Origin of the sequence: Streptomyces sp. NPDC006872, assembly GCF_040635845.1 — a bacterium.
Lineage (GTDB): Bacteria > Actinomycetota > Actinomycetes > Streptomycetales > Streptomycetaceae > Streptomyces.
Map to the genome: position 1 here is coordinate 399,736 of NZ_JBEYIL010000005.1, position 56,635 is coordinate 456,370.

49 protein-coding genes (2 of these 49 running past the window's edge) are annotated in these 56,635 nt (G+C 71.7%); 19 read left to right on the plus strand and 30 right to left on the minus strand.

All coding sequences use genetic code 11. The features are described 5' to 3' along the window. On the minus strand, window positions 1–105 hold the 5' end (the start) of the coding sequence (locus tag ABZ725_RS17640; RefSeq protein ID WP_351904674.1) for a hypothetical protein. Its footprint begins 396 nt before the window's first position; only the first 105 of its 501 coding nucleotides appear in the window; it begins with the start codon at window positions 103–105; its stop codon lies off the left edge, out of view. Between the two features lie 118 nt (window positions 106–223). Between ABZ725_RS17640 and ABZ725_RS17645 the strand changes: the two genes are divergently transcribed. Then, window positions 224–1,603 (plus strand): ABC transporter substrate-binding protein, encoded by a 1,380-nt coding sequence (locus ABZ725_RS17645; RefSeq protein ID WP_358803545.1) that lies wholly within the window; start codon window positions 224–226, stop codon window positions 1,601–1,603. Between the two features lie 11 nt (window positions 1,604–1,614). Here the strand turns inward: ABZ725_RS17645 and ABZ725_RS17650 are convergent, their stop codons facing one another. Next, a complete protein-coding gene (locus tag ABZ725_RS17650; protein WP_358803546.1) occupies window positions 1,615–3,408 on the minus strand; it encodes a hypothetical protein in 1,794 nt (597 codons plus the stop codon). A 174-nt stretch (window positions 3,409–3,582) separates the two neighbouring features. After that, window positions 3,583–4,968 (minus strand): transcriptional regulator, encoded by a 1,386-nt coding sequence (locus ABZ725_RS17655; protein WP_351904665.1) that lies wholly within the window; start codon window positions 4,966–4,968, stop codon window positions 3,583–3,585. A gap of 373 nt (window positions 4,969–5,341) precedes the next feature. On the opposite strand from ABZ725_RS17655, the gene ABZ725_RS17660 reads away from it, so the two are divergent. From ABZ725_RS17660 to ABZ725_RS17670, 3 genes are read left to right on the plus strand one after another with little or no spacing between them, the layout of a single operon-like run. After that, window positions 5,342–6,004 carry a bifunctional DNA primase/polymerase gene (locus ABZ725_RS17660; RefSeq protein WP_358803547.1) on the plus strand — a complete coding sequence of 221 codons (663 nt, stop codon included), beginning with the start codon at window positions 5,342–5,344 and terminating at the stop codon, window positions 6,002–6,004. Between the two features lie 47 nt (window positions 6,005–6,051). Then, window positions 6,052–6,828 carry an ABC transporter ATP-binding protein gene (locus ABZ725_RS17665; protein WP_358803548.1) on the plus strand — a complete coding sequence of 259 codons (777 nt, stop codon included), beginning with the start codon at window positions 6,052–6,054 and terminating at the stop codon, window positions 6,826–6,828. Window positions 6,829–6,854: 26 nt separating this feature from the next. Beyond that, window positions 6,855–8,453 (plus strand): transporter, encoded by a 1,599-nt coding sequence (locus ABZ725_RS17670; RefSeq protein ID WP_358803758.1) that lies wholly within the window; start codon window positions 6,855–6,857, stop codon window positions 8,451–8,453. Window positions 8,454–8,462: 9 nt separating this feature from the next. On the opposite strand, the gene ABZ725_RS17675 is transcribed toward ABZ725_RS17670, so the two are convergent. Next, window positions 8,463–9,497: an alpha/beta hydrolase gene (locus ABZ725_RS17675; RefSeq protein ID WP_358803549.1), complete on the minus strand. Its 1,035-nt coding sequence runs from the start codon at window positions 9,495–9,497 to the stop codon at window positions 8,463–8,465. A 467-nt stretch (window positions 9,498–9,964) separates the two neighbouring features. Beyond that, window positions 9,965–10,657 (minus strand): metal-dependent transcriptional regulator, encoded by a 693-nt coding sequence (locus tag ABZ725_RS17680; RefSeq protein WP_020130217.1) that lies wholly within the window; start codon window positions 10,655–10,657, stop codon window positions 9,965–9,967. A 289-nt stretch (window positions 10,658–10,946) separates the two neighbouring features. Here ABZ725_RS17680 and ABZ725_RS17685 point away from each other — a divergent pair, with 289 nt between their 5' ends. Then, window positions 10,947–11,702 (plus strand): SIS domain-containing protein, encoded by a 756-nt coding sequence (locus ABZ725_RS17685; RefSeq protein WP_358803550.1) that lies wholly within the window; start codon window positions 10,947–10,949, stop codon window positions 11,700–11,702. 58 nt (window positions 11,703–11,760) lie between these two features. Here ABZ725_RS17685 and ABZ725_RS17690 read toward each other — a convergent pair whose 3' ends face one another. Next, complete coding sequence (locus ABZ725_RS17690) at window positions 11,761–13,209, minus strand: PAS domain-containing protein (RefSeq protein ID WP_358803551.1); 1,449 nt, start codon at window positions 13,207–13,209, stop codon at window positions 11,761–11,763. 651 nt (window positions 13,210–13,860) lie between these two features. Here ABZ725_RS17690 and ABZ725_RS17695 point away from each other — a divergent pair. Continuing rightward, window positions 13,861–14,910: a 2-oxoglutarate and iron-dependent oxygenase domain-containing protein gene (locus ABZ725_RS17695; RefSeq protein WP_358803552.1), complete on the plus strand. Its 1,050-nt coding sequence runs from the start codon at window positions 13,861–13,863 to the stop codon at window positions 14,908–14,910. Between the two features lie 29 nt (window positions 14,911–14,939). Here the strand turns inward: ABZ725_RS17695 and ABZ725_RS17700 are convergent, their stop codons facing one another. Then, the gene (locus ABZ725_RS17700) at window positions 14,940–16,040 is read right to left on the minus strand and encodes a citrate synthase 2 (RefSeq protein WP_351904643.1); all 1,101 of its coding nucleotides are present in this window, start codon (window positions 16,038–16,040) and stop codon (window positions 14,940–14,942) included. A gap of 245 nt (window positions 16,041–16,285) precedes the next feature. Between ABZ725_RS17700 and pdxH the strand changes: the two genes are divergently transcribed. Further along, on the plus strand, window positions 16,286–16,966 hold the full coding sequence (gene pdxH / locus ABZ725_RS17705) for a pyridoxamine 5'-phosphate oxidase (protein ID WP_358803553.1): 681 nt from the start codon (window positions 16,286–16,288) through the stop codon (window positions 16,964–16,966). Window positions 16,967–16,987: 21 nt separating this feature from the next. Here pdxH and ABZ725_RS17710 read toward each other — a convergent pair whose 3' ends face one another. The 12 genes from ABZ725_RS17710 to ABZ725_RS17765 form a co-directional block, all read right to left on the minus strand. Further along, window positions 16,988–17,539, minus strand: a complete 552-nt coding sequence (locus ABZ725_RS17710; protein ID WP_358803554.1) for a hypothetical protein — start codon at window positions 17,537–17,539, stop codon at window positions 16,988–16,990. A 34-nt stretch (window positions 17,540–17,573) separates the two neighbouring features. Beyond that, on the minus strand, window positions 17,574–18,194 hold the full coding sequence (locus tag ABZ725_RS17715) for a TetR/AcrR family transcriptional regulator (RefSeq protein ID WP_351904634.1): 621 nt from the start codon (window positions 18,192–18,194) through the stop codon (window positions 17,574–17,576). Further along, window positions 18,182–18,943, minus strand: coding sequence for an enoyl-CoA hydratase family protein (locus tag ABZ725_RS17720; protein ID WP_358803555.1), 762 nt, complete (start codon window positions 18,941–18,943; stop codon window positions 18,182–18,184). The genes ABZ725_RS17715 and ABZ725_RS17720 overlap by 13 nt, the downstream gene beginning before the upstream one ends. After that, window positions 18,940–20,508, minus strand: a complete 1,569-nt coding sequence (locus tag ABZ725_RS17725; RefSeq protein WP_358803556.1) for a 4-coumarate--CoA ligase family protein — start codon at window positions 20,506–20,508, stop codon at window positions 18,940–18,942. Before ABZ725_RS17725 ends, ABZ725_RS17720 begins: the two co-directional genes overlap by 4 nt. 17 nt (window positions 20,509–20,525) lie before the next feature. Further along, entirely contained in the window at window positions 20,526–21,656 is a 1,131-nt protein-coding gene (locus ABZ725_RS17730) for an acyl-CoA dehydrogenase family protein (protein WP_358803557.1), read from the minus strand. A 40-nt stretch (window positions 21,657–21,696) separates the two neighbouring features. Beyond that, a complete protein-coding gene (locus tag ABZ725_RS17735; RefSeq protein WP_358803558.1) occupies window positions 21,697–23,553 on the minus strand; it encodes a biotin carboxylase N-terminal domain-containing protein in 1,857 nt (618 codons plus the stop codon). A 5-nt stretch (window positions 23,554–23,558) separates the two neighbouring features. Next, entirely contained in the window at window positions 23,559–25,157 is a 1,599-nt protein-coding gene (locus tag ABZ725_RS17740) for a carboxyl transferase domain-containing protein (protein ID WP_358803559.1), read from the minus strand. Then, window positions 25,154–26,878 (minus strand): acyclic terpene utilization AtuA family protein, encoded by a 1,725-nt coding sequence (locus ABZ725_RS17745; protein WP_358803560.1) that lies wholly within the window; start codon window positions 26,876–26,878, stop codon window positions 25,154–25,156. The genes ABZ725_RS17740 and ABZ725_RS17745 overlap by 4 nt, the downstream gene beginning before the upstream one ends. Beyond that, entirely contained in the window at window positions 26,875–27,669 is a 795-nt protein-coding gene (locus ABZ725_RS17750; protein WP_351904613.1) for a TIGR03084 family metal-binding protein, read from the minus strand. The genes ABZ725_RS17745 and ABZ725_RS17750 overlap by 4 nt, the downstream gene beginning before the upstream one ends. Before the next feature lie 121 nt (window positions 27,670–27,790). Beyond that, entirely contained in the window at window positions 27,791–28,768 is a 978-nt protein-coding gene (locus tag ABZ725_RS17755) for an EamA family transporter (protein ID WP_358803561.1), read from the minus strand. A gap of 173 nt (window positions 28,769–28,941) precedes the next feature. Next, window positions 28,942–30,081, minus strand: coding sequence for a peptidoglycan bridge formation glycyltransferase FemA/FemB family protein (locus ABZ725_RS17760; protein WP_358803562.1), 1,140 nt, complete (start codon window positions 30,079–30,081; stop codon window positions 28,942–28,944). A 152-nt stretch (window positions 30,082–30,233) separates the two neighbouring features. After that, entirely contained in the window at window positions 30,234–33,155 is a 2,922-nt protein-coding gene (locus ABZ725_RS17765; RefSeq protein WP_358803563.1) for an FAD-binding and (Fe-S)-binding domain-containing protein, read from the minus strand. Between the two features lie 81 nt (window positions 33,156–33,236). Here ABZ725_RS17765 and serC point away from each other — a divergent pair, with 81 nt between their 5' ends. Then, on the plus strand, window positions 33,237–34,355 hold the full coding sequence (gene serC, locus ABZ725_RS17770) for a phosphoserine transaminase (protein WP_358803564.1): 1,119 nt from the start codon (window positions 33,237–33,239) through the stop codon (window positions 34,353–34,355). A 108-nt stretch (window positions 34,356–34,463) separates the two neighbouring features. On the opposite strand, the gene ABZ725_RS17775 is transcribed toward serC, so the two are convergent. After that, window positions 34,464–36,047 (minus strand): alpha-1,2-mannosidase, encoded by a 1,584-nt coding sequence (locus ABZ725_RS17775; RefSeq protein ID WP_358803565.1) that lies wholly within the window; start codon window positions 36,045–36,047, stop codon window positions 34,464–34,466. Between the two features lie 220 nt (window positions 36,048–36,267). On the opposite strand from ABZ725_RS17775, the gene ABZ725_RS17780 reads away from it, so the two are divergent. The 3 genes from ABZ725_RS17780 to ABZ725_RS17790 are packed head-to-tail and all read left to right on the plus strand — an operon-like array spanning window position 36,268 to window position 40,360. Further along, complete coding sequence (locus ABZ725_RS17780; protein ID WP_358803566.1) at window positions 36,268–38,472, plus strand: MMPL family transporter; 2,205 nt, start codon at window positions 36,268–36,270, stop codon at window positions 38,470–38,472. Window positions 38,473–38,522: 50 nt separating this feature from the next. Beyond that, window positions 38,523–39,710: a sensor histidine kinase gene (locus ABZ725_RS17785; RefSeq protein ID WP_358803567.1), complete on the plus strand. Its 1,188-nt coding sequence runs from the start codon at window positions 38,523–38,525 to the stop codon at window positions 39,708–39,710. 2 nt (window positions 39,711–39,712) lie between these two features. Next, entirely contained in the window at window positions 39,713–40,360 is a 648-nt protein-coding gene (locus ABZ725_RS17790) for a response regulator transcription factor (RefSeq protein WP_358803568.1), read from the plus strand. 369 nt (window positions 40,361–40,729) lie between these two features. On the opposite strand, the gene ABZ725_RS17795 is transcribed toward ABZ725_RS17790, so the two are convergent. The 5 genes from ABZ725_RS17795 to ABZ725_RS17815 form a co-directional block, all read right to left on the minus strand. After that, the gene (locus ABZ725_RS17795; RefSeq protein WP_358803569.1) at window positions 40,730–41,821 is read right to left on the minus strand and encodes a DUF4037 domain-containing protein; all 1,092 of its coding nucleotides are present in this window, start codon (window positions 41,819–41,821) and stop codon (window positions 40,730–40,732) included. 127 nt (window positions 41,822–41,948) lie between these two features. Continuing rightward, entirely contained in the window at window positions 41,949–43,478 is a 1,530-nt protein-coding gene (locus tag ABZ725_RS17800) for a cellulase family glycosylhydrolase (protein ID WP_358803570.1), read from the minus strand. 163 nt (window positions 43,479–43,641) lie between these two features. Further along, a complete protein-coding gene (locus ABZ725_RS17805) occupies window positions 43,642–44,178 on the minus strand; it encodes a hypothetical protein (protein WP_358803571.1) in 537 nt (178 codons plus the stop codon). Window positions 44,179–44,361: 183 nt separating this feature from the next. Further along, window positions 44,362–45,177 carry an ABC transporter permease gene (locus tag ABZ725_RS17810; RefSeq protein WP_358803572.1) on the minus strand — a complete coding sequence of 272 codons (816 nt, stop codon included), beginning with the start codon at window positions 45,175–45,177 and terminating at the stop codon, window positions 44,362–44,364. Beyond that, entirely contained in the window at window positions 45,174–46,139 is a 966-nt protein-coding gene (locus ABZ725_RS17815; RefSeq protein ID WP_358803573.1) for an ATP-binding cassette domain-containing protein, read from the minus strand. Before ABZ725_RS17815 ends, ABZ725_RS17810 begins: the two co-directional genes overlap by 4 nt. 126 nt (window positions 46,140–46,265) lie before the next feature. Between ABZ725_RS17815 and ABZ725_RS17820 the strand changes: the two genes are divergently transcribed. Further along, a complete protein-coding gene (locus ABZ725_RS17820) occupies window positions 46,266–47,021 on the plus strand; it encodes a TetR/AcrR family transcriptional regulator (protein ID WP_358803574.1) in 756 nt (251 codons plus the stop codon). Between the two features lie 27 nt (window positions 47,022–47,048). Here ABZ725_RS17820 and ABZ725_RS17825 read toward each other — a convergent pair whose 3' ends face one another. Continuing rightward, window positions 47,049–48,035 carry a WD40 repeat domain-containing protein gene (locus ABZ725_RS17825; protein ID WP_358803575.1) on the minus strand — a complete coding sequence of 329 codons (987 nt, stop codon included), beginning with the start codon at window positions 48,033–48,035 and terminating at the stop codon, window positions 47,049–47,051. A gap of 98 nt (window positions 48,036–48,133) precedes the next feature. On the opposite strand from ABZ725_RS17825, the gene ABZ725_RS17830 reads away from it, so the two are divergent. From ABZ725_RS17830 to ABZ725_RS17840, 3 genes are all read left to right on the plus strand, one after another. After that, window positions 48,134–48,814 (plus strand): SGNH/GDSL hydrolase family protein, encoded by a 681-nt coding sequence (locus tag ABZ725_RS17830; protein ID WP_358803576.1) that lies wholly within the window; start codon window positions 48,134–48,136, stop codon window positions 48,812–48,814. Between the two features lie 84 nt (window positions 48,815–48,898). After that, on the plus strand, window positions 48,899–49,486 hold the full coding sequence (locus tag ABZ725_RS17835) for a Uma2 family endonuclease (protein ID WP_358803577.1): 588 nt from the start codon (window positions 48,899–48,901) through the stop codon (window positions 49,484–49,486). 49 nt (window positions 49,487–49,535) lie between these two features. After that, the gene (locus ABZ725_RS17840) at window positions 49,536–50,528 is read left to right on the plus strand and encodes an aldo/keto reductase (RefSeq protein WP_358803578.1); all 993 of its coding nucleotides are present in this window, start codon (window positions 49,536–49,538) and stop codon (window positions 50,526–50,528) included. A gap of 181 nt (window positions 50,529–50,709) precedes the next feature. Here ABZ725_RS17840 and thpR read toward each other — a convergent pair whose 3' ends face one another. Beyond that, entirely contained in the window at window positions 50,710–51,282 is a 573-nt protein-coding gene (thpR, locus tag ABZ725_RS17845; protein WP_358803579.1) for an RNA 2',3'-cyclic phosphodiesterase, read from the minus strand. Between the two features lie 50 nt (window positions 51,283–51,332). On the opposite strand from thpR, the gene ABZ725_RS17850 reads away from it, so the two are divergent. Next, entirely contained in the window at window positions 51,333–51,854 is a 522-nt protein-coding gene (locus ABZ725_RS17850) for a GNAT family N-acetyltransferase (RefSeq protein ID WP_358803580.1), read from the plus strand. 9 nt (window positions 51,855–51,863) lie between these two features. Here ABZ725_RS17850 and ABZ725_RS17855 read toward each other — a convergent pair whose 3' ends face one another. Both ABZ725_RS17855 and ABZ725_RS17860 read right to left on the minus strand, forming a co-directional pair. Next, the gene (locus ABZ725_RS17855; protein ID WP_358803581.1) at window positions 51,864–53,135 is read right to left on the minus strand and encodes an MFS transporter; all 1,272 of its coding nucleotides are present in this window, start codon (window positions 53,133–53,135) and stop codon (window positions 51,864–51,866) included. Window positions 53,136–53,268: 133 nt separating this feature from the next. Further along, a complete protein-coding gene (locus ABZ725_RS17860) occupies window positions 53,269–53,706 on the minus strand; it encodes a MarR family transcriptional regulator (protein WP_351904569.1) in 438 nt (145 codons plus the stop codon). A gap of 151 nt (window positions 53,707–53,857) precedes the next feature. Here ABZ725_RS17860 and ABZ725_RS17865 point away from each other — a divergent pair, with 151 nt between their 5' ends. Beyond that, window positions 53,858–54,040 (plus strand): ribbon-helix-helix protein, CopG family, encoded by a 183-nt coding sequence (locus tag ABZ725_RS17865; RefSeq protein ID WP_358803582.1) that lies wholly within the window; start codon window positions 53,858–53,860, stop codon window positions 54,038–54,040. Window positions 54,041–54,085: 45 nt separating this feature from the next. On the opposite strand, the gene ABZ725_RS17870 is transcribed toward ABZ725_RS17865, so the two are convergent. Further along, the gene (locus ABZ725_RS17870; RefSeq protein WP_358803583.1) at window positions 54,086–55,471 is read right to left on the minus strand and encodes an NCS2 family permease; all 1,386 of its coding nucleotides are present in this window, start codon (window positions 55,469–55,471) and stop codon (window positions 54,086–54,088) included. A gap of 134 nt (window positions 55,472–55,605) precedes the next feature. Between ABZ725_RS17870 and ABZ725_RS17875 the strand changes: the two genes are divergently transcribed. Together ABZ725_RS17875 and ABZ725_RS17880 are read left to right on the plus strand one after the other, a co-directional pair. After that, window positions 55,606–55,875: a DUF2530 domain-containing protein gene (locus ABZ725_RS17875; protein WP_358803584.1), complete on the plus strand. Its 270-nt coding sequence runs from the start codon at window positions 55,606–55,608 to the stop codon at window positions 55,873–55,875. 124 nt (window positions 55,876–55,999) lie between these two features. Then, window positions 56,000–56,635, plus strand: partial view of an HAD-IC family P-type ATPase gene (locus ABZ725_RS17880; protein WP_358803585.1) — the start only. 1,731 nt of this gene lie beyond the right edge of the window; only the first 636 of its 2,367 coding nucleotides appear in the window; the start codon lies at window positions 56,000–56,002; its stop codon lies beyond the right edge, outside the window.

The window sequence follows — 56,635 nt, forward strand, 5'->3', positions numbered from 1 at the left end:
ATTGCTGCGCCAGCGCCACCACGGCATGTCGTTGAGTGGCATGCCGCCCATGGTGGAGGAGCGACGGCCGCGACGGGAAGAGTTCTCCGAACCTTGCACGGTCATCGATCGTACGTTTCCCCGTCCCAGGAGCCTCACGGGCCCCTGCAATTCACCTGCCCGTCACCCCTCATTGACCGAGGGTCACTCCCAGGTTAGCGATGTGACGGAATCGTGCGTGCACATGACCGGCAAGCGACGCACCTCCACGCGAAGCACCTTCCTCCCCAGGTCCTTCCGCTTCACCAGGTCCGGCAGAGCAACCGCCCTCGCGGCGGGTGCGCTGACCGCCTGCGCGTCGCTCGCCGTCGGATGCGGCGTCGTCCCCGGTACCACGGGGGGTTCCGGGGACGACCCGATCGTCGTGATGACCTGGGCGCCCGAGGGCACGTCCGCGACCAACAAGCCCGGCATGCCCGCCTTCGCCCTCGCCTACGCCCGCTGGATCAACGCCGAGGGCGGTCTGGGCGGCCGCAAGCTCAAGGTCCTGACCTGCAACGACCACAACGACACCGTATCCGCCGCCAAGTGCGCACGGCGGGCCGTCAGGGAGGGCGCGGTCGCCGTCGTCGGCTCCTACAGCCAGCACTCCGACGCCTTCTTCCCGCACCTGGAAGGCGCCGGCATCCCCTACATAGGCGGCTACGGCGTCACGAACGCCGAGTTCACCAGCCCGCTGTCCTACCCGGTCAACGGCGGCCAGCCCTCGCTCCTGGCCGGCCTCGGCAAGGAGCTGGCCGCGACCTGCGGCCGCGTCTCCCTCGTCCGCCCCGACACGATCGCGGGCGACGCGCTGCCCCCGATGCTCGACGCCGGGCTCACCGCGGGCGGACACGCCGTGTCCAAGGACCTGCGGGCCCCGGAGGACGCGACCGAGTACTCGGCACAGGCCAAGTCCGCGCTGCAGGCGGCGACCGCGGGCCGCTCGAAGGACGAGGACGCGAACACCGACGCGGGCTCGGACGCGGACGCGGACTCCGACGGCAAGAAGGGATGCGTGGTGACCGCCCTCGGCGACCGCACCAGCACCTTCATGGACTCCTTCCGCCGCACCCGCGCGGACTACCCCGACGTGCGCACCGCCACCGTCCTCGGCAGCGTCGACCAGACGGTGATCAACGCCTCCGGCGCCGCCTCCGGGCCGTTCGAGGGGGCGTACGTCACCGGCTGGTATCCGGTGTCGAGCGACGCCGCCTGGGCGCCGATGAAGAAGGTGATCAGCGAAGAGGCGTTCTCCGACACCCGGATCGACCCCACCGACACCGGCGTGCAGACCACCTGGATCGCCTACACCGTGTTCCGGCAGGTCGTGGAGTCGCTGGACGGCGACGAGGTGACCTCCGCCGCCGTGCGGGGCGCCCTGGACGACGGCCTGAAGGTCACCACGGGCGGGCTCACGCCGACGCTCCGCTGGCAGTTCACCGACCGCCTCGCCTCCATCGGCTTCCCGCGCCTGGTCAACGCCGACGTCACGCTCCAGAGCGTGCAGAACGGCGTGCTCGCCCCCGCCAAGAAGGGCTTCGCCGACATGACGCAGACCCTGGAGAAGGCGGACGTCGACTGACGCCCGGCCGGCTACAGCTGCACAGGCTGCCGCTCGGTCAGGCCGTACGTCTTCGCGATCGCGTTCCACAACTTCGCGGCCTGTGACTTCTGGGTGCTCGCGGTGCCGCTGTCCCGGTTGCCGGCCTGCGTCTCGGCGGTCGAGCGGGCCGTGCCCTTCTTGCAGCTCTTCTTCTTGGTGGCGGCGACCTGGTCGGCCCAGGCCGCGTAGTGGTTGTCCGCGGACGCCGACGCCTGCCACGCCTTGGTGAGCGCGGTGGTCAGCGCCGCGTGGTCCGGGAGCTCGTCGACCTTCAGCGCGGCCAGACTGGTGACCAGACCGGTGCGCTGCTTCGCCGCGTCCCGCAGGTCCGTGGCGGCCTGGGCGAGATTGCCGCACGCCTTCACATCGGCCACCGCGCTGATCACACTGGCCCGGCTGTTGCCGCTGTCGGCCAGCAGCTTGTCCAGTGCGACGGCCTGCTGCTCGGCCGCCCCGGAGGACGCCGACCCCGACCCCTCCGACGCGGGCGCCGAGGCGGCGACGGTCTTGTTGTCGTCCTCGCCCTGATCGCCGCCCCCGCCCGCGAGCATCGCGCCCGCGCCGACGCCGACGACCGCGAGGGCCACCCCGACCGCCGCGAACAACGGCACCCGTGAGCCGGTACGGCCCCCTCGGCCGCCTCCCTCGTCGTCGCGCGCCCCGCGCCGCCCGCCCGCCGCAGGACCGCCGGGCGGGGCGTAGGGCGGGGTGTAGGCGGCCTGCGGGGAACGCGCGGCGGATCCGGCGCCGTAGCCCGGCCGACCGTCCGGCTCGGAGAAGCGCGGGAGCTGCTGGGTGGATCCGGCGGGGCTCTCGCTGCCCGGCCCGCTGCGGAACAGGTTCTCGAACTCGGCGGGCGGCTGCCGGTCCCCACCGTCCTGGGCGGGGACGGGCGGGATGTACTGCGTGGCCTCGGCGTCGGGGTGCCCGCCGACCGGCTGCGCGCCGGGAGCGGGCATCGGGCCCGGGGCGTGCTGCGGCGTGCGGCCCAGGAAGTGGGTGGACTCGGCCGGCGCCTCGGGCGGCAGAGCGCCCGGCACGACCGGCGGGAGGAACTGCGTCGCCCCCTCGTCGACAGGCGCGGCGGCGGGGACGGGCGGCAGGTACTGGGTGGCGCCCTCGTCGGCCGGGGACGCCGGAGCTGCCGGGACCGGCGGTATGTACTGCGTCGCGCCCTCGTCGACCGGCGGCAGGGGGACGCCCGGCGTGCCCTGGCCGTACGTCGGATTCGCCGGGGCGGGTGCGCCCTCCGGCGGCAGCGGACCGGCACCGACCTGGGCGCCGCCGTTCCACTGCTGCTGGGGCTGCTGCCGGTGCTCTTGGTGCTGCGCGTGCTGCTGGGACTGCGTGTGCTGCTGGTGCGCCTGGCCCGTCTGGTCCGCCGGGAGCGGCCAGCCCTGGGCCGGCTGCTGCGGGGCGGGGGCCTGCTGGTCGGGACCCCAGGGCTGCCCCCAGGTCTGTCCCGCGGCCGGGGCCTGCTGCCCGTAGTCCGGCTGTCTGTAGTCCGGTTGCCCGTAGTCCTGCTGCCCGTACTCCGGTTGCCCGTACGGCTGCCGGCCGGGCGGCTGCTGCTGCTGCCCATACGCCGACTGCTCGTACTGCTGCGGCTCGTACTCCTGCTGCTCATGCTCCGACTGCCCGTACTCCGGCCTACTGGGCTGCTGAGCGCCGTACTGGCCGGAATAGTGTCCCGGCAGCAGGGGCTCCCCACCGTCGGAGGGCAGCACGATGCCTTCGCGCGCGGGCTGCGCCGAGGGCTCCTCGCCCTGTCCACTCTGCGTCACCGGGACTCCTACGAATGGGGGACTTTCGGAATCGTCGGCTCACGCTACCGGGTCCCCGGAACCCCGTGTCACGCAGCTCAGAACGTGATCTGCCTCCCAGTGAGTCCGGCAGTGACGTCGGTAACAGATCCGGAGCGCCGTGCGCTGTATCCGCCGCAGCGGCGCCCCGTCCGTTCACGCCGCGGTCTGCAACTCCAGCCGCGCCCCGAACTCCCGTACCACCGACTCGTCCCGGAACGGTTCGAGCCGCTGTTGAAGATCCTCGAGATACTCGGCCCCCCGGTTGGAACGGAGCGTCTCCAGGAGCTCGACCGCCCGCAGACCGGTGTTGCAGGCCTGCTCGATCTCGCGCTGCTGCACCTGCGCGGTGGCCAGCAGGACGTAGCCGATCGCGCGTCGGCGCGCACGGCTCTCCGGGTGCCCGGCGAGGGACTGCTCGGCGCAGCGCGCCGCCGCCTCCGCCTGGCCCAGGTCGCGGTGGCAGTGCGCCAACTCGTCGGCGAGATAGGCCTCGTCGAAGTGCGCGATCCACGCGGGGTCGTCCCCCGAGGACGGATCGGCCGCCTCCAGCGCCGACACCGCACGGCCCGACGCCGCCTGCGCCCCGCGTGCGTCGCCCATCAGCGCGTGCCCCCGGGCCTCCGCCGCGAGGAACATCGCCTCCGCGCGCGGGGTCACCCGGCCACGCGCCCCCTCCTGCGCCGCCCGCGCCAACTGGGCGATCTCGCGCGGGTTTCCGAGCTGCGCGGCAAGGTGGCTCATGGAGGCGGCGAGGACGTACCCGCCGTACCCACGGTCGCCGGCCGCCTGGGCGAGCCGCAGGGCCTGGATGTAGTAGCGCTGGGCCAGGCCCGGTTGGCCGGTGTCGACGGCCATGTAGCCGGCGAGTTCCGTCAACCGGGCGACGGAGGCGAAGAGTTCACGGCCCACCGCCTCCCGGTAGGAGCCGGCCAGCAGGCCGGAGACGACGCTGTTGAGGTAGTGCACGACGACCGGACGCACATGCCCGCTGCCGTACTGGTGGTCCAGGTCCACCAGCGCCTGTGTCATCGCCTTGACGGCCGCCACGTCGGACAGCCCGACCCGGGGTCCCGCCGAGCGCGCCACCTGCGCGTCGGGTGAGGAGATCAGCCAGTCGCGGCTCGGTTCGACCAGCGCCGAGGCGGCCACGGACGAACCGGAGAGGAAGTCCCGCCGGCCCACGTCGCTGCGCCACAGCTCGCAGACCTGCTCGATGGCCCCCAGTACCGTCGGCGAGAACTGGAGACCCACGCCCGAGGCGAGGTTCTTGCCGTTGGCCATGCCGATCTCGTCGATCGTGACCGTACGGCCGAGCTTGCGGCCCAGGGCCTCCGCGATGATCGCCGGAGCGCGCCCGCGCGGCTGCTGTCCACGCAGCCAACGCGCCACGGACGTCTTGTCGTAGCGCAGGTCGAGGCCGTGCTCGGCGCCGCACATGTTGACCCGGCGGGCGAGCCCGGCGTTCGAGCACCCCGCCTCCTGGATGAGCGCCTGCAGCCGTTCGTTCGGCTGCCGCGCGACTAGCGGCCTTGCGGCCATGGGCACTACCCCCTGTGGCTGCGGTGACCGGGGCGGCGGGTGCCTGCCCACACACCGAGTTGACGTGTCTTCCACCGTGTCTTCCACCGAAAAGTTCCGGCCGAGAAGATCAATGCCCCACGGACATACCGAAAATGCGAGACATGAGAGGATTACTGATGATTGCTGCTCATTGCCGGTGATTGCTGTGATTGCCGAGCAATACGGAGAATTGCCGGGTTACCGGCGGAAGCCGCCCCTCTACCTGGTTACCCGCTCCCGCGCCCGTTCCTCCCGCGCGCCCCCGCACGTGCACCCATGCGCCCCGGACGCGGAATCGATGCTCCTCCCCCGCGCAAAGTGGCGGGCGTAACCCCTGGTGACGGCTAGAGTTGTGTTCATCGTGGAAGAGACCATCGCGGGCGCCGACGCCACTCAAATCCCGAAGCAGCGCGGGGAATCGCTGCTCGAGACCGCTGTTCGCTACGCCGAGGAACGTCATTGGGACGTCTTCCCCGGCACCTGGCTGGAAGCCGTCGAAGGAGTGCAGCGCTGCTCCTGTGACGACGCCGCGTGCACCGCGCCGGGCGCGCACCCTGCACGCCCCGACTGGGCGACGCAGGCCACCGGCAGCGCGACGGTGGCGCGCCGGATGTGGCAGAAGCAGCCGACCGCCTCGATCCTGCTGCCGACCGGACGTACGTTCGACGCGATCTCCGTGCCGGAGACGGCCGGGTTCCTCGCGCTGGCGCGGATGGAGCGGATGGAGTTGACGCTCGGTCCTGTCACCTTGACGCCGGACCGCCGGATGCAGTTCTTCGTGCTGCCGGGGGCGTCGGCGAAGGTGCCGGACCTGGTGCGCAAGCTGGGCTGGTCGCTGGGGGCGCTGGATCTGGTGACGCTCGGCGAGGGGATGTACGTCGCCGCGCCGCCCACTCGGTTCGGGTCCCGGGGCGCCGTGCAGTGGGCCTGCCGGCCTACCGCGGCCAACCGTTGGCTGCCGGATGCGGAGGAGTTGATCTCACCGCTCGCCTATGCGTGTGGGCGGGACCGGTAGTTTCGCGCGCCCCTTCAGGGTGGGTCACCTGACCGTAGGGTGCAGACATGACGTCTGCCGCCGTACGTGTGCACGGGCTCTGGAAGCGATTCGGGCAGCAAGTCGCTGTCGCCGGGATCGATCTGGAGTTGCCCGCGGGGAAATTCATCGGGCTCGTCGGGCCGAACGGGGCGGGGAAGACCACGACCCTGTCGATGGTGACCGGGCTGCTGCGGCCCGATTCCGGGACCGTCGAGGTCGTCGGGCACGACGTGTGGCGGGACCCCGTCGAGGTGAAGGCCCGGATCGGGGTGCTGCCGGAGGGACTACGGCTGTTCGAGCGGCTGTCGGGGCGTGAACTGCTCGGCTACAGCGGGCGGTTGCGGGGGCTGCCCGGTGCCGAGGTCGACAAGCGGGCCACGCAGTTGCTCGACGTCCTCGACCTGGCCGGCGCCCAGCACAAGCTCGTCGTCGACTACTCGACCGGTATGCGCAAGAAGATCGGGCTCGCGACCGCGCTGCTGCACAATCCCGAAGTCCTCTTCCTCGACGAGCCGTTCGAGGGCGTCGACCCCGTCTCCGCGCAGATCATCCGGGGCGTGCTGGAGCGGTACACGGCGTCCGGGGCGACGGTCGTCTTCTCCTCCCATGTGATGGAGCTCGTCGAGTCGCTGTGCGACTGGGTGGCGGTGATGGCGGCGGGGCGGATCCGGGCGCACGGGACGCTGGCGGAGGTGCGGGGGTCGGCTCCCTCGCTGCAGCAGTCGTTTCTCGAACTCGTCGGGGCACAGGGCCGGAACACCGGCTCCGACCTCGACTGGCTGGGCGGCGGGGCGAGCCGGTGAGCGGGCCGACCTCCCCGCCGGGCCTCGTGGCCACCCCGCCGGGCCTCGTCTCCACCGTCGTCCGGCTGAAGCTGTCGCTGCTGCGGAACGGGCTGCGGCAGTCCGCGGGCCGACGGGCCGCGTATGTCGCCTCCGCCGTCGTCACCCTGCTGTTCGCCGCGTTGCAACTGCTCGGTCTGATCACGTTGCGGGGGAACGACCACGCGATGTCGGTCGTGGTGCTCCTGGTGGCGGTGCTGGGGCTGGGGTGGGCGGTGATGCCGCTGTTCTTCCCCAGCGGTGACGAGACCCTCGACCCGACCCGGCTGGTGATGCTGCCGCTGCGGCCCCAGCCGCTGGTGCGGGCGCTGCTGGCGGCCTCGCTGGTGGGCATCGGGCCGCTGTTCACCCTGCTGATGCTGGTGGGGTCGGTGATCTCCGTGGCGCACGGGGCGGCCGCCTGGGCGGTGGGGGTGCTCGCCGTCGCTCTCGGGCTGCTGATGTGCGTGGCGTTCGCGCGGGCCGTCGCCGCCGCCAACATCCGGCTGCTGAGCAGCCGCAAGGGACGCGATCTGGCGGTGCTGAGCGGGCTCGTCATCGCGGTCGGGGCGCAGGTCGTCAACTTCGGGGTGCAGCGGCTCGGGACGTCCGGGCTGGGCGAGCTCGATCCGGTGGCGGGCGTGCTGCGCTGGGTGCCGCCCGCGTCGGCGGTCGGCGCGGTGGACTCGGTGAGCGAGGGGGCGTACGGGGTCGCCGTCGCCCAACTCGCCGTCAGCGCAGTGGCGTTGGCGCTGGTGGTGGGGGTGTGGGCGCGGACCATGACGCGGCTGATGACCTCGCCGGACGGTTCCACGCTCCAGGCCGCCGAGCCGGCCGCGCGGGACCGGCGGCGCTCGGCGGGCCTGACGCGGCTGCTGCCGGGCGGGCGCACCGGCACCGTGATGGAACGCAGCCTGCGCTATGTCTGGCGCGACCCGAAGACGAAGGCGGCCTGGGTGACCTCGCTGGCCATCGGACTGATCGTGCCCGTCTTCAACGCGCTGCAGGGCACCGGCTCGATCTACTTCGCCTGCTTCGCCGCCGGAATGCTCGGCATCCAGATGTACAACCAGTTCGGGCAGGACACCTCCGCGTTCTGGATGGTCGCGATGACGGTGTCGTCGACCCGGGACGCCTACGACGAGCTGCGGGCGCGGGCGCTGGCCCTGCTGCTGATCACCCTGCCGTACGCGACGCTGGTGACCGCGCTGACGACGGCGCTGCTCGGCGACTGGGCGAAGCTGCCCGAGGCGCTGGGGCTGTCCTTCGCGCTGCTCGGCGCGATGCTGGCGACGGGCGCGTGGACCTCGGCCCGCTTCCCCTACTCGATCCCGCAGGAGGGCTACAAGAACGTGGCCCCCGGTCAGGCCGGTCTCGCCTGGATAGCGGTCTTCGGCGGGATGGTCTCGGCGGCCCTGCTGTGCGCCCCCGTCATCGCGGTGACGATCTGGCTGAACGTCAGCTCGGGCGGGGAAGCGTGGACCTGGCTGCTGCTGCCGGGGGGCGCGGTGTACGGGACGGCGATCACGCTGCTGGGGCTCCGGCTGGCCGCCCCGCGAACGGCGACGCGACTGCCGGAGATCCTGGCGGCGGTGAGCAAGGGGTGACGGCGACCCTCAGGAGGCCCCGGGAGCACTGTGGGAATCTGAGGCGCTGCGGGAATCGGAGGCGCCGTGGGTGTCCGGGGTGCTCTGGGCATCCGGGGTGCTGGGAGTCCCGGGCGTGAGGACGGCCTCCAGGAAGGGTTCGATCGCCGTGCGCCATCCCTCCGGCTGGTCGTAGTGGACGAGGTGGCCGGCGTCGGCGACCTCGGCGTACTCGCCGCGGGGCAGGACGCGGACCATTTCCTGTGCCTCGGCGCGACCGAGCTCACCGTCGAGGCCGCGGACGACCAGGGCGGGGCACCGGACCTGGGTGAGCTCCTCCCAGTGCGCGTCGTAGACCCAGGTCTCGCGGGACTTGAGCATCTGCTCGGGCTCGAAGACGGGACGCCAGCCGTCCGGCGACTCCTGCATCACCTCGGCGTAGAACTCGCCTCGGGAGGGGTTCGGGCGCTCCACCCAGGGGTCGTCCTCGCCGAACCACTTGCGGACCTCGGCGAGGGTGGCGAAGGGGGCGGGCCAGGACTTGAACCAGTCGCCCCACTCGCGCTGCGAGGCCGCGCCGAGCGCGGAGGCCCGCATGTCGCAGACGACCAGGCCGCGCACCAGGTCGGGGCGCCTGGCGGCGAGCTGCCACGCGGTGAGCGCTCCCATGGCGTGGCCGATGAGGACGACCGGGGCGAGGCCGAGCTGTTCGAGGGCCGCTTCCGCGTCCTCGACGTAGGCCTCGCGGGTGAAGGCCGCCTGCGGCGGCTTCTCGCTCTGGCCGTGGCCGCGCTGGTCGAGGGCGACCGCGCGATGTCGCTCGGAGAGCCAGCGGGCGGTGGACGCCCAGTGCGAGGCCCGGCCCATGAGGCCGTGCAGTAACAGGACGCTGGGCCTGCTTCCCTCGCCGCCGTCGGCCGACGGGAGCCCTTTCTCCCCCGGCGACTGCGCCGGAATCATGGGTTCCGGCACGGCCTTCGCCGGGTCGCCCTTGGGCGGGTCGCCGAACTCCCAGGCCGCCAGGCGTACGCCGCCCGCCCCGGTCACGTCGATGCGTCGCGCCATAGGTCCTGGCACCCCCCTAGCCGTCGTACCGCTGCGCTGCCGATGCCTTCGTACCGCCTTCGATCACCCGCAGGCTATCGAATGCCCTTTCGAGAAATGCACTCTCCGCGCACAACACCCCTCGTTCGAGTGACCCCGCTCAAGGAATGATCGGCGCTGCCGAGGGGAGACCTTCAGCGGGGGGCGGACCGCTCGGGGAAACCGGTCCGAGGGAAGTGACCTTGAGAGCTCGGGGCTCCAGGTCACAACAGGGGAGGACAGGCCCCGGTGCCGTACGGCACCGGGGCCTTCCACTGCTCTGCGGCACATCGTCCCGCCCCCTCAGGTCATATGCCTCACGCGACAGCCTGGCACGTGAAGCGGCGGAGCGCTGCGATTCGACACAGGGAACCTTCGATTCGACGACATCGACAGGACGCCACAACTGCCCCGTGCGCCCCGGGAGTTGAACAATGCTCAGAGAATGCTCAGCGCTTGGCGACGAACACGTGGGACGCGACGTCCGACTCCAGCTCGGCGGCCTCGCCGCCGCTGCCGACCAGCACACCGCCCGCCGACTCCGTCACGCTCACCACCGAACCGGGCTGCACGCCCGCGCGGCGCAGCGTGTACATCAGCTGCGCGTCCGTCTGGATCGGCTCGCCGATACGGCGCACGACGACCGTCTTGCCCTCCAGCCCCGGGTCGAGGTCGGCCAACGAGACCATCCCCTCGTCCAGGAACGGGTCGGCGCCGTCCTTCTCGCCCAGCTCCTCCAGGCCCGGGATCGGGTTGCCGTACGGCGACTCGGTCGGGTGCCGCAGCAACTCCAGCACGCGCCGCTCCACGGCCTCGCTCATCACGTGCTCCCAGCGACAGGCCTCCGCGTGCACCTGCTCCCACTCCAGGCCGATCACGTCGACCAGGAGACACTCGGCGAGGCGGTGCTTGCGCATCACGCGCGTGGCGAGCCGACGGCCCTCGTCGGTGAGCTCGAGGTGGCGGTCGCTGGCCACCGAGACCAGGCCGTCGCGTTCCATGCGCGCCACCGTCTGGCTGACCGTCGGCCCGCTCTGGTCGAGGCGCTCGGCGATCCGGGCACGCATGGGGACAACACCTTCCTCCTCCAGCTCGAGGATGGTGCGGAGATACATCTCCGTGGTGTCGATCAGTCCGGACATTCGTGCCCCTCGATTAGCTCTGCCGAAGGCTGGACCGCTCTCCGGCGCGTGCGCTGGCCCTGGACTCAATTCTGCCGGATACCACTGACAAGCGTGCCGCGCCGTTGAAACGAGGCGGTTACATCAGGGGGCGATCGGGGGCGCGCGCCCCGAACGGGCCCCCAGGACGCCTCCGCTCCCCCACCGGCACCGGCGTCACCGGTGTCACCGGCCGTATTGACAGCGCACTGGTCCAGACCGCACGGTGATCCGCGACACGGACACCGGATACGGCAAAGGGGCCCCTCGGATGAGCGACCGCAAGCTCGCCGCCCAGTTCTTCGACGCCGCGATCGCCCTGCTGCAGCGGGCCCGCGACGAGGAGGCCGAGGCCGTCGAGGCCGCCGGCACGCTCCTCGCCGACACCGTGGCGGCGGGCGGCCGCCTCTTCGCCTTCGGCGCCGGCCACTCCTCGCTCGCCGCCCAGGACGTCGTCTACCGCGCGGGCGGCCTCGCCCTGATGAACCTGCTCGCGGTGCCGGGCGTCGTCGGCGTCGACGTCCGGCCCGCCACCCTCGGCTCGGCCCTGGAGCGCGTCGACGGCCTCGCGAGCGCCGTCCTGGACACCTCGCCCCTCCGCGCGGGCGACGCCCTCGTGATCATCTCGCTGTCCGGCCGCAACGCCCTGCCCGTGGAGATGGCCCTGAACGCCCGCGCCCTGGGCGTGCGGGTCATCGGCGTGACGTCGGTGGCCTACGCCTCGGAGACGACGTCCCGGCATGTCTCGGGGACGTTCCTGAAGGACCACTGCGACGTCGTCCTGGACTCGAAGATCGCGGTCGGCGACGCCGAGCTGACCCTGGACACCATCCCCGCGCCGTTCGCCCCCGCATCCACGGTCGTCACCTCGGCCCTGCTCCAGGCCGTCATGGCCACCGCGGCCGGCGTCCTCGCCGAGCGCGACATCGAGCCCCCGCTGCTGCGTTCCGGCAACGTGGACGGCGGCCACGACTGGAACGGACGGATCATGGACGAGTACGGGGACCGGATCTTCTACCGCCACTGAGACCGGCCACTGAGGCTGGCCGCTGGGACCGGCCGCTGAAACGCGCCACGCGCGTGTGTCAGTCTTCGGCGGCCGCCTCGGTCAGGTCCGCCAGGTCCAGGGCGGTCGCTATACGGACGGCGACGTCCTCCGCGTAGGACGCGTCCGAGCGCTCGAAGGACGTACGGCCGCCGCCGCGGAGGAACGTCACGACGCCCAGGGTGCGGCCGCGGCTGCGCAGCACCGCGCACAGGGCGTGCACCGTGTCGTCGGGCCACTGGCGCGCCCGGGCCCACTCCCGCGCCTCGTCGGCCGTCACGGAGCCGACGCCGGCCCGCACGGAGCCGTTGCGCGCCACGCACTGCAGCGCCGGGTGCGTCTCGCCGTAGCGGACGGGCAGCCCCGCGTGTCCGGTGAGCGTGCTGGGGCCCGGCCCGCCCGACGGGGTCGCCGCGACCCGCATCAGCCGCAGCGGCCCGGCCGCCTCCGCGTCGGCCGCCGCCCGGCCCAGCACCCGGTCGACCAGGGCGTGGTCGGCGAACCCGGCGAGCGCGAAGTCGAGGTGGACGGTGGCCGCCTCGGCGGGGTCCTCGCACTCGGCGGCCGCGCGGGCGGCCCGGTGCAGCTGGTTGGCGCGGAAGCGCAGCAGCGAGGCCTCCTGCTCGCCCTGCTTGGCCTCGGTGACGTCCTGGAAGAGCCAGCCGACCCCGAGCGGCACCGGCTCCTCGGCGAGCGGCGAGGCGAGCCGCAGGAAGCCGCTGCGCCAGCAGCGCCGCTTCTCGCCCTCCGGGGTGCGCACCCCGACCCACAGCTCGGCGGGGGCGGGCGGGGCGCCCTCGGCCAGGACGTGCGTCAGCGCGTTCTCCAGCTCCTCGGCGCCCCGGGTGAGCAGTTCGCCCAGCGGACGGCCCAGGACGGCCGTGCGGCCGGTGCCGAGCGCGCGGGCGGCGTGCGCGTTGACGACGGCGGGGCGCAGGTCGGCGTCGACCAGCACGACGCCCCAGGAGGCGTCGTCGAAGAGGGCCTCGCTGAGCGCGATGGAACGCTCCAGGTCGATCTGGGCGTGCACCTCGCTGAAGGCGCAGTACAGCCCGGCGGGCTTGCCGTCCGGACCGCGCACGGCGGCGGACTGGGTGCGGACGAGGACCCGGCCGCCGTCCTTCGTCACCAGCGCGAACTCGTGCACCTGGCGGCCCTGCGCGTGCATGGCGGCCATCAGCCGCCCCTCGATGTCCTCCGCGTCGGCCTCGCGCACCGCCCACCCGGCGAAGCCGTGCCGGCCGACGGCCTCGGCGGCGCTCCAGCCGAGGATGCGCTCGGCCTCGCGGTTCCAGTGGGTGACGACTCCGTCGCCGTCGAAGGCGCACAGGGCCGCGTCCATGCCGTCGAGCAGCGCGGCGAGCAGGTCGGCGCCGTCCGGGCCGACCGGGCCCACGGTCTGCGGGCCGTCGTCGCCCGACCGCTCGGGCTGCTCGGGCTCGTCCGGCCCCAGCTCGTCGGTGGTCCCACTACGCCGGGAAGCACTCACCTGAACCCCCTGCAGGTTCGCTCACTTGCCCTCATTCAACTCGAACGTGACGCAGCCCACATATGGTTCCCGCAAGATTGCAGAGGAATCGTTGTACCAGCGCGCTGGTCACAGCGGGGCAGGAGCCGCAGGTCCGCCCATTCCGCCGCCTCCGTCAAGTTCTCAGAAAAACACTTGAGCCGACGGCGACCACTTCTTAGTGTGGCTAGCACTTCGGAGAGGAGGTGGTTCGGCAGATGGATTCATACCGGACGGAAGAGGTGGCTGCGGGCTAGTGGCCCGTCACCACATCTAGTGCGGTGCCGGACCAGCGTGTGCGAGACGCACGCAGCCGGCCAAACCAACGCAGTCACCCGACCCGCGAGTCGCCGGTACGTCCGGCCGGCCCCCTCCTCCGGGAGGACCCGACTCGCGGGTCGTCTGCTTTTCGCAAGCAGTACGCTGGGTCCATGCTTTCGCTCGTTCGACGCCGCCACGTGGACTACGTCCGCGTCACGAGCATGGGCTGTCGACGCTCCAGCGCTGTCTGAGCCCCGTCCAGCCCTCCTTCGCGGTCACCACCGCCTGCGGTCCCCTCCTCTGCCCACTTGGCACCCGTGCGCCGTCCCACCCACAGTGGCGGCCGGGCCCCGTACACCCTGCGGACACACCATGACGAACTTGACGAACCTGTCGGCGAACCCGTCAGCGAACCCGTCGTACCAGCAGCTGCCGATCATCGATCTCTCCGCCGCCGACCGCGGGCCCCAGGCGCGGGCGCTGCTGCACGCGCAGTTGCACAGTGCCGCGCATGACGTGGGGTTCTTCCAGCTGGTCGGGCATGGGGTCGGCGAGCGGGAGACCGGTGATCTGCTGGCCGCCATGCGGGCCTTCTTCGCTCTGCCGGAGGCCGAGCGGCTCGCGATCGACAACGTGAACTCGCCGCACTTCCGCGGGTACACGCGGACCGGCGACGAGCGGACCGGTGGGCGGCAGGACTGGCGGGACCAGCTGGACATCGGGGCGGAGCGGGCCGCGCGGATACCGGGGCCGGGCGAGCCCGCGTACTGGTGGCTGGAGGGGCCCAACCAGTGGCCCGCGGGGCTCCCTGAGCTGCGGAGCGCCGCCCTCGCGTGGATCGAGCGGCTGAGCGCCGTCGCGGAGCGGCTGCTGCACGAGCTGCTCACCGCGATCGGGGCGCCCGTCGACTTCTACGACGCGGTCTTCGGCGAGCGCGCGCATCCGCATCTGAAGCTCGTGCGGTATCCGGGGAGCGCGGGCGACGGAGCCGGTCAGGGGGTGGGGGCGCACAAGGACTACGGGTTCCTGACGCTGCTGCTCCAGGACCGGGTCGGCGGGCTGCAGGTGCAGCGCGAGGACGGGCTGTTCCATGACGTTCCGCCGTTGGACGGGGCTTTCGTGGTCAACCTGGGCGAGCTGCTGGAGGTGGCGACCAACGGGTATCTCGTCGCCACCAACCACCGGGTCGTGTCCCCGCCGAGCGCCGTCGAGCGGTTCTCCGTGCCGTTCTTCTACAACCCCCGGCTGGACGCCCGTGTCGAGCCGCTGCCCTTCCCGCACGCCTCCGCCGCACCCGGCGTGACCGACGACCCGGCCAACCCCCTCTTCGCCGAGTACGGCTTCAACGAGCTGAAGGGCAAGCTGCGCGCCCACCCGCTGGTGGCCGAGCGGCATCACGCGGAGCTGCTCAGTCCCGCGTGAAGCCGTCCTGATGCCGGGGGGCGCCGCGCTCAGTCCCTGATGTCCGCGTAGCCCTCGATCTCGCGCGGGTCGCGGGTGCCCGGGCCGATGTAGCGGGCGGACGGGCGGACCAGGCGGCCGGTGCGCTTCTGCTCCAGGATGTGCGCCGACCAGCCCGCCGTGCGGGCGCAGGTGAACATCGAGGTGAACATGTGCGCCGGGACCTCGGCGAAGTCCAGGACGATGGCCGCCCAGAACTCGACGTTCGTCGCCAGGACCCGGTCCGGGCGGCGGGCGTGGAGCTCGGCGAGGGCCGCCTTCTCCAGGGCCTCGGCCACCTCGAAGCGCGGTGCGCCCAGCTCGCGGGCCGTACGGCGCAGCACGCGCGCGCGTGGGTCCTCGGCGCGGTAGACGCGGTGGCCGAAGCCCATGAGGCGCTCGCCCTTGTCGAGGGCCTGCCGGACGTAGGCGTCCGCGTCCCCGGTCCGTTCGATCTCCTCGATCATGCCGAGGACGCGGGAGGGCGCGCCGCCGTGCAGCGGGCCGGACATGGCTCCCACGGCGCCGGAGAGGGCGGCGGCGACGTCGGCGCCGGTGGAGGCGATGACGCGGGCGGTGAAGGTGGACGCGTTCATGCCGTGTTCGGCCGCACTCGTCCAGTAGGCGTCGACGGCGGCCACGTGCTTGGGGTCGGGCTCGCCGCGCCAGCGGATCATGAACCGTTCGACGACGGACCTGGCCTTGTCGATCTCCCGCTGCGGGACCATCGGCGTGCCCTGGCCGCGCGCGGACTGGGCGACGTAGGAGAGGGCCATGACGGCGGCGCGGGCGAGGTCCTCGCGGGCCTGCTCGGCATCGATGTCGAGGAGCGGCTTGAGGCCCCAGACGGGGGCGAGCATGGCGAGCGCGGACTGCACGTCGACGCGGATGTCGCCGGAGTGGACGGGGATCGGGAACGGTTCGGCGGGCGGCAGGCCGGGGTTGAAGGCGCCGTCGACGAGCAGCCCCCAGACGTTGCCGAAGGAGACGTGGCCGACCAGGTCCTCGATGTCGACGCCCCGGTATCGCAGGGCGCCGCCTTCCTTGTCCGGTTCGGCGATCTCCGTCTCGAACGCGACGACTCCTTCGAGTCCGGGTACGAAGTCGGACATCAGGCGGCTCCTCGTGATGTGTGCGACAGATGACACCGGCGGTTCCACGGCCTCGGGGGAAGGCTCGCGGTCCTGGGCGGTCATCCCAGTGATGCCCCGTGCGGCCGACGGTCACCCAGCCGGGATGAACCGGGATGGCACTTGCACCATATCTCCGAGTGCCACCTTTGGGGAGTGGTCGCGGCACTCAGTGCCACCTTTCGTGGGGTGATCTGCGTCGGCGGGCCATACGGCAAGATGACTGCGTGACCGACGCAGACGCCGTCTCCCCCGGCCCCGTCCCCGACCCCGCCGCCATGCGCAAGCAGTACCGGGCCGAGGGTCTCGCCGAGGCCGAGCTCGCCGCCACGCCCGTGGAGCAGTTCGCCCGCTGGTTCAAGGACGCGGCCGTCGAGGCCCATCTCTTCGAGCCGAACGCCATGGTCGTCTCCACCGCGGACGCCGAGGGCCGGCCCAGCTCCCGCACGGTGCTGCTGAAGCAGTTCGACGAGCGGGGGTTCGTCTTCTACACCAACTACGACTCCCGCAAGGCCCGCGACCTCGCCGCGAACCCGTACGTCTCGCTGCTCTTCCCGTGGCATCCGATGGCCCGGCAGGTCATCGTGCGGGGCGTGGCCCGGCGCACCGGACGCGACGAGACCGCCGCGTACTTCCGGACCCGGCCGCACGGCTCGCAGCTCGGCGCGTGGGCCAGCGCCCAGTCCTCGGTGATCGCCACCCGCGCCGATCTCGACGCCTCCTACGCCGAGCTGGCGGCCCGCTACCCGGAGGGCGAGCAGGTGCCGGTGCCGCCGCACTGGGGCGGTTTCCGGGTGGCCCCGCAGTCGGTGGAGTTCTGGCAGGGCCGTCTGAACCGGCTGCACGACCGGCTGCGGTACGCGGCGGAGCCGGACGGCAGCTGGCGAGTGGAGCGGCTCAGTCCGTGACGGGCCGAGCAACCGAGCGGTTCAGATCTTGCCCGGGAGGAACGCCGTGCGATGGCCCGGCAGGAACCCCGCCACCCGGGCGCGGAACTCCTTGCTGAGCCAGGGCCAGTTCCAGAACTCGAAGCCGAGGTGGGCGAAGGCCAGGTGGTCGTCGGACCAGTTCCAGGCCTCCAGCGGGACGGTCTCGGCGCAGGCGGGGCACGCGACGTCGGCCTTGCCGGTCTCGTGCCACCGGGTGGTCGCGTCGGAGAAGAGCGACGGCTCGTCGACGGCGGTCCCGCAGCGCGGGCAGCTGCCCGTGGGCGAGTCGCCGGCGTTGTAGTTGCTCCAGAAGATGTGGCGCTCGGTGTACACGGCGACGCCCTCCGGGGCGCCCCAGCGGGCGTCCTCCACCGCCTTGTGCCAGTGCGGGCCGGGCGGGTGGGCCGGATGGTCGCTCAGGGCCCAGCCCGGTTCCGCCCCGGCGAGGACGATGCCCTCGGCGACGAGCCAGTCCACCACGGGCCGCGCGAGACGCGGCGCGTCCTCGGGGGTCGCGTCGCGGTCGACGATCGTCTGGAATGTGTCTCCCATGCCGCAACCGTAGGTCCCGGCACTGACAACGCCCTCAGCCCGGCTGCTCGTCGAGCTTCTCCGCCAGCAGTCCCGCCCACTGGGCCACCACCCGGTCCCGCCGCCCGCCGTCGTCGGTGAGGAGGTTGGCGAGGCCCAGGCCGCGGGCCATGTCCAGCAGGCCCTGGACCGTTTCGCGGACGCCGGGCACGGATTCGTCGGCGTCGAGGAGCTCGACGGCTATCCGGTGGGTCTCGCGGCCGACGCGGGCCTCCAGCTCCGTCACGCGCGGGCGCAGTTGCTCCTCGTTGGAGGCGGCGACCCAGAGGTGGAGGGCGGCGCGGAACAGCGGGCCGGTGTAGAGGTCTACGAGGGCGGTGACGACCGCGCGCCGGTCGCCCGTCGCCCCCTGCGGGAAGAGGTCGCGCAGGGCTGTCGAGCGTTCCTCGGCGACGTACTCGACGGCCGCGGTGAACAGGTCCTCGCGGGTGGGGAAGTGGTGCTGGGCGGCGCCGCGGGAGACGCCCGCGCGTTCGGCGACGACGGAGACCGTGGAGCCCGCCCAGCCGTGTTCGGCGAGGCAGGCCACGGCGGCCGCCAGGAGCCGCTGCCGGGTGGCCCGGCTGCGGTCCTGCTTGGGGGCGCGGTCGCGGTCGACTGCGCTCACAGCACCCATGCGGGATCCCGTCGTTCGAGGAAGGCCGTCATCCCCTCGCGGGCCTGCGGGGAGGCGAACAGCCGGGCCGAGAGCGCGGTGAGGTCGGCCGCGTCCCGGTCGAAGGTCTCCAGCACCCTAGCCGTGAGCAGCCGTTTCGTCTCGGCCAGCCCCTGGGGCGCGGATCTGCGCAGCCCGTCGAGGACGGGTTCGAGGACGGCGTCGACGTCGTCCCCCGCCGCGGTGAGCAGGCCGGTGCGGGCGGCCTCGGGGGCGTCGAAGCGCTCGCCGGTGAGGTAGTACCGGGAGAGGGCGCGGGGGTCGGTGCGCGGCAGCAGCGGCAGGGAGATCACCGCCGGCGCCACGCCGATGCGGACCTCGGTGAACGCGAAGGTGGACGTGGTGGAGGCGGCGGCGATGTCGCAGGCGGCCAGCAGGCCCAGGCCGCCGGCCCGCACGTGTCCGGCGACCCGGGCGACGACCGGCTTGGGCAGTTCCACGAGCTGCCGCAGCAGGCCGACGAACGCCTCCGGGTCGGGTGGGTCGCGCAGGTCGGCGCCCGCGCAGAAGGTGGTGCCGGTGTGGGTGAGGACGACGGCCCGGACCTCGGGATCCTCGCCGCACTCGGTGAGCGCGTCGGCCAGGTCGCCGACGAGGGCCGCCGACAGGGCGTTGCGGGTGTCGGGCGAGTCGAGGCTGAGCGTCTCGACCCCGCGTTCCCGGGTCCGTCCGATCACGGTCGTGTGCGCCGTGCCCGTCGTGTGCGTCATGTGCGCTCCCTCAGGCTGCGGCGCAGGATCTTCCCGCTGGCCGCGCGCGGTACGGCGTCGATGAAGGTGACCTCGCGGACGCGCTTGTAGGGCGCGACGCGTTCGGCGACGTACATCGCGATCTCTCCTTCGGAGAGATGGGGTGCGGCGGGCTGGCGGACCACGTACGCGTGCGGGACTTCGTTGCCGTCGTCGTTGTAGACACCGATGACGGCCGCGTCCGCTATCCCGGGGTGGGTGAGCAGCAGGGCTTCCAGTTCGGCCGGGGCCACCTGGAAGCCCTTGTACTTGATGAGTTCCTTGACGCGGTCGACGACGAACAGCCAGCCGCCCTCGTCGACCCGCCCGACGTCGCCGGTGTGCAGCCAGCCGGCTCCGTCGATCATGTCGGCGGTGGCGTCGGGGCGCCCCAGGTAGCCCTTCATGATCTGCGGCCCCCGGATGAGGATCTCGCCGGCCTCGCCGACCTCGAGGTCCTTGTCGGGGTCGTCGAGGGACACGATCCGCATCTCGGTGCCCGCGATGAGCTTGCCGACGGTGCCGGCGGGGGCCTCGCGCATGGCGTCGAGCGGGACGACGTGCGTGCCCGGGGACAGTTCCGTCATGCCGTAGGCCTGGCCGACGGGCGGCAGCTTCAGGCGCTTCGCGCAGGCCGCGGCGAGTTCGGCGTCCAGCGGGGCGGCCGCGCTGATGACGTACTGGAGGGACGACAGGTCGTAGAGGGCGACCGCCGGGTGTTTGGCGAGGGCGAGGACGATCGGCGGGGCCACGTACAGGCCGGTGATGCGGTGGTTCTGGATGGCCGCGAGGAACGTCTCCAGGTCGAAGCGGGGCAGTACGACGACCGTGGCGCCCTGCCGCAGCGGCGCGTTCATCAGCGCGGTCAGGCCGTAGATGTGGAAGAAGGGCAGCACGGCGAGGATCCGGTCGCCGGGGCCCGCCCGCATCACCGACCGGAGCTGGTCGAGGTTGGTGGCGATCTGCCGGTGGGTGAGCATCACGCCCTTGGGCACGCCGGTGGTGCCGGAGGAGTACGGCAGGGCGGCCACATCGGCCACCGGGTCGATGTCCACCTGGGGCTCGGGGGCCGCCGAGGCGAGCATGTCGATCAGCGAGCGGTGCCCGGGCGCGCTGTCGCAGACGAAGATCTCCTCGATGCCGCCCGCGAGTTCGGCGGCCCGCCGGGCCGTCTGGAGCAGCGGGGAGACGGTGACGATCCAGCGGGCGGCCGAGTCGTCGAGCTGCTTGGCGAACTCCTCGGGCGTGGCCAGCGGGTGCACGGTGGTGACGGTGGCCCCCGCGCGCGTGGCCGCGTAGAACGCGATCGGGAACGCCACGGTGTTGGGGCTGTGCAGGGCCAGGACGTCGCCCTTGCGGACCCCGGCCTCGGCGAGCGCGGCGGCCACGCTCCGGTGGAACCGGTCCACCTGGTCGTACGTGAGGGTGGTGCCGTCCGTGCCGTCGATGAGCGCGGGCAGCTCGCCGAACTCCGCGGCGCGGCCCAGCACGGCCTCGTGGATGGGGAGTTCGACTGGCGGGACGTCTGCGTACTCGCTGCGGAACATCGTTCCTCCAAGGCGGATCAGTACGACTTGGGCAGGCCCAGGGTCTGGTGGGAGACGTAGTTCAGAATCATCTCCCGACTCACCGGGGCGATACGAGCCACGCGCGACGCCGTGATCAGCTTGGCGATCCCGAACTCTGTCGTGAGGCCGTTGCCGCCGAGGGTCTGGACGGACTGGTCGACGGCCTTCACACAGGCCTCCCCCGCCGCGTACTTCGCCATGTTGGCGGCCTCGCCCGCGCCCGTGTCGTCCCCCGCGTCGTACAGGTGGGCCGCCTTCTGCATCATCAGGCGGGCCAGTTCGAGCTCGATGTGCGCCTGTGCGAGGGGGTGCGCGATGGCCTGGTGGGCGCCGATCGGGGTCTTCCAGACGGTGCGGTCGCGGGCGTACTCGACCGCGCGGGACAGCGCGTAACGGCCCATGCCGATCGCGAACGCGGCCGTCATGATCCGCTCGGGGTTCAGGCCGGCGAACAGTTGGAGCAGACCCGCGTCCTCGTCCCCGACGAGCGCCTGCGGCGGGAGCCGTACGTCGTCCAGGACCAGCTCGAACTGCTTCTCCGCGCCGTGCAGTTCCATGTCGATCCGGTGGCGGGTGAACCCGGGCGCATCGCGCGGGACGATGAAGAGGCTGGGCCTGAGGCTGCCCGTGCGGGCGTCTTCCGTACGGCCGACGACGAGGGTCGCGTCCGCGATGTCCACGCCGGAGACGAAGACCTTGCGGCCGGTCAGCAGCCAGTCGCCACTGGCGCTGTCGCGGCGGGCGGTGGTGGTGATGCGGTGGCTGTTGGAGCCTGCGTCGGGCTCCGTGATGCCGAAGGCCATGAGACGGCTGCCGTCGGCGAGCGCGGGGAGCCACTCCTGCTTCTGGGCTTCGGTGCCGAAGCGGCTGATCACCGTGCCGCAGATCGCCGGGGAGACGATCATCATGAGGAGGGGGTTGCCCGCGGCGCCGAGCTCTTCGAGGACGAGGCAGAGTTCGGTGATGCCGCCGCCTCCTCCTCCGTAGGCCTCCGGGAGGTTGACGCCGATGTAGCCGAGTTTGGCGGCTTCCTGCCAGAGGCCCTCGGTGTCCGTGTGGCTCTTGGCGAAGGAGGAGACCGCTTCGCGCAGGGCCTTGTGCTCGTCGGATTCGATGAGGGTGGTCATGGTGCTCCTTCGGCTGCCGGTTCGTTGTCGCTGGTCGCGCTCACGGGCTGTCGGCCTCCACGACCGCCAAGACCTCACCCATCTCCACTTGCTGTCCCTCCGTCACCGGCAATGCCGTCACCGTCCCCGTGGCCGGCGCGGAAATGCGGTGTTGCATCTTCATCGCTTCGAGCCACACCAGCGGTTCTCCCGCCTGGACACTCGATCCGGTGATGAGGCCGTCCGCGAGCTTGACGACCGTTCCCGGCATCGGGGCCAGCAGGGAGCCGGGGGCGTGCTGGGTCTCGGGGGCAGGGAAGCGGGGCCGCGCCGTGAGGGTCGTGGCGCCCACCTGGACGCGGTCGCCGTAGCGGGCCACCTCGAAGCGACGGCGTACCCCGTCGATCTCCAGCACGACCAGGGCCGGGTCGGCGTGTACGACCTGGACGCCCTCGGCCGTCAGGCCGGTCCGCCCGTACGCGTACCCGACCTCGATCTCCTCGCCGCCCACCGCGTACCGCCTCGTCTGCGGCTGGGAGGGCAGGTTGCGCCAGCCGCCCCAGCGCGAGCCGGTGCGTGTCGCGTCCGCGAGGGCCGCGGCCAGGGGGGCGTGCGGATCGGCGGCCGGGGCGGTCAGCCCGGGCAGATGGCGGTCGTAGAAGCCCGTGTCCATGCGGGCCGACGTGAACTCCTCGTGGCGCAGGGAGCGGACGAGGAGGTCCCGGTTGGTGGTCGGGCCGTGGATCGTCGCCTGTTCCAGCGCGCCCGCGAGTCTGCGGATCGCCTCCGCGCGCGTGGGGGCATGGGCGACGACCTTGGCGAGCATGGGGTCGTAGTGGACGCCGATCGGGTCGCCGTCCTCGAAGCCCGTGTCCAGGCGGACGCTCGTCGGGACGGCCAGTCGGTGCAGAACACCGGTCTGGGGGGTCCAGTCCTTCGCCGGGTCCTCCGCGTAGAGGCGGGCCTCGACGGCGTGCCCACGCGCGCGTGGAGGTTCGACGCCGAGCGCCCCGCCCTCCGCCACGCGGATCTGCTCGGCCACCAGGTCCAGGCCGAAGACCGCCTCCGTGACGGGGTGTTCGACCTGCAGCCGGGTGTTCATCTCCAGGAAGTGCGCCCGGCCGTCGGCGACCAGGAACTCGACCGTGCCCGCGCCGACGTAGTCCACGGCGCGGGCGGCGCGTACGGCCAGCGTGCGCAGCTCGGAGTCCAGCTGCGGCGACAGACCGGGCGCCGGGGCCTCCTCGATCACCTTCTGATGGCGACGCTGCAGCGAGCAGTCGCGGGTGCCCAGCGCCCACACCGTGCCGTGGGCGTCGGCGAGGATCTGGACCTCGACATGGCGGCCGTCCTCGATGTACGGCTCGACGAACACCTCGCCGTCGCCGAAGGCGCTCGCCGCCTCCGCGCGGGCGGCCTCCAGGGCGGCGGCCAGATCCGCCAGGCTGCGCACGACGCGCATGCCGCGCCCGCCGCCGCCCGCCGCCGCCTTCACCAGGACCGGCAGGTCGGCCTGTGTCACCGCGTCCGAAGCCAGGGGCGCGAGGCCCATCAGCTCCTTCGCGCGCGTCTTGGACGCCATCGCCTCGATCGCCGCCGGCGGCGGGCCGATCCAGACCAGTCCCGCGTCCAGGACGGCGCGCGCGAACCCGGCGTTCTCGGAGAGAAAGCCGTAGCCGGGGTGCACGGCGTCCGCGCCCGCCGCGACGGCCGCCTTCACGATCAGGTCGCCGCGCAGGTAGGTGTCGGCGGGGGCCGCCCCCGGGAGTCGTACCGCCAGGTCGGCCACGCGCGCGTGGAGCGCGTTCTCGTCCGCGTCCGAGTGCACGGCGACCGTCCGGATTCCCGACTCGCCGCAGGTGCGGAAGATGCGGCAGGCGATCTCGCCGCGATTCGCCACCAGAACCGAAGTAATCATGAGCCTCACATCCGGAAGACGCCGAAGCCGCCGCGCGCACCCTCGTACGGCGCCGTGTGGATGGCTGACAGGCACAGTCCCAGGACCGTGCGGGTGTCGCGCGGGTCGATGACGCCGTCGTCGTAGAGCCGTCCCGACAGGAACATCGGCAGCGACTCCGACTCGATCTGCTGCTCCACCATGGCGCGCAGGGCGGCGTCGGCGTCCTCGTCGTAGGGCCGGCCCTTCGCCGCCGCCGACTGGCGGGCGACGATGGACAGGACGCCGGCGAGCTGCTGCGGGCCCATCACGGCCGACTTGGCGCTCGGCCAGGCGAAGAGGAAGCGGGGGTCGTAGGCGCGGCCGCACATGCCGTAGTGGCCGGCGCCGTACGACGCGCCCATGAGCACGGACAGATGGGGGACCCTCGAATTGGAGACCGCGTTGATCATCATCGCGCCGTGCTTGATGATGCCGCCCTGCTCGTACTCCCTGCCGACCATGTAGCCGGTGGTGTTGTGCAGGAAGAGGAGCGGGATGTCGCGCTGGTTGGCGAGCTGGATGAACTGGGCGGCCTTCTGGGACTCCGCGGAGAAGAGGACACCCTGGGCGTTCGCCAGGATGCCCACCGGATAGCCGTGCAGGGTCGCCCAGCCGGTCACCAGGCTGCTGCCGTACAGCGGCTTGAACTCGTCGAAGTCGGAGGCGTCGACGATCCGGGCGATGACCTCGCGCGGGTCGAAGGGAGTGCGCAGATCCCCGGGGACGATCCCCAGAAGCTCCTCCTCGTCATACTTGGGAGCTACGGCCGGGCCCGGATCCCGGTACGCCTTGCGGTGGTTGAGGCGGGCCACGACCCGCCGGGCCTGCCGCAGCGCGTCCCGCTCGTCGACGGCGAAGTAGTCGGCGAGACCCGACACGCGCGCGTGCATCTCCGCGCCGCCCAGCGACTCGTCGTCGCTCTCCTCACCGGTGGCCATCTTGACCAGCGGCGGCCCGCCGAGGAACACCTTCGCCCGCTCCTTGACCATGATCACGTGGTCGGACATGCCGGGGATGTACGCGCCGCCTGCGGTGGAGTTGCCGAAGACGACGGCGACGGTCGGGATGCCGGCGGCGGAGAGCCGGGTCAGGTCGCGGAAGACCGCGCCGCCCGGGATGAAGATCTCCTTCTGGGAGGGCAGGTCCGCGCCGCCCGACTCCACCAGGCTGATGAGGGGCAGCCGGTTGGCGAGGGCGATGTCGTTGGCGCGCAGGGCCTTCTTCAGGGACCAGGGGTTGCTGGCGCCGCCGCGCACGGTCGGATCGTTGGCGGTGATCAGGCACTCGACGCCCTCGACGACCCCGATGCCGGTGACGAGGGACGCGCCCACCGTGTACTCGCTGCCCCAGGCCGCCAGCGGCGACAGCTCCAGGAACGGCGTGTCGGGGTCGAGGAGCAGCTCGATGCGCTCGCGGGCGAGGAGCTTGCCGCGTGCGCGGTGCCGGGCGACGTACTTCTCGCCGCCCCCGGCCAGCGCCTTCGCGTGCTCGGCGGTCAGGTCGGCGAGCTTGGCGAGCATGGCCTCGCGGTGCGCGCGGTGGTCGGGGCCGTGGGTGTCCAGGGTGGACGTGATGACCGTCAAAGGAGGGCCTCCGGGATGTCCAGGCAGCGGGAGCGCAGCCATTCGCCGAGCGCCTTGGCCTGCGGGTCGAAGCGGTGCTGGGCGGCGACGCCGGCGCCGAGGACGCCCTCGACGACGAAGTTGAGGGCGCGCAGGTTCGGGAGGGCGTGGCGGGTGACGGTCAGCCCCTGGCTCTCAGGTATGAGCTGCTGGAACCTGTCGGCCGTCAGCTCGTGCGCGAGCCAGCGCCAGGCCTCGTCCGTGCGGGCCCACACCCCCACGTTGGCGTTCCCGCCCTTGTCGCCGCTGCGGGCGCCGGCGACGAGCCCGAGGGGCGCGCGCCGCTCGGGCCCCGGCGGCAGCGGATCCGGCAGGTCCGGTTCCGCCGCCGCTTCGAGTACGAGGGTCCCGGCGGCCGGGGGCGCGGGGACGGGTTCCCGGCGCCCGTCGTCATGGACGGCGACGTGCTCGACGTCGCCCTGGGGGACGTACGCGGCCTCGAACACCCCGTAGGGGGAACCCTTCCCGGGCGGCGCGAGCACATGGAACCCGGGGTAGCTCGCAAGAGCCAGCTCCACGGCGGCACCGCTCAACGCCCGCCCCACCATGGCCTGTTCCGGGTCCCGTACGACGAGGCGGAGCAGCGCGCTCGCTGTCTCCTCGGTGTCGGCGTCGGGGCGATCGGTGCGGACCAGCTCCCAACGCACCTCCTGTGGCCGGGACTTGGCGAACGCGTCCGCCATCTGCTCCCGCACGAGCGCCGCCTTGGCCTCGATGTCGAGTCCGGTGAGCACGAAGACGACCTCGTTGCGGAAGCCGCCGAGGCGGGTGTGGCCGACCTTGAGGGTCGGGGGCGGGGCCTCGCCGCGCACGCCGTCGATCCGTACGCGGTCCGGGCCGTCCTGGGTGAGCCGTACGGTGTCCAGGCGGGCGGTGACGTCGGGGCCCGCGTACCGGGCGCCGGTCGTCTCGTAGAGCAGCTGGGCGGTCACCGTGCCGACGTCGACGAAGCCGCCGGTGCCGGGGTGCTTGGCGATGACGCTGCTGCCGTCCTCGTGGATCTCGGCGAGGGGGAAGCCGGGCCGCCGGAGGTCACGGCCGCCCGGCCGGTCTTCGGCGAAGAAGGCGTAGTTGCCGCCGGTGGCCTGTGTCCCGCATTCCAGGACGTGCCCGGCGACGACGGCCCCCGCGAGCCGGTCGTACTCCCCCGGCCCCCAGCCGAAGTGGGCGGCGGCCGGCCCCATGACCAGCGCCGCGTCGGTGACGCGGCCCGTGACGACGATGTCCGCGCCCTCCCGCAGACAGGCCGCGATGCCGAAGCCGCCGAGGTAGGCGTGGGCGGTGAGGCTGCCGGGGTGGCTGGAGCCGAGGTCGTCGCCCTCGACGTGCGCGACGCGCACGGGGATGCCGAGCCGGTCCGCCAACTGTCGTACGGCGTCGGCGAGTCCGGCCGGGTTGAGGCCGCCCGCGTTGGTGACGATCCGGACGCGGCGGTCGTGGGCGAGGCCGAGGGACTCCTCCAGCTGCCGCACGAAGGTGCGGGCGTATCCGGCGGACGGGTCCTTGAGCCGGTCCCGCCCCAGGATCAGCATGGTCAGTTCGGCGAGGTAGTCGCCGGTGAGGACGTCGAGCTCGCCGCCGGTGAGCATCTCGCGGACCGCCTCGAAGCGGTCGCCGTAGAAACCGGAGGCGTTGCCGATGCGCAGGGCCGTCGCCGCACGAGGGGCAGCCGGGGCCGTCACCGGGCGGTTCCCTTCTGCGGACGGCCGGCGCCGGGCGGGCCCGCGAAGGCCTGGGCGACGTCCAGCCAGCGGTCGGCGTCGGGGCCTTCGGCGTGCAGGGCGAGATCGGCGCGGTGGGCGCGCCGGGTGACCAGGAGGCAGAAGTCGAGGGCGGGGCCGGTGACGCGGTCGTCGGCGTCCTCGGGCCCGTACACCCACGAATCGCCGGAGGGGCCCGTCAGTTCGACCCGGAACTCCTCGAACGGCACGGGTTGTCCGTGAAGGCCGAACGCGTAGTCGCGGGTGCGGACGCCGAGCCGGACGATGTGCCGCAGCCGGTCGGTGGGCGCGGGCGCGACGCCCAGCGCGTCCGCGACGTCCAGGCCGTGCGCCCAGGTCTCCATGAGACGGGCGGTGGCCATCGAGGCGGCGGACATGGGCGGGCCGTACCAGGGGAAACGCGCTCCCGCGGGGGCCGCCCGCAGGGCGTTCTGCAGGGCCTCGCGCCCGGCCCGCCAGCCGCCGAGCAGCCGCACCGGCGGCTTCGCGGCGCCCTGCTCGGCCCCGTTGTCCACGAAGTCCCCGGGCTCGGCCAGCGCCTTCTCGACCTCACGGGCGAAGGCGACCTGGTCGGTCACGGCCAGCAGGGAGGAGTGGTCGGTCCAGGTGAGATGCGCGATCTGGTGCGCGACGGTCCAGCCGTCGGCCGGGGTCGGAAGCGCCCACTGCTCCGGTCCCAACTCGGCGACGAGCCGGTCCAGTTCGTCGCTTTCGGCACGGAGGTCATCGAGCACGGGGGTCGGGTCGGCCATGGGGCGAGCTTGGCACCGACCCCAGAAACAATCAAGCATGCTTGCATTAATTTGGCCAAGCCGCTCATCGACCCAGGCGGTCGTCGGCCCAGGCGGTCGCCGGCCGAGCCGCTCACCCCCGTCAGGCTTCCGGAACCGCCGCCCGCACGCGCTTCCCGCGCCCCACCTGCGTCCGCACCGCGCCCATGCTCGCCGCGACGACCAGGGCGATCGCCGCCGCCTGGGTGGTGGTCAGGGACTGGTCGAGGATGAGGAAGCCCGCCGTCGCCGCGACGGCCGGTTCGAGGCTCATCAGGATCGCGAAGGTGGAGGCGGGCAGGCGGCGCAGGGCGAGGAGTTCGAGCGTGTACGGGAGCACCGAGGAGAGGACGGCCACCGCCGCGCCCAGACCCAGCGTCACGGGGTCGACCAGCTTCGTGCCCGACTCCGCGAGGCCCAGCGGGAGGAACAGCAGCGCGCCCACCGCCATCGCCAGGGCCAGGCCGTCCGCCTGCGGGAAACGGCGGCCGGTGCGGGCGCTGAAGACGATGTACGCGGCCCACATGGCCCCCGCCCCCAGCGCGAACGCCACGCCCGTCGGATCGAGGGCGCCGAAGCCCCCGCCTCCGTCGCCCCCGTGCCCCTCGCCGCCCCCTCCGGCGCTGAGCAGGAAGACGCCCGCGAGGGCCAGGCCCGCCCAGAGAAGGTTCAGCGCGCGGCGCGAGGCGAAGACCGACAGCGCCAGCGGGCCCAGCACCTCCAGCGTCACCGCCGGGCCCAACGGGATGCGGTCCACGGCCTGGTAGAAGAGGCCGTTCATCGCGGCCATCGTGACGCCGAAGACGACGACCGTCCCCCAGTCCGTGCGCGAGTGCCCGCGCAGCCGCGGCCGGCAGACGACCAGCAGCACCACCGCCGCCACCAGCAGCCGCAGCGCCACCACGCCGAGCGCGCCCGCCCTCGGCATCAGCGTCACCGCCAGCGCGCCGCCGAACTGCACCGAGATTCCGCCGGCCAGCACCAGGCCGACCGGACCGAGGGAGCCGAACCGGCCCGGGGCCGCCGAGAGCTGCGGTGAGGTGGCGGTCGCGGTCGCGGCTGCTGTGTCGGGGGGTGTCACGGGCGGTCCAGGTGCTCGGCTCGGTTCAGTTCGTTCATCACGATGAACTACCGAGTCCAGCTTAATGGACCTCGTCAGGTGTGTGAACCGTTATTGCCACTGTCTCGGGCTGTGAGACGCCTGCTGCCCTCGGATCCCGGGCCAGGGCGTCCGATGGCGCAGGCGGGCAAGAGCTACCGGCGAGCCATGTACAGGTCCAGCGCCTTCTGCAGCACCCGGTTGAGCGGGAAGTCCCACTCGCCCACGTACTCCACGGCCTGGCCGCCCGTGCCGACCTTGAAGCGCAGCAGGCCGAGCAGGTGGTTGGACTCCTCCAGGGTGTCCGTGATGCCCCGCAGGTCGTAGACGGCCGCGCCGAGTTCGTGGGCGTCGGCCATCATGCGCCACTGCATGGCGTTGTTGGGCTGGACCTCGCGCCTGCGGCTGGTGGAGGCGCCGTAGGAGTACCAGACGTGCTCGCCGACGGTCAGCATGGTCGCGGCGGCGAGGATCTCACCGTCGTGATGGGCGAGGTAGAGCCGCATCCGGTCGGGGTGTTCGGCGTTCAGCGCGTTCCACATGCGCTGGAAGTACGGCAGCGGGCGCGGGATGAAGCGGTCGCGCTCGGCGGTCTCGGTGTAGAGGCCGTAGAACGCCGGCAGGTCCTCGTAGCCGCCGCGGACGACCTTCACGCCCGCCTTCTCCGCCTTCTTGATGTTGCGCCGCCACTGCTGGTTGAGGCCGCTGTGCACCTCCTCCAGGGACCGTCCGGCGAACGGGACCTGGAAGACGTAGCGCGGCTGGCCGGCCGCGAACCCCTCCTCCCCCTCCGACTCGGTCTGCTGCCAGCCGGAGCGGCGCAGCCGGTCGGCGACCTCGAAGGCGCGCGGATCGTACGAGCTCGGCTCCGCGTCCCGCAGCCGGTGGGCGGCGGGGTCGGCGATGGCTGCCTTGACGGCGTCGGCGCTCCAGCGTCGTACGGCGACGGGCGGGCCCAGCTTCACCGAGAACGCGCCCAGCGCCTGCAGATGCGCGAGCATCGGATCCAGCCAGCGCTCGACCAGATCGGGCGCGTACCAGTCGATGACCGGCCCCTCGGGCAGATAGGCCAGGTACTTCTTCAGCTTCAGCCGGGGCAGCGGCCGCAGCAGCGCCAGTCCGGCCCCCACGAGCACCCCCGCCTCGTCGATCCACCCCAGGCTCTCCGCCCGCCAGTCCGGCTTGACGTCCCCCCACGAGGGGATCTGCATATGGCTGGCGGAGGGGCGGGCCGCGATGAACGCCAGGTGCTCGGCGCGGCTGATGGACTGGACACGCAGGCTCGTACGACTCATACGCGGGGGCTCCTTCGAACGGTTGTGCAGACGAGCCAGCCTAGGAGTCGACCCCGGTCATCCCTGGGACCGAGGCCGTCGACCACCGCCGTGTCGGCCACACACGCGTGCAGATGGCCGACGCCCGTCACCCGTCCCGCCCGTCCCGCAAGTCACCCGTCCCGTCCGTCACCCGCCTCCAACCCCTCCGCCAGCACCTCCGCGAGATGCCGGCCCCGCACCCCCGCCAGCTGCTCCAGCTGGGTCCGGCAGGAGAACCCGTCCGCGAGGACCACGGCCCCCTCCGGGGCGTCCCGCACGGCCGGCAGCAGCTGCTCCTGCGCGCACGCCGTGGACACCTCGAAGTGGCCTTTCTCGAAACCGAAGTTGCCGGCGAGGCCGCAGCACCCCCCGCTCAGCCCACCGGTGAGCCCCGCGGCCTCGCGGAGCCGCCGCTCGGCCGCGTCGCCCAGCACCGCATGCTGGTGGCAGTGGGTCTGGCCGACCGTCGGACGGTCCAGCCGGGGCGGGGTCCAGCCGGGGGCGTGCCGCTCCAGGGTCTCCGCGAAGGTGAGGACGCGGGCGGCGAGGCGGGCCGCGCGCGGGTCGTCGTGCAGCAGCTCGGGCAGGTCGGTGCGCAGGGCGGCCGCACAGCTCGGCTCCAGGACGACTACCGGTGCGCCGCTCTCCAGCACCGGTTCCATCAGGTCGAGCGTGCGGCGCAGCACCACGCGCGCGTGGTCGAGCTGGCCGGTGGAGACGTACGTCAGCCCGCAGCAGACCCGGCCCCGGCGGGCGGTCAGCAGCGCGGCCGCGCTCCGCGACCGGCCGTCGCCCACCGGCCGTCCCCGCAGCCGCAGGGTCGGCGGCAGCGCCACCCGCAGCCCCGCCGCCTCCAACACGCGGACGGCGGCCCGGCCGACGGACGGCGCGAGGTGCTCGGTGAAGGTGTCGGGCCACAGGACGACCAGCTCGCCGCCCTCGCCCTCACCGCCCCTGACATGGGGCTTTCGGCGTCGCCACCACGCGCCGAACGTCTCCCGCGCCAGCCGCGGAATCTCCCGCTCCGGCGCGATCCCGCCCAGCCGCTTGGCCACGCCCGCAGCCAGGCCGACGGAGGCGAGCGCGTTGAGCAGCGGGGCCGCCCGCACCCGGCTCGCCCACCGCAGCCAGACCGGCAGCCACCCCATGCTGTAGTGCGCGGCCGGGCGTCGCCGCCCCTCGTAGTGGTGATGCAGGAACTCCGCCTTGTAGGTGGCCATGTCGACCTCTACGGGGCAGTCGGAGCGGCAGCCCTTGCAGGACAGGCACAGGTCGAGCGCGTCCCGGACCTCCGTGGAGCGCCAGCCGTCGGTCACCAGCTCACCGGCCAGCATCTCGTGCAGCAGACGGGCACGCCCGCGCGTGGAGTGCTCCTCCCGCCCGGTCGCGCGAAACGACGGACACATCACCCCGGCCCCGGCCGCGGACGTCGTCCGGCACTTGGCGACGCCCACGCACCGGCGCACGGCCGCCGAGAAGTCGCCGCCGTCGGCCGGGTATCCGAAGGCCACGTCGACCGGCTCGCGCGGGAGGACGGCGAAGCGGAGGTTGCCGTCGAGCGGCGCGGGGCGGACCAGCATCCCCGGGTTGAGCAGGTCGTCCGGGTCCCAGACGCCCTTCGCCCGCTCGAACAGCGCGACCATGTCGGACCCGTACATCCTGGGCAGCAGTTCGGCGCGGGCCTGGCCGTCGCCGTGCTCGCCGGAGAGCGAGCCGCCGTGGACCACGACCAGGTCGGCCAACTCCTCGGAGAACCGCCGGAAGCGGGCGACTCCGGCCTGCGTCAGCAGATCGAAGTCGATCCGGACATGGATGCAGCCGTCCCCGAAGTGCCCGTAAGGGGTGCCGCGCAGGCCGTGCTGCCCGAGCAGCCCGCGGAAGTCGCGCAGGTAGGCGCCGAGCCGGGCGGGCGGCACCGCGCAGTCCTCCCAGCCGGGCCAGGCCTCGGAGCCGTCCGGCATCCGGGTCGCCGTGCCGCTCGCGTCCTCCCGGATCCGCCACAGCGCCCGCTGCCCGGCGGGGTCGCGCACGATCCGCGCGTCCAGGACGTCCGCCGCGCGGACGATCGTCTCCGCACGCGCGTGTGCCTCGCTCGCCGACTCGCCGCCCGTCTCGACGAACAGCCAGGCCCCGCCCCGCGGCAGCCCCGCCCTGTCCCCGGACGGAACCAGGTCGGCCGCCATCCCCTCCACGGTCAGCGGCCGGTACGGCAGCAGTCCGGCCGCGGCCTCGGCGGCGGCGCCCTCGTCGGTGTAGCCGAGAACCGCGAGCACGCGCGCGCGTGGAGCCTCGACGAGCTTGACGACAGCCTCCGTCACCACACCCAGGGTGCCTTCGCTGCCGCAGAAGGAGCGGGCGACGTCGGTGCCGTTCTCCGGCAGCAGCGCGTCCAGCGCATACCCGGAGATACGGCGGGGCAGTTCGGGAAAGCCGGTCCGCAGCCGGGCCAGCTCGCCCTCCACGAGGTCCCGCAGCCCGTCCGGCGCGCCGGCCCACCCCTGCCCGAGCCGCAGCCGCCGCCCGGGCGCGGTGACGACGTCCAGCTCGCGCACGCTGTCCGCCGTCGTCCCCCACGCCACCGAGTGGGAGCCGCACGAGTTGTTGCCGATCATCCCGCCGAGCGTGCACCGGCTGTGCGTGGACGGATCCGGGCCGAAGCGCAGCCCGTGCGGGGCGGCGGCCTCCTGGAGCCGGTCGAGCACGAGCCCCGGCTGCACGACGGCGGTCCGCGCCTCGGGATCGAGGGAGACCACCCGGTTCATGTACCGGGTGAAGTCCAGCACGACCCCCGTCCCGGTCGCCTGTCCCGCGATGGAGGTCCCCCCGCCGCGCGCCACGACCGGCGTCCCCCGCTCCCGGCACACCTCCAGGACGGCCGCCACGTCGTCCCCGTCCCGGGGCGCGACGACCCCCAGGGGGACCCGCCGGTAGTTGGACGCGTCCATGGTCACCAGAGCCCGGTCCGTCACCCCGAACCCCACGTCCCCCCGGACGACCAGCCGCAGCGCACGTTCAAGACCGTCAGGACCGTCGGAGCTTTCGCCATGCGTCATACGTCCCAGCAAACCAAATACCTCGTCTCACCCGACGGACGATGTTGCGGCCAGGTTTCCTCCACCGGATACCCTCCCCTCGTGGCTGAGATCCAGATTCCTGCTGACATCAAGCCCGCCGACGGTCGTTTCGGCGCGGGCCCCTCCAAGGTGCGGGTGGAGGCGCTGGACGCCCTGGCCGCCACCGGTACGTCCCTCCTCGGCACCTCCCACCGCCAGGCCCCGGTCAAGAACCTGGTCGGCAAGGTGCGCGAGGGCATCTCCGAGCTGTTCTCCCTCCCCGAGGGCTACGAGGTCGTCCTCGGCAACGGCGGGTCGACGGCCTTCTGGGACGTCGCGACGCACGGCCTGATCGAGAACAAGTCGCAGCACCTCACGTTCGGTGAGTTCAGCTCGAAGTTCGCGAAGGCCGCCAAGCTCGCCCCCTGGCTGGCCGAGCCGACCGTCGTCTCCTCCGACCCGGGCACACACCCCGAGGCGGCGGCCGAGGCGGGCGTCGACGTCTACGCGTTCACCCACAACGAGACCTCGACCGGTGTCGCCGCCCCGCTGAAGCGGGTCGTGGGCGCGGACACCGGTTCGCTGGTCCTGGTGGACGCCACCTCCGGCGCCGGCGGCCTCCCGGTCGACATCGCCGAGACGGACGTCTACTACTTCGCCCCGCAGAAGTCCTTCGCCTCCGACGGCGGCCTGTGGATCGGCGTGTTCTCCCCGGCGGCGATCGAGCGCGCGGAACGCATCCACGCGAGCGGCCGCCACATCCCGGAGTTCTTCAGCCTCCCCACGGCGATCGACAACTCCCGCAAGAACCAGACGTACAACACCCCGGCGCTCGCCACCCTCTTCCTGCTGAACGAGCAGCTGGAGTGGATCAACGGCCAGGGCGGTCTGGCCTTCTCCGCCGGCCGCACCAAGGACTCGTCGACCCGCCTGTACACCTGGGCCGAGGAGTCGAAGCACGCGACCCCGTTCGTCACCGACCCGGCCAAGCGCTCCCAGGTCATCGGCACGATCGACTTCGCGGACGAGATCGACGCCGCCGCGATCGCCAAGGTCCTGCGCGCCAACGGCATCGTCGACACCGAGCCCTACCGCAAGCTCGGCCGCAACCAGCTGCGCGTGGCGATGTTCCCGGCGATCGACCCGGCGGACGTCGAGGCGCTCACGAACTGCATCGACTACGTGATCGAGAAGCTGTAACCGCTTCCCGCAATCCGTAGTCCGCAGCCCGTTTCCCGTACGACGACGAGGGCGCCCGACGCGACAACGCGTCGGGCGCCCTCGTCGTCGTCCTGGGGAGTCGGGGGGTCAGGGGGTCCGGAGGTACCCCGCCAGCTTCCCGAGGAGGCGGGCGGCGCTCTCCAGGTCCTGGGCGGTGTCCGTCAGGTCACCGGCGAGCAGCTTCTCGCGCGGCCCTTCCTTCCCCTCCCCCGAGGCCCCCACCCCCGTGGCGTCGGACTCCGGTCCGGGAACGGTCGTGCCCCGGTATCCGGTGGGGGCCTCGCCGGCCGGCCCGTAGTAGCCGATGAAGTCGGAGGCGGCGGCCGCGGGAGCCCTGTCTGCGCCGGCGAGGAACTGGACCCGGCTGAGCTGGATCTCGTCGGCGCCGTCGTTCGCGGTGATGAGCAGCCGGTAGCGGCGGTAGGAGGCGGTGTTGGCGAAGGCGAAGTCCCTCGTCTCGAAGCGGCGGGTGAAGCGTTCGCCGGAACGGGTGTCGAGCGTCGTCCATGTGCTGCCGTCGTGCGAGCCCTGGAAGCGCCAGTCCTGCGGATCGCGGTCCTGAGCATCGTTGGCGGAGGTCAGCCGGTACGACGCGACGGCGGCCGGGCGCTCAAGGGTGAAGTCCAGTTCGGCGGTGTCGTCGAACACCAGCCACTTGCTCCGGGCCTTGCTGAGCAAGTTCCGCGCGCCCTCCCCGCCGGCCTCGAACTCGTCGCTCGCCTCGACGCCGACGACCGTGTCGGTGATGTCGCGCAGCTCGCCGGGCGCGGCGTCGGCGTCCGGTGTCGCGACGGCGGACGTCAGGGTGACCGAGGCCGCGTTCCCGCGCCGGTCGCTCCAGGACACCCGCTCCACGGACGTCGCCCGGCCGTCGTCGAGCAGGATGCGCAGTTCGCCGGACGGACGCCAGTCGCCGTCTCGTCCCTCCTCGGTGGAGAACCGGTGCAGCGGGACGTCCGTGGTGCCGTCGGGGTAGGCCCAGCGGTCGGTGAGCGTGCCGCGGAACTCGCCGAGCGCGCCGTCGGCGGCCCGGTGGTGACCGTGGAAGCCGGACATGTCCGCCCGGAACGCGATCGCCGTCTCCGCGCCGTCCGTCCCGCGCCAGGAGAGCTGCGCGGGCACCGCCCGGTCGCCCCGGTCGATGTGGAAGAGCAGCCGCGCAGCGGGCTGCCACCCGGCGGAGTCGACCGGGCGCTGCTCGGTGTCGAACGCGAAGACCGACCGGGTGCTCGCCCTGGCCGCCATGGCGCGCCGGGCGCGGCCACTGTCCTGGGCGGGGTCCAGGGTGACGGCGGCGAGCCGGAGCAGGCCCTGCTCGCCGGCGGGGCTGCGTATCTCCAGGAGGTTGTCGCCCGGCGTCAGCAGTTCTCCCGGGAGGGACAGAATCCTGTCCTGCGGGACGTCGTGTCCGCCGGCCTCGGGGAACGTGAGTCCCTCGGCCACGGCCTTGCCGTTGAGCAGGACGTCCATGGGAACGCTCGCGCCGAGGGTCGTCACGGTGAGAACGGCCCCGGCGACCTCCTCCTGACCGTCCGTCGTGAAGTCGAGCTTGATGTATCCGTCGGAGCCCAGCGCGAGATGCGAGGGGGCGACCCCGCACCGGTGGTACCCCACGACGGCGTTCGACAGCCGGGCCGGAATGGTGGAGAAATCCGCGAAGACCGGTTCCATGAACGTCCCTTGGTAGTCGAGCAGTTGTCCTGCGACAGCGATCCGCGGACAACCCCCGTCCCCGGATGCCAAGAAGCTACCGGCACCCACTGACAGGCCGACGACCTCGCACGCCAGGTGACCGAGCACTGAGCCGGACGGGGGTCCACCGGTCGGTGGACCTCAGGTTCAACCGGTCGCTGCTGTCGGCACCGCACCCCCGACGAAGAGCATGGACGACATGAAGAATCTTCCCGTACGCATGGCTCGTTGGAGCGCCGCCCACCCCTGGCGGGGCATCGTCGGCTGGTTCGTGTTCGTCGTCCTGTGCCTCGGTATCGGCATCTCCGTCGGCACCAACGCGGCGACCACCGAGGACTTCCGCATCGGAGAGGCGGGACGCGGCGAGGCGATCGCCGCGGAGGGCGGGTTACAGCAGCGCCCCGTCGAACACGTCCTGATCACCGCGAAGCCGGGCACCGGAAAGCTCGACATCGCCGCGGCCGACTCGGCCGCCGCCGACGTCGCCGCCCGGATGGCCAAGCTGCCCGAGGTGCTCTCCGTCACCGACCCGGTACGCAGCGCGGACAACACGGCGGTGCGGGTCACCGTCACCATGAAGGGCCCGGAGCTGGAGGGCAAGAAACACGTCGACCCGCTGATCGAGCAGACCGCGGCCGTACAGAAGGCCAACCCCGGGCTGCGCGTCGAGGAGACCGGATCGCCGTCCATCAGCAAGGGCGTCGACAAGCTGCGCGGCGACGACCTCGCGCGCACCGAGATGATCGCCCTGCCGGTCACCCTCATCACCCTGCTGCTGGTCTTCAGCTCTGTGGCGATGGCCCTCGTACCGCTGCTGCTCGCCCTGTCCTCGATCGCCGCGGCCGTCGGCCTGACGATGGTGGCCTCGCACGTCTTCCCCGACAACGGCATCAGCACCAACGTCATCCTGCTCATCGGCCTCGCGGTCGGCGTCGACTACACGCTCTTCTACCTCAAGCGCGAACGTGAGGAACGGGCCCGCGCCGGCGGCAGGCTGAGCCCGCAGGCCGTCGTCGAACTCGCCGCCGCCACGTCCGGCCGGGCCGTTGTCGTCTCCGGCCTCGCGGTGGCCGTCTCCAGCGCCACCCTCTACCTCGCCGACGACGTCATCTTCTCGTCCATCGCCACCGGCGCGATCCTCGTCACCCTCGTCGCCGTCGTCAGCTCCCTGACCGTGCTTCCCGCCCTCCTCGCCAAACTGGGCATGCGCGCCGAGCGCCGTGCCGAGCGCCGGGCGGCCCGCGGGCTCGCCCCGAAGAAGCAGAAGACACACAAGACCGGCCCCGGCCGCCTGACCGCCGCGGTGCTGCGCCCCGTCGCCGAACACCCCATCGCCACCCTCACCGTCACCGTCGTCGGACTGCTCGCCCTCGCCGCCCCGGTCCTCGGCCTCAAGCTCACCGACATGGGCCGCGAGACACACTCCCGCTCCATCGTCGCCATGCAGGTCTACGACCGGCTGAACGCGGCCTACCCGGAGCTGAAGTCCATGCACCAGGTCGTCGTCCGCGCCGACGCCGACCGTTCGCCGGAGGTGACCGCCGCCCTGCGCGAACTCGCCGCCGACGTCAAGGACGACTCGCGCCTGAGCGGCACCTCCCAGCTGACCACGTCGCCCGACAAGCGGATCAGCATGCTCCAGCTGCAGGTCCCGCACTACGTCAGCAGCGACAAGGCCCAGTCCTCGCTCAAGGACATCCGCGACACATACCTCCCTGAGACCGTCGGCCAGGTGAAGGGTGCCGAGACCGCGGTGACCGGTGACGTCGCCCGCTACACCGACTATCCGACCCACCAGGAACAGAAGCTGCCGCTCATCATCGGGGCACTGCTCCTGGTGACCTTCGTCATGACCGTCTGGGCGTTCCGCTCCGTGGTCCTCGGCCTGGTCGGCATCGTCCTCAACCTCCTCTCCGCCGCCGCCTCGCTCGGCATCCTCGTCATGGTCTTCCAGCACACCTGGGCCGAAGGCCTGGTCGACTTCAACTCGACCGGGTCGATCGGCACCCGTGTCCCGCTGTTCCTCTTCGTGATCCTGTTCGGCCTGTCGATGGACTACCAGGTCTTCGTGATCAGCCGGATCCGGGAGGCCGCCTTGCGCGGAGTCCCGACCCGCAAGGCCGTGATCGAGGGCATCGGCAGCTCGGCGGGCGTGGTGACCAGCGCCGCCGCGGTCATGGTCACGGTCTTCGCCAGCTTCGCGGCACTGCACCTGATCGAGATGAAGCAGATCGGCTTCAGCCTCGCGGTCGCCGTCCTCCTGGACGCCTTCCTGATCCGCATGCTGGTTCTGCCGTCCCTGATGCTCCTGCTCGGCGAGGCCAACTGGTGGCCCTCGCGAGGAGTGCGCCGTGCCCGCCGCACCACCGAACAGGCCCCCCGCCCCCTGGAATCGGTAGGCTGACCGACTCGACCGGCGACCCCTCAACTCCCTTACGAACGAGGTGAATCAGCGTGAGTCAGTGGCAGCAGCAGCCGGGTGACCGGCTCACCCAGGACCGTATCCGCCGCTGGAACTCAGCAGGCTGGATCCTGTTCGGTCTGCTGCCCCCGGCCGTCGCCGTGCTCGACGCGTCGCCGGCCCGGAGGTACTGGCTGCTCGGCCTGCTCGCCCTGATCGCGCTGTGCCACACCGTCGTCCTCACCCGACCGGACAACCCCGTCCTGCCTCCCCGTACCTACCTCGCCGTCCTCGCGCTCGTCCTGGGCGCGACGGCCTACCTCCTGGACGGCGGGGCCGCCTTCTACGTGGTGTCCCTTCCGCAGTTCTGGCTCTTCACCCGCGCCCCGCGGGACGCGATCACCCTCAGCGGGGCCGGCGCGGCCCTCACCGTGTTCGGCGGCACGCTCGGCCAGGGCTGGAGCCCTCAATTCCTCACCGGGAACGCGGTGTTCACCGTCGTCGCCTACGCCGCTGGGGTGGGTCTCGGGCTGTGGGTGCACCGCTTCGTCGGCCGGAGCAACGAGCGGCAGGAGCAACTGACCGCTGAACTGGCCGTCACCCAGGAGGAGTTGGCAGCCGCGTATCAGCGGCAGGGCGCGGCCGAGGAGCGCGAACGGCTCGCCCGGGAGATCCACGACACCCTCGCCCAGGGCTTCGCCTCCATCGTGGTGCTCGCGGAGGCCGCCCGTGCCGCCACCGTCACCGACCCCGTGCGCTGCGCCGAGCAGCTCACCTCCATCGAGCAGACCGCGCGCGAGAACCTGGCCGAGGCCCGGGTGCTCGTCGGCTCCGCCCCCGAGAGCGGCGTCGCACCCGGCTCGCTCGCCACCACCCTGCGCAGAACCCTGAACCGCTTCGTCCAGGACACCGGCCTCACCGTCACCGCCGAACTGCCCGACATGGACCTGGACCAGCGCACCCGCGTCGCCCTGCTGCGCTGCACCCAGGAGTCCCTCGCCAACGTGCGCAAACACTCGGGCGCCTCCACCGTCGGCGTGGTCCTCACCGAACTCGCGGGCGGTGTCGAGCTGGAGATCACCGACGACGGCTGCGGCTTCGTCGTCGAGGAGTCCCATGGGTTCGGCCTCGACGGAATGCGCCGACGGCTGGCCGAACTCGGCGGCGAACTCTCCGTCACCAGCTCCCTCGGGGACGGCACCCGTGTCCTCGCCCGCCTTCCCACGCACAGTCAGGACTGACCATGACCGACACCGCGTACGGCCGGATCCGTGTGGTCGTGGTCGACGACCACGCCGTGATGCGCGCCGGAGTCATCGCCCTGCTGGCCGACGAGCCCACGATAGAGATCGTCGGCGAAGGGAGCGACGGCCGCGAGGGCGTCGGCCTCGTGGAGCGGCTCGCCCCCGATGTGGCCCTCCTCGACCTGCGCATGCCGGTGCTCGACGGCGTGGCCGCCACCACCGAGATCGTCGCCCTGCCGGTGGCCACCCGGGTGCTGATCCTCACCACGTACGACACGGACGCCGAGATCGAACGGGCCGTGGAGGCCGGCGCCGTCGGCTACCTCCTCAAGGACACCACCCGCGAGCAGCTCGCCGACGCCATCCGCTCGGCGGCCCGTGGCGAGACGGTCCTCGCGCCCAAGGTCGCGGAACGCCTGGTGGCCCGGATGCGCCGCCCCGAGCCGGTCGCGCTCACCGCCCGTGAGCGGGAGGTGCTGCGCGCGGTCGCGGACGGCCTGTCCAACGCGGAGATCGGCCGCCGCCTGGTCATCGGCGAGGCCACGGTGAAGACGCATCTGCTGCGGGTCTTCGCGAAACTCGACGTCAGCGACCGCACTCGCGCCGTCGTCGTGGCCCTGGAACGCGGACTCCTTGCGCGCTCTTGAGGCCTGGGCGCACTGAACGCACTGATCTCCTGAAATCGGCCGTCCCTGTGCTTGCGCTCCGACGTGCGCAGGGGCAGCCTTCCGTTCCCGCCTCTCGCAACGGAACGTGCCCAACGTAGCCAACGCCCGGGCCTGGGGCGAGACCGCCCGAAGCGACCCCCAGCACTGGAAGAAGAACATGGCGCGGCTCGCCCACGACTGGGTCTCGTACGCACGCTCGTGAGCGAAGCACCCGGCACCGCCCCCGAACCCGAAGCTCGTCGAAGGCGTGACCTGCTGGGAGCTGGTCCAGGTCCAGGCGACCTTCCAGGAGATCAGGGCGTCAACTCGCTGACCTTGAGCACCGGTGGACCGGAGAGTTCGATCACTTCACTCAGGGCTGGCCTGGGACGGGTCCGTGATGCCGAGCACTCCCGTCGCCGCTCGGCAGCGGTCGGGATGTCCGAGCACTTCCACCGAGTCGACGACCTGGTCGACGGTGCCCGGAAGCATCGCGCTCGCGTCATGCCGGCGGGTGCCGAAACGGGTGATCAGGGCTCGAACCTCCGGATCGGTCACCCGTGCGGCCAGGGCGTTGGTGAACCTGTCGCCGAACAGCACGCGAATGTCCCGGTCGTAGAACTGGCGCGGCTCGGGGTCCACCTCATCGGCGAGGCCCAGCCGGTTGGTGGCGATGGCCAGTTCGCGCTGTGCGGCGCACAGTGCCGTCTCCCGCGCACGCCAGTCCCCGGCACGCACGGCCGCGCTGAGATGCGGCCCGACCCGCTCGGCGAGGGGCAGCCGCGAGAAGGCCGTACCGAGCCACTTGCTGTAGGGCGCCCAGCGCCGCTCCACCAGGAACCCGATCCGGACGAGATCCCGCGCGACCCGTGCCGTCACCAGTGCACTGCCGAGATCGTCCCCGACCGCGCCCGTTCGCCCGATGAACGCCTCCTCCTGTGAGACCCGCAACCAGGCGGCGGCGAGCGCATAGCGCCAGACGTCCTGCGGATACCACCTCAGCGCCCTGCGGCGTGACTCCAGCGATCCGTCTGCGTCACGGAAGACATCACCCCCGACCAGCGTCGCCAGCCGTTGCGTCGGAGCGGTCAGCCAGTCCGCCGGCCCCATCCCGTCGGCGGGGTCGCAGCCGATCCGCTCGGTGAAGAACCGAGCCGCCGTCGTCACCTCGACTTGATGGTGCTCCGCGCCATCGAGGCGATCGGCGTCCCGGTAGGCGACGGGGAAGTCCTCGAAACGCTGCGGCAACCGCTCCAGCGCCGTGTGGACGCCCTCGGCATCGGCCTGCGTCGCCACGAACACCTGCACCCGCGGTCCGAAGTCGTGATCGGTGGAGACCGCGTCATCGAAACCGAGTACCTCGGAGCCGTCGCCCAGCAGGCCGGCCGAGTGGGGGATGCCGCCGAGCAGCGGGGCCACGGCCTGATCGTAGAAGCGGCGGGAGAGCTGGAGTCCTGGCATACGGATCATGCTAGGAACGTGCCGGAGACGTGGCCAAGCGGTTTCCGAAGCGCCCGGCACCGCACCGGCACCGCACCAGCACCAGGCGCTTCCCCACACGACCAGATACCTCACCCCGGCGAAGACCTCACGCCGCCGTGCAGCTCACCGCCGGCACACCCCCGCCCCCCGGCGCGCCCCCGAACCCGAGGCTCGCCGAACCGCCCGCCGGCACCGCCCCGTTGTGGGAGGCGTTCACGGCGGTCACCGTGGCGCCGCTCTGGGTGTATGACGCGTTCCACATGCTCGTCACCTGCTGTGCGCCGCTCCAGGTCCAGGTGACCTTCCAGGACGAGAGGGCCGTCGTCCCGGTGTTCGTCACCTTGACCTCCGCGTTGAAGCCGCCGCCCCAGTCGCTGGTGACGGTGTAGGCGGCGGAGCAGGACGCCGTGGTCCCGCCGCCGCCCCCGCCCCCGCCGCCCGTGCTCGGAAAGCCCGGTGCCTTGACGCTCGCCAGATAGCCGTCCTTCACCGTGTCCACGGTCGCCCAGTCGTCCTTCAGGATGCCGCCCGTGTCACCGGAGTTGGGGTTCCAGGACCAGAAGGTCCAGTGGAAGGAGTCCGCGCCGTACGTCGAGGTCGGCCGAAGGTAGCTCACCAGCGCCGCCAGCCACTTCTGGTCGACGGTCGAGGCGAGCGTCGTGCCGAACTCGCCCACCCACACGGGCGCGATGTTCTGCTTGAAGATGTAGCCCCAGTACTTGTCCCAGATCCCCGGCATGTTGGCGGGGAAGGTCGGGTCGCTGAACCAGCTCTGTTGCGCGACGCTGGTGGCGTAGTCGTGCGCGGAGTACACCACCCGGCCGGCCACGTTCAGCTGCACCGGGTACTGGGCGACGCCCATCAGGTTGCCTCCCCACCACCCCGAGACGCCGTTGAAGGTCTGCACGCCCTCGACGAAGATCAGGAGCTCGGGGTTGACGGACAGGACCGCGTTGCCCGCGCGCTGTGCGGCCAGTCGCCAGTCCGTGGCCGGGTCGCCGCAGCCCCAACAGGCCGGATCGTGGGGCTCGTTGTGCAGGTCGATGCCGACGACCGTGTCCTGGCCCTGATAACGGGTCGCGAGGGCCTTGAGGTTGGCGATCCACGTCGACTCGGGGACCGCGGCCGTGTACCAGAGCGCGGACTGGCCGCCGGCGTCCGGGCGGTGACGGTCGAGGATGACCTTCAGGCCGTCCTGACCCGCGTACGCGACGATCTTGTCCAACACGCCGAGCGGGCCGAGTCCCTGTAGGTCGGCGTTCTTGCCGCTGCTGAAGTCGATGCTGTTGGGGACCGTGGAGCTCTTGAAGATGTCGTCGCTGAACGGGATGCGGATCGTGTTGTAGCCCAGCGACTTCATCTGGTCGATCATGCTCTTGTAGTCCCGGGACCAGAGGCCGTGGACGACGTAGTTGCCGGTCTCGAAGCCGAACCAGTTGATCCCGGCGATCCGGACCGGCTGCCCGGCGGCGTCCAGGATCTGGCGGCCGCTGGTGTGCCAGTAGCCGGCTCCCGGCACCGCGGCGACATCCGCCGCATCTGCCGCGTCTGCCGCATCCGCCGTGTGGACTCCGGCCAGCGGTATCAGCAACACGGCGGCAACCGTGCACAGCACTCTTCGCAAGCTGCGGAACATCTCGCTGCTTCCTCTCGGGTGGCGCGGGACCGGAACAGAATGGGAGCGCTCCCACACGCCGCGCACCACCCAGGAAACTGACACACCATGAACCCGTCAAGACGCGCGGCAGCGGCGGCGCCGGGAAAAGGGCGCCGCCGCTGCGGAAAGACCCGGATGCCCGTCAGGTGCTGACGTCGGGGCCCTCTTCTTCTTCGTCCAGCTCGGCGTCGATGCTGTCGATCACGCCGGTTTCCGTGACGCTCACGTCGACCCGTACGGGCGCGATCGGGTGCGGTGGGACGATCGGGTCGGGCGGAAAGAACGGGTTGATCTGGAGGAACCTCGGGAAGACGGTCAGCGGCGCGATCGGGCCCGGCGGCCACGAGACCGTGTTGTTGTCGGCGCCGACGAAGAGGTACCTCGCGCCGGTCGTGGCGCCGATGCCGCTGGTGCCGCCCAGCCGGCTGATGATCTGGGCCGTACCGCCGCCGCCCGTGTTCGTCCTGGTGAGGACGGTGACGGTGATGCTGCCGGTGACGGCGATCTGCTCCGAGGCGCCGGTGATGGAACCGCTGAGCGGCAGCGTGGCGGTGCGCACGTGCACGATCAGGGCGGCCTGGGCCGGCTGGGCGGTGGCCAGGGCCGCCGGGACGGTCAGTCCCAGGGCGGCGATGAACAGGGTGAGCTTTCTTGCGGCGCGTATGGCATGACCGCGCATGGGGTCTCCCATCGATGAGGGCGGGACCGCGTGTCGAGACTCCGCCCCCGTCCCGCGAGACACTTCAGCGTGCCGGGACGACCGACCCGCCGTCGCGCCGGATGCGGCGAACGGGTGACGCCCGTGCACGGCCCTCACCGCGGAGGCCGGGAGCGGCCCCCACCGCGGAGCCGGAAGCGCCCCTCACCGGCCGAGCTGTCGGAACCTCCGTACGGCGAGCGGCAGGAAGACGGCCGTGAGCGCCAGCGGCCATACCCCCGCCATCAGCAGCGCGTGCTGCTCCACCCATGAGTCGCCGCCCCCGACCGGCGTCCCGAACAGATCGCGGGCGGCCGCCGCGGTGGACGAGATCGGATTCCACGCGGCGACGAAGCCCAGCCAGTCGGGCATGAGTTGGGGTGCGACGAAGATGCTGGAGATCATCGTCAGCGGGAAGGCGACCGCGAACAGCCCGCCCGCCGCCTCCGGGTTGGGGACCAGCAGGCCCAGCCACACGCCGATCCAGATCAGCGCGAACCGCAGCCACAGCAGCAGCCCGAACGCGGCGAGGAAGCGCCAGCCCCCGTCCGGCCGCCAGCCCATGGCCAGCGCGGTGAGCATCATGATGCACAGCTCCGCGCAGGCGACGACCAGATCGGTCACCCCGCGGCCGGCGACCACGGCCGAGGACGCCATCGGCATGGACCGGAAGCGGTCGATGACGCCCTTGGTGGAGTCGTGGACCACGACCGTCGCCGTGTTGATGAAGCCGAACGCCATCGTCATCGCGAACATCCCCGGCATCAGGAAGTCCTTGTAGTCCCCGCCGCCGGGCACCTGCAGCGCGCTGCCGAAGACATAGCCGTACAGCAGCACGGAGAGGATCGGGAAGCCCAACTGCCAGGCGATGTTGACGGGTTGGCGCTGGTAGTGGGTGAGCCCGCGGCGGACCACGTTCCAGCAGTCGGAGAGCAGCCAGTACGTTCGGCCGCGCCGCGTGCCGATGTCCAGGGCGCTCATGCGGCAGCCTCCTTCGTCTCCGTGCGGTGTCCGGTCAGGCTCAGGAAGACGTCGTCGAGGCTGGGCCTGCGCAGCCCGATGTCCTCGACGCGGACGCCCTCGTCCCGCAGGGTCCGGGTCACGTCCGTGAGCGCGGCGACCCGGTCGGTCACCGGGGCGTGCACGCGCAGCTCCGCCTCGTCCGCCTCGGGTTCGCCGTCCGAGACCCGGGCGACGACCTTCACCACCCGGGGGATCTCGGACCGCTCGGCGACCACGACCTCGATGCGGTCGCCGCCGATGCGGTTCTTCAGCCCGTCCGGGGTGTCGTCGGCGATGGCGCGCCCCTGGTCGATGACGGTGATCCGCGCGGCGAGCCGGTCGGCCTCCTCCAGATACTGCGTGGTCAGCAGCACGGTCGTGCCGCCCGCCACCAACGCCCGCACGGAGTCCCAGACTTCGCCGCGGCTGCGCGGGTCGAGCCCGGTCGTGGGCTCGTCCAGGAAGAGGACCGCCGGAGCCAGGATCATCGACGCGGCGAGGTCGAGGCGGCGGCGCATACCGCCGCTGTAGCCGCCGACGCCCTGGTCGGCGGCGTCGGTGAGGTCGAAGCGTTCGAGCAGTTCGGCGGCGCGCACCTTGGCCCGCCGGCCGCCCAGGTGGAACAGGCGCCCGAACATCTCCAGGTTCTGCCGGCCGGTGAGCACCTCGTCCACGGCCGCGTACTGCCCGGTGAGGCCGATCCGCGCCCGTACCTCGCGCGGGCGCCGGCCCACGTCCAGCCCCGCCACCGTCGCCCGGCCGCCGTCCAGCCGGACGAGCGTGGACAGGATGCGCACGGCGGTGGTCTTGCCGGCCCCGTTCGGCCCGAGCAGTCCGTGCACGGTGCCCTCCCGGACGGCGAGATCGAAGCCGTCGAGGGCGCGCTTGTCGCCGTAGCGCTTCTCCAGCCCCTCGGCGAGCACGGCATGTCCGTCACTCATCGGGTCCCCCTTCCCTAAGTGGTCTCCCTGGGTCGCGTCCCCCAGGCCGTTCCATTAACCGAGTACACCGTACCCGATTACGCGTACGGTGTACTCGGTTTTTCGGCGGGGAACTAAGCTGCGCCCATGACGAGCAGCACGGAGACCAGCGGCAGCGGCGACATCACCCGCACCCTCGAGCTGCTGTGGGACACCGGCAAACGCCCGAGCCGCGGACCCAAGCCGGGCCTGACGCTGGACGTGATCGTGGAGCGAGCCGTCGAGATCGCGGACCGGGACGGACTCCCCGGACTCTCGATGCGCCGGATCGCCACCGAGCTGGGGACGGGCGCGATGTCCCTCTACCGCTACGTCCCCGGCAAGGCCGAGCTGCTCGACCTGATGCTGAACCGCGTCCAGCGCCCTTCCGAGAACCCGGCCGACCTCGGCGACGGCACCTGGCGCTCCGCCCTGGAGGCCATGGCCCACGCCACCCTCGCCCTCTACCGCGGCCACCCCTGGCTGCTGGAGGTCAACCAGACCCGCCCGCTGCTGGGCCCGAGCGCGCTGGACGGCATGGAGAAGGTGCTCACCCTCATCCGGCCGATGGGCCTGACCGACCCCGAACTCGTCTCAGCGGTCATCACGGTCGACGGCTACGTCGTCGGCGCCGCGCGCACGCAGGTCTACCAGGCGGCGGCCGAGCGCACGTCGGGCATGACGACCGCCGAGTTCTACTCGGCCCAGGCGCCGTTCCTGGAAAGGGTCATGACCAGCGGCCGCTATCCGGTCCTCGCCTCCCTGGCCGAGGACACCTGGAGCTCCGCCTTCGACCACTTCGAGTTCGGCCTGCAACGGATCCTGGACGGGCTGGAGCTCCTGGTCGCCCAGCGGAAGTCGTGAGCGCGACGATCGGTGCGCTCGGTGCGCTCAGTCGCGGCGCCGCAGTCGGCGGAGGCCGAAGAAGACGGCGCAGAGCGCGGCAACGGCCAGCGCTCCGAACTTGACGCTGTCGGAGGCCGAGGAGCCGTCGCCGCCGTCGCCCGATGCGCTCGAACCACCGCCGCCCGAGGGGGACTTGGAGCCGGAGGCCGCCGCACCGTCGGGCGCGTCCTCCGCCTCCACCTCGCTCCCGGACCCCTCGGTCCCGTACATGAGCTTGGTGCCGTCGGCGGAGTAGCTGACGGACTCCCCCTGCCGCTGCAGGGGCACGTCGAGCCGCCCCTTGCGCTCGATCTTCCCGCCGTTCCAGTCGTAGTAGATGCCGCCGAAGTAGCCGCGGACGGCGAGCTGGGCGCCGTCCGGGGAGAAGGCGGCGTCGGTGGCCCACAGGTCGACGGGGACGGTGGGCTTGAAGACGTTCGCGCCGGACGTGGAGAGCTTCGCGGGCCCCTCGTACAGATGCCCCCCGTCCTCGTGCTTGTCGATGATGTACACGCGGCCGGTCTTCGGGTGGACGATCAGGGACTCGGCGTCGCGGGTGCCGTCCGAGTACTTCACGACGTACTGCTTGGCCCGGATGCTCTGGTCCTTGAGCTCCTTGGGCTCGGGGAGCTGATAGATCCAGACGTAGGGCCAGGTCACCCCGTCGTTGTCGCCGATGTCGCCGACCCAGAGCTGGTTGTCGGGACCCATGGCGATGGCCTCGACGTCACGGGGGGTGCCCACGCCGGTCAGGGTGATCGTGGCGACGGTCTTTCCGGTGCCGCTGTCCACGGCGTAGAGGCAGGCGCACGTGTCCTGGTCGTTGTGCGTCCAGTAGACGCCCGGGTGCTGACGGGACGCCGCCAGGCCGCTGGACTCGGTGATCCGGGGGTCGGTGATGGTGAACCCCTTGTCGCCGTCGGCGGCGGTCGCGGGCGCGGCGAGCACCCCCGTGAGGAGGACCGCGGCGAGGAACGCAAGCAAGCGACGCATGCGCCAAGCCTGCCATCCCGGCCGAGGTTTCACGGCGCGTGGCCCGTCTCACACCCCCGCCCGTCCCCTCCCTCCCGCCGATCCCCGATGATGAGCGGATGCTCAGGTTCATGCCCGTCGGCGATTCCCAGACGATCGGAAGCGCCGGCGAACACACATGGCGCTATCGGATGTGGCAGCACCTGCGCACGACGTACGACGGCCCGTTCGCCGTCGTCGGACCGCGCGAGACGCTGTACGACAAGGCGACGGACGCGCCCACCTCGTACGAGTACGCCGATCCGGACTTCCCCCGCGCCCATCTGGCCGGCTGGGGCGAGGGCTGGCTGCACATGGCCCCCCTGATCGGCGGAGCGGTCCGCGCGCACCGGGCCGATGTGCTGCTGGTCGCGCTCGGCCTCATCGACCTGGGCTTCTACACGAACGCGGGGCAGACCGCCGCCAACGTACGGACGTTCGTGGCCGAGGCGCGGGCGGCCAACCCCCGGGTGGGGATCGTCGCGCTGCCGGTGATCCCGAACGTCCGCGCGCAGACGGAGCCCGACTTCGCCGCCGAGGTCGCCGCCTTCAACGAACTCCTCGCCAAGACCCTCGCCGACCTCGACGAGCCCCGCTCGCCCCTCCTGCTGGCGTCACCCCCGCCCGGATACGAGACGCACCTCGACACCTACGACGGCACGCATCCCAACGCGAGCGGCGAACACAAGATCGCGGAGGCCTTCGCGGACGCGATGTACCAGGGCTGGGAGCTGGGCGGGGAGTACGAACGCTCGGCGTGACGTCGCCCGTGCTCTGGTCACCGTGCGTATCGTTGTACTGCGCGGCTGCACTCGTCCGTGGGGCAGCCGGGGAGGAGCGCCACGATGACCGTCACTGAGGACAGGATCACGATGGCCGAGGAGAGCGGCGAGCTGTCTCTGGACGTCATGTTCGAGTTGCTCGAGAAGATGCCCATCCCCGAGGGAACGAAGGTTGAGATCGTCGGGGGAAACATCTTCATGTCACCGCAACGGCAGAATCACTGGGAGATCATCTCGGCCGTCTTCGAGCAGTTGCGGAGCAAGTATCCCCGCAAGCGGCTCGCATCCGACGTACGCATCGACTTCCCTGGTCATCTGAACGGCTTCGCATGCGACATGGCGGCCATGGCAGACCGCTCGGTGAAAGACAGCAAGGGGCGCTGGCGCTACCAGGACGTCGAGTTCGTGGCCGAGGTCATCTCCAAGGACACGGCAGCGAACGACTACGGGCCGAAGAAGCTCGCCTACGCCACCGCCGAGGTCCCGGTCTACCTCATCGCCGACCCCTACAAGGGCCGCTGCTACCTCTACACCCACCCCAAAGAAGGCGACTACGCCACGCGGACGAAGATCGACTTCGGCGACGACATCGACCTCACCGGCACCGTGGTCGACCTCACCCTCAAGACCGACGACTTCCCCCGCGACTGACCGAACCCCCCTTGCATCGAGCGCACTCGAAGCCGTTGGCTTGAGTTCCATGGAGTACACGCAGCTCGGACGCACCGGACTCAAGGTCAGCCGCCTCGTCCTCGGCACCATGAACTTCGGCCCGCAGACGGACGAAGCCGACAGCCACGCGATCATGGACGCGGCGCTCGGCGCGGGCATCAACTTCTTCGACACCGCGAACGTGTACGGCTGGGGCGAGAACAAGGGCCGTACCGAAGAGATCATCGGCAACTGGTTCGCGAAGGGCGGCGAGCGCCGCGACAAGGTCGTCCTCGCCACCAAGATGTACGGCAACATGGGCACCGAAGGCGCCCCCTGGCCGAACCACGACCTGCTGTCCGCGCTCAACATCCGACGGGCCGTCGACGCGTCGCTGAAGCGGCTGCAGACCGACTACATCGACGTCTACCAGTTCCACCACGTCGACCGCAGCACTCCCTTCGAGGAGATCTGGCAGGCGATCGACGTCCTCATCCAGCAGGGGAAGATCCTGTACGTCGGGTCCTCCAACTTCCCCGGCTACAAGATCGCCCAGGCGAATGAGATCGCGGCCCGCCGCTCCGGGACCATCGGCCTCGTCAGCGAGCAGTGCCTGTACAACCTCGCCGAGCGGCGCGCCGAGATGGAGGTCATCCCGGCCGCGCAGGAGTACGGGCTCGGGGTCATCCCGTGGTCGCCGCTGCACGGCGGTCTGCTGGGCGGCGTCATCAAGAAGGAGGTCGAGGGCGGTCGCCGCGCCTCCGGCCGGGCCGCCGACGCCCTCGCCAACACGACCCTGCGCGCGCAGGTCCAGGCGTACGAGGACCTCCTCGACAAGCACGGGCTCGAGCCCGGCGAGGCCGCCCTGGCCTGGCTGCTCACCCGTCCCGGCGTGACCGGCCCGATCGTCGGTCCGCGCACCGCCGAGCAGCTCGACTCCGCACTGCGCGCGGTCGAGCTGGAGCTGAGCGAGGAGCTGCTGACGGGTCTCGACGAGATCTTCCCGGGCCCGGGCCCGTCGCCGGAGGCCTTCGCCTGGTAAGGCCGCTGACAACGCCCCCTGGGCACGGCACAGCACCGCAGGGCGGCGGCCGTCGTCGTCTCGAGCGCGTCGAGCGCGTCGACTACTTTCCGACGGCCGCCGCCACCGCCACCACGACGAACATCAGCACAAGCGCACCGGCCATGATCCGGTTCCGGGTCTTCGGGTCCACGCGTCGAGCCTAACCGGCCCCGCCGAGCGCCCAGCGCCCGACCGGCTCGTAACGGGGCTGCGCCCCGGGAACGCCGGACTTCGGCAGGTTGCTGCGCACCAGCACCAGCTCCCCCACGGTCCAGGTACGGCCCACGAAGGCGTCCAGCGCCTCGACGTACGGCCGGACGTCCAGCGCGTCCCGGCTGCGGGCCAGCGTCAGATGGGCCTTGTAGCGGCGGTGTTCGTCCATCTCCACGCCCGCCTTGCGGGCCGCGGCCTCCGCCCGGCCGGCCAGCAGTCGCAGCGCCGGCACGTCCTCGGCCGCGCCCGTCCACAGGGCCCGCCCGCGCCCGAACTGTCCTCCGCCGCGCACCGCCAGCGCGAAGGGCGCGCTGCGGTGCGCGGCCCGCTCCAGCCGCGCCGACAGGTCCGGGACGAGGTCGTCGTCGACCTCGCCGTAGAAGGCGAGGGTGAAGTGCCAGCCGGGGCGGCCCGTCCAGCGCAGTCCCTCCGCACCGGGCAGTGCGCGCAACCGGGCTACCTCGGCGGCGAGTTCGTCGGCGATGTCGTCCGGGGGCAGCACTGCGGCGAAGAGTCTCATGCCCCGATTGTCCCGGCTCCGGGGAGGGCGCGCCGGGCATGATGGACGTCATGCAGATCACCATCAGAGAAGGCGGCCCCGACGACGTCCCCGTGATACTCGGCATGCTGGACAGCAGCGTGGAGTGGCTGGTCTCACAGGGGCGCACCGGTCAGTGGGGGACGAAGCCCCTGTCGGAGAGTCCGAGCGTGCTGGAGTCGGTCGTCCGGTACATGGAGGACGGCGAGGTGTTCATCGCCGAGGCCGACGGGGTGCCGGCCGCCACCGTGACCCTCACGGACGCGCCCGGCGCCTACCTCGCCCACCTGCCGCCGCCCGGCGAGCCCGAGCGATACATCCACTGGCTGGCCTCCGACCGCCGGTTCAAGGGCCACGGCGTGGGCAGCGCCCTCCTGGCCCACGCCGCCGAGGCGACCCGCCGCGCAGGCGTCGCCCTGCTCCGGGTGGACTGCTACGCCGGCGACGACAGATCCCTCGTCGCCTACTACGAACGCAACGGCTTCACCGCGACGCAGGCGTTCACCGTCGGCGACAACGACTGGCCGGGCCAGTTGCTGGCCCGGCGCGTGTGACGACAGGCGTCACGACACCGGGGTGAGTTCCCGGTTCTCTCGGGGTACGAGTCGGACCGTCGGGTGGCCGGCGGTCCAGCCGAGGGAGAGGCGGAGGTTGCCCACCCGGGCCAGGACCAGGCCGATGGCGAGGGCGGCGGTGGCCGCGATCACGCCGCCGACCGCCAGGCCGGCCCGGACGCCGTACGCGTCCGTGATCCAGCCCGCTATCGGCGCGCCCACGGGCGAGCCGCCCAGGAAGACCATCATGTAGAGGGCCATGACCCGGCCGCGCATGGCCGGGTCGGTGCCCATCTGGATGCTGGTGTTCGCGGTGACGTTGACCGTCATCCCGAACATCCCGATCGGGACCATGAGCAGGGCGAACAGCCAGAGAGAGGGAGCGCCGGCGGCGACTGTCTCCATCACGCCGAAGGCGACCGCCGCCGCGATCATCACGCGCATCTTGGCCGTGCCGCGCCGGGCGGCGAGGAGGGCGCCGGCGAGCGAGCCGACCGCCATCAGCGTGTTGAAGAGGCTGTAGGAGCCGGCGCCCGCGTGGAAGACGTCGTCGGCGAAGGCCGAGAGGTAGACGGGGAAGTTGAAGCCGAAGGTGCCGATGAACCCGACCAGGGTGATCGTCCAGATCAGGTCGGGGCGGCCGGCGACGTAGTGCAGGCCCTCGCGCAGCTGGCCCTTGGCGCGGGGGGCGCGCTCGACGGCGTGCAGTTCGCGCGCCCGCATCAGCAGCAGGCCGGTGATGGGCGCGACGAAGGACAGGCCGTTGGCGAGGAACGCCCAGCCGGTGCCCACGCCGGTGATCATCAGACCGGCGACGGCGGGGCCGACGAGGCGCGCGGACTGGAAGTTCGCGGAGTTGAGACTGACCGCGTTCTGCAGCTGGTCGGGGCCGACCATCTCGGAGACGAAGGACTGGCGGGCCGGGTTGTCGACGACGGTCGCGAGACCGACGGAGAAGGCCGCCACGTAGACGTGCCAGACCTCGACGTGTCCGGAGAGGGTCAGCAGGGCCAGTGCGATGCCGGTGACGGCCATCGCGGACTGGGTGAACAGCAGTGCGCGGCGCTTGGGCAGGCGGTCGACGAGGACGCCGCCGTAGAGGCCGAAGAGAAGCATCGGCAGGAACTGCAGGGCCGTCGTGAAGCCGACGGCCGTCGCGGAGCCGGTGAGGCTGAGGACCAGCCAGTCCTGGGCGATGCGCTGCATCCAGGTGCCGATGTTCGAGACGACCTGACCCATGAAGAACAGGCGGTAGTTCCTGATTCTCAGGGAGCTGAACATCGACGACGTGCGAGCGGGGGCGGAATCTGCTCCGGATCCCGTACTCAAAAGGGTTCGCCTCCTCGAATGCTGCCTACAGGTGCGCGAGTCACCCATGCGCGAGGTGCCGATGCGCAGGATGCCGATGCGCAAATTACAGGTGCGCGAGTCTCTCCAGCACCGGAGCCGCGGCGCGCAGCTTCGCCCACTCGTCCTCGTCGAGGCCGTCGACCAGGGTGGCGAGGAAGGCGTTCCGCTTGGCGCGGCTCTCCTCGAGCATGGCCTCGGCCTGCTCGGTCTTCGTGACGACCTTCTGACGCCGGTCGTCCGGGTGCGGCTCGAGCCGGACCAGTCCCTTGGCCTCCAGGAGCGCCACGATGCGGGTCATCGAGGGCGGCTGGACGTGCTCCTTGCGGGCGAGTTCGCCCGGGGTGGCACTGCCGTAGAGGGAGAGGGTGCCGAGCACCGACATCTCGGTGGGGCTCAGGGACTCGTCGACCCGCTGGTGCTTGAGCCGACGGGACAGTCGCATCACGGCGGAGCGCAGGGAGTTCACGGCGGCAGCGTCGTCGCCATGGGTGAGGTCAGGCATCTCTTTAGGGTAACTCATTACTCTGGCTAAACAAGCTGGGGCGCGCCGGGATTCCCGTGACACCGGCCACGGAAACCCCTTCATCACTCGAACGAGTGAGTCGGCAGCGGAAAGTGACCGAAGTGCGGTACGCGCCCGCGACCCTCGTCTCATGGGGACCAGTGTGCTCAGCCTGCGCATAGACGGGGAGCTGCTCGAACGGCTCCGGCAGCATGCCGCCAAAAGGGGAATGAGCGTCCAGGACTACGTAGTCCAGACGCTCATTCGCGATGACTTCGACGAGCGGTTCCAGACCGCCGTCGAGGAGACGGAGAAGTTCTACGGGCTCATGTAGGGCCTGTCCGCCCCGGGGCGGACAGGCCCTGGGGCCGTTCGGGGCTCACGTGAGGCCGAGGGCCGGCATCAGGTAGTAGAAGACGAACACGGCGGAGACCACGTACATCGGCACCGGTACGTCCTTGCCGCGCCCGGCCACCAGGCGCAACAGGACGAAGGCGATGAAGCCCATGCCGATGCCGTTGGTGATCGAGTAGGTGAACGGCATCATCACCATGGTGATGAAGGCCGGGATGGCGATGGTGTGGTCGGCCCAGTCGATCTCCTTGACCGAGCCGGCCAGGATCAGATAGCCGACCGCGAGCAGGGCGGGCGTCGCGGCCTGGGACGGGACCATCGTGGCGACCGGCGTGAGGAACAGCGCGACCGTGAAGAGGCCGCCGGTGACGAGGTTCGCGAAGCCGGTGCGCGCGCCCTCGCCGACGCCGGCCGTGGACTCCACGAAGGCGGTGGTGGCGGAGGAGGAGCTGGCGCCGCCCGCGGCGACCGCGAGGCCGTCCACGAAGAGGACCTTGTTGATGCCGGGCATCTCGCCGTGGGCGTCGGTCAGCTTGGCCTCGTCGCTGACGCCCATGATCGTGCCCATCGCGTCGAAGAAGCACGACAGCAGGACCGTGAAGACGAAGAGGGTGCCGGTCAGGACGCCGACCTCATGGAAGCCGCCGAACAGGCTGACCTCGCCGATCAGCCCGAAGTCGGGGCTGGCGACGGGGTTGCCGGGCCACTCGGGGGTGGTGAGACCCCAGGAGGGAACGGTCGCGACGGCGTCGACGATCAGCGCGAGGACGGTCATCGCGACGATCGAGATCAGGATCGCGCCGGGCACCTTGCGGGTGATCAGGGCCAGCGTGAGCAGCGCGCCCAGGATGAAGACGAGAACCGGCCAGCCGTTCAGGTGACCGTCGCCGCCGAGCTGGAGCGGGACGGTGGTCTGGGCGGCGTCCGGGATACGGCTGACGAAGCCGGCGTCGACGAGCCCGATCAGCATGATGAACAGGCCGATACCGATGCTGATCGCCTTGCGCAGCCCGAAGGGGACCGCGTTCATGACGCGCTCGCGCAGACCGGTGGCGACCAGCAGCATGACGACGAAGCCCGCGAGGACCACCATGCCCATCGCGTCCGGCCAGGACATCCGGGGCGCGAGCTGGAGCGCGACCACCGAGTTCACGCCGAGGCCGGCGGCCAGCGCGATGGGCACATTGCCGATCACGCCCATGAGGAGCGTGGTGAACGCGGCCGTCACACAGGTGGCGGTGACCAGCTGACCGTTGTCCAGGTGGTGCCCGTACATGTCCTTCGCGCTGCCGAGGATGATCGGGTTCAGCACGATGATGTACGCCATCGCGAAGAAGGTGGCGAAACCGCCACGGACCTCCCGGGACAGGGTGCTGCCCCGCTCAGAGATCTTGAAGTAGCGGTCGATCATTAGAGGTTCCTACGATCAGAAGTAGCCAAGATGCGGACAAGATGGGGACGAACGCAAAACGGGTTCAGTATGAACATATAAAGCCGCCGACGCTATCTCCGCGCGTAGATGTCTTCCTCTCGTAAGCTGAGCCCATGGCGAAGTGGACCCCTACGCACGAGGCGCCGGAGCCCCTGGAGGGCCCCGTGGTCGCCACCATCACCGGCGGCACGATCCTCTGGTTCGTCCTCTTCCTCGTCCAGCTCCCGTTCTACGGCTGGTTCGACGACCAGGGCCATCTGTGGTGGCTGTGGACGTGCCTGGCCGGCGCCGGGCTCGGGCTCATCGGCATCTGGTACGTCCGCAAGCGGGACGCGGCGATCAAGCGCGCGGCGACGACGGCCGAGCAGGCTCCCGCGGAGTAGGCGAGCGGCTCCCGCGGAGTAGGCGAGCGGCCGTACAACCGGCGTACTACCCCTGTCCTCCCCAGGTCGGATCTTCCGCGCCCTCGGGGGGTGAACCCCCAAATCCGCACGTACCGTCGAAGCCATGACCCATATCGACGCACCCGCCACTGTGCCGACGGCGACCGGTCTCACCGCCGCCGAGGTCGCGGAGCGCGTCGCGCGCGGTCAGGTCAACGACGTGCCCGTCCGCAGCAGCCGCTCGGTCGGCGAGATCGTCCGGGGAAACGTCTTCACCCGCTTCAACGCCATCATCGGCGTCCTGTGGCTGATCATGCTCGCCGTCGCGCCCATCCAGGACGGCCTCTTCGGCTTCGTGATCCTCGCCAACACCGGCATCGGCATCATCCAGGAGTGGCGGGCGAAGCAGACCCTGGACTCCCTCGCGGTCGTCGGCGAGGCCCGGCCCACCGTCCGCCGCGACGGCGCCGCGATCGAGGTCTCCACCTCCGAACTCGTCCTGGACGAACTCATCGAGATCGGACCGGGCGACAAGGTCGCCGTGGACGGGGTGTGCGTCGAGGCGGACGGGCTGGAGATCGACGAGTCCCTGCTCACCGGCGAGGCCGACCCCGTCGTGAAGCGACCGGGCGACCCGGTCATGTCGGGCAGCTTCGTGGTGGCCGGCGGCGGCGCGTTCCAGGCCACCAAGGTCGGCCGCGAGGCCTACGCCGCCCAGCTCGCCGAGGAGGCCTCCCGCTTCACGCTCGTCCACTCCGAG

What these genes read in the sequence shown, in the direction of transcription:
- ABZ725_RS17645 (WP_358803545.1), top strand. Translation starts at nt 224, where the DNA reads ATGACCGGCAAGCGACGCACCTCCACGCGAAGCACCTTCCTCCCCAGG.
- ABZ725_RS17655 (WP_351904665.1), bottom strand. Translation starts at nt 4,968, where the DNA reads ATGGCCGCAAGGCCGCTAGTCGCGCGGCAGCCGAACGAACGGCTGCAG.
- ABZ725_RS17665 (WP_358803548.1), top strand. Translation starts at nt 6,052, where the DNA reads ATGACGTCTGCCGCCGTACGTGTGCACGGGCTCTGGAAGCGATTCGGG.
- ABZ725_RS17675 (WP_358803549.1), bottom strand. Translation starts at nt 9,497, where the DNA reads ATGGCGCGACGCATCGACGTGACCGGGGCGGGCGGCGTACGCCTGGCG.
- ABZ725_RS17680 (WP_020130217.1), bottom strand. Translation starts at nt 10,657, where the DNA reads ATGTCCGGACTGATCGACACCACGGAGATGTATCTCCGCACCATCCTC.
- ABZ725_RS17685 (WP_358803550.1), top strand. Translation starts at nt 10,947, where the DNA reads ATGAGCGACCGCAAGCTCGCCGCCCAGTTCTTCGACGCCGCGATCGCC.
- ABZ725_RS17695 (WP_358803552.1), top strand. Translation starts at nt 13,861, where the DNA reads ATGACGAACTTGACGAACCTGTCGGCGAACCCGTCAGCGAACCCGTCG.
- ABZ725_RS17700 (WP_351904643.1), bottom strand. Translation starts at nt 16,040, where the DNA reads ATGTCCGACTTCGTACCCGGACTCGAAGGAGTCGTCGCGTTCGAGACG.
- ABZ725_RS17710 (WP_358803554.1), bottom strand. Translation starts at nt 17,539, where the DNA reads ATGGGAGACACATTCCAGACGATCGTCGACCGCGACGCGACCCCCGAG.
- ABZ725_RS17715 (WP_351904634.1), bottom strand. Translation starts at nt 18,194, where the DNA reads ATGGGTGCTGTGAGCGCAGTCGACCGCGACCGCGCCCCCAAGCAGGAC.
- ABZ725_RS17720 (WP_358803555.1), bottom strand. Translation starts at nt 18,943, where the DNA reads ATGACGCACACGACGGGCACGGCGCACACGACCGTGATCGGACGGACC.
- ABZ725_RS17725 (WP_358803556.1), bottom strand. Translation starts at nt 20,508, where the DNA reads ATGTTCCGCAGCGAGTACGCAGACGTCCCGCCAGTCGAACTCCCCATC.
- ABZ725_RS17730 (WP_358803557.1), bottom strand. Translation starts at nt 21,656, where the DNA reads ATGACCACCCTCATCGAATCCGACGAGCACAAGGCCCTGCGCGAAGCG.
- ABZ725_RS17735 (WP_358803558.1), bottom strand. Translation starts at nt 23,553, where the DNA reads ATGATTACTTCGGTTCTGGTGGCGAATCGCGGCGAGATCGCCTGCCGC.
- ABZ725_RS17750 (WP_351904613.1), bottom strand. Translation starts at nt 27,669, where the DNA reads ATGGCCGACCCGACCCCCGTGCTCGATGACCTCCGTGCCGAAAGCGAC.
- ABZ725_RS17760 (WP_358803562.1), bottom strand. Translation starts at nt 30,081, where the DNA reads ATGAGTCGTACGAGCCTGCGTGTCCAGTCCATCAGCCGCGCCGAGCAC.
- ABZ725_RS17765 (WP_358803563.1), bottom strand. Translation starts at nt 33,155, where the DNA reads ATGACGCATGGCGAAAGCTCCGACGGTCCTGACGGTCTTGAACGTGCG.
- ABZ725_RS17775 (WP_358803565.1), bottom strand. Translation starts at nt 36,047, where the DNA reads ATGGAACCGGTCTTCGCGGATTTCTCCACCATTCCGGCCCGGCTGTCG.
- ABZ725_RS17780 (WP_358803566.1), top strand. Translation starts at nt 36,268, where the DNA reads ATGAAGAATCTTCCCGTACGCATGGCTCGTTGGAGCGCCGCCCACCCC.
- ABZ725_RS17790 (WP_358803568.1), top strand. Translation starts at nt 39,713, where the DNA reads ATGACCGACACCGCGTACGGCCGGATCCGTGTGGTCGTGGTCGACGAC.
- ABZ725_RS17795 (WP_358803569.1), bottom strand. Translation starts at nt 41,821, where the DNA reads ATGCCAGGACTCCAGCTCTCCCGCCGCTTCTACGATCAGGCCGTGGCC.
- ABZ725_RS17800 (WP_358803570.1), bottom strand. Translation starts at nt 43,478, where the DNA reads ATGTTCCGCAGCTTGCGAAGAGTGCTGTGCACGGTTGCCGCCGTGTTG.
- ABZ725_RS17805 (WP_358803571.1), bottom strand. Translation starts at nt 44,178, where the DNA reads ATGCGCGGTCATGCCATACGCGCCGCAAGAAAGCTCACCCTGTTCATC.
- ABZ725_RS17810 (WP_358803572.1), bottom strand. Translation starts at nt 45,177, where the DNA reads ATGAGCGCCCTGGACATCGGCACGCGGCGCGGCCGAACGTACTGGCTG.
- ABZ725_RS17815 (WP_358803573.1), bottom strand. Translation starts at nt 46,139, where the DNA reads ATGAGTGACGGACATGCCGTGCTCGCCGAGGGGCTGGAGAAGCGCTAC.
- ABZ725_RS17820 (WP_358803574.1), top strand. Translation starts at nt 46,266, where the DNA reads ATGACGAGCAGCACGGAGACCAGCGGCAGCGGCGACATCACCCGCACC.
- ABZ725_RS17825 (WP_358803575.1), bottom strand. Translation starts at nt 48,035, where the DNA reads ATGCGTCGCTTGCTTGCGTTCCTCGCCGCGGTCCTCCTCACGGGGGTG.
- ABZ725_RS17830 (WP_358803576.1), top strand. Translation starts at nt 48,134, where the DNA reads ATGCTCAGGTTCATGCCCGTCGGCGATTCCCAGACGATCGGAAGCGCC.
- ABZ725_RS17835 (WP_358803577.1), top strand. Translation starts at nt 48,899, where the DNA reads ATGACCGTCACTGAGGACAGGATCACGATGGCCGAGGAGAGCGGCGAG.
- ABZ725_RS17840 (WP_358803578.1), top strand. Translation starts at nt 49,536, where the DNA reads ATGGAGTACACGCAGCTCGGACGCACCGGACTCAAGGTCAGCCGCCTC.
- thpR (WP_358803579.1), bottom strand. Translation starts at nt 51,282, where the DNA reads ATGAGACTCTTCGCCGCAGTGCTGCCCCCGGACGACATCGCCGACGAA.
- ABZ725_RS17850 (WP_358803580.1), top strand. Translation starts at nt 51,333, where the DNA reads ATGCAGATCACCATCAGAGAAGGCGGCCCCGACGACGTCCCCGTGATA.
- ABZ725_RS17855 (WP_358803581.1), bottom strand. Translation starts at nt 53,135, where the DNA reads ATGTTCAGCTCCCTGAGAATCAGGAACTACCGCCTGTTCTTCATGGGT.
- ABZ725_RS17860 (WP_351904569.1), bottom strand. Translation starts at nt 53,706, where the DNA reads ATGCCTGACCTCACCCATGGCGACGACGCTGCCGCCGTGAACTCCCTG.
- ABZ725_RS17865 (WP_358803582.1), top strand. Translation starts at nt 53,858, where the DNA reads ATGGGGACCAGTGTGCTCAGCCTGCGCATAGACGGGGAGCTGCTCGAA.
- ABZ725_RS17870 (WP_358803583.1), bottom strand. Translation starts at nt 55,471, where the DNA reads ATGATCGACCGCTACTTCAAGATCTCTGAGCGGGGCAGCACCCTGTCC.
- ABZ725_RS17875 (WP_358803584.1), top strand. Translation starts at nt 55,606, where the DNA reads ATGGCGAAGTGGACCCCTACGCACGAGGCGCCGGAGCCCCTGGAGGGC.